General features: G+C 74.4%; 40 protein-coding genes and 1 pseudogene (1 of these 41 running past the window's edge). 23 read left to right on the top strand and 18 right to left on the bottom strand.

Annotated elements, in window-relative coordinates; all coding sequences use genetic code 11:
- Positions 1–1,148, bottom strand: partial view of a hypothetical protein gene (locus tag AB0H53_RS23270; RefSeq protein WP_362116509.1) — the 5' portion only. Its footprint begins 790 nt before the window's first position; the window shows 1,148 of its 1,938 coding nt (coding positions 1–1,148); the start codon lies at positions 1,146–1,148; its stop codon lies off the left edge, out of view.
- 516 nt (positions 1,149–1,664) lie between these two features.
- Between AB0H53_RS23270 and AB0H53_RS23265 the strand changes: the two genes are divergently transcribed.
- From AB0H53_RS23265 to AB0H53_RS23230, 8 genes are all read left to right on the top strand, one after another.
- On the top strand, positions 1,665–3,662 hold the full coding sequence (locus tag AB0H53_RS23265; protein ID WP_362116506.1) for a hypothetical protein: 1,998 nt from the start codon (positions 1,665–1,667) through the stop codon (positions 3,660–3,662).
- Entirely contained in the window at positions 3,659–5,200 is a 1,542-nt protein-coding gene (locus AB0H53_RS23260) for a hypothetical protein (protein WP_362116503.1), read from the top strand. Before AB0H53_RS23265 ends, AB0H53_RS23260 begins: the two co-directional genes overlap by 4 nt.
- A 494-nt stretch (positions 5,201–5,694) precedes the next feature.
- The gene (locus AB0H53_RS23255; RefSeq protein WP_362116500.1) at positions 5,695–6,924 is read left to right on the top strand and encodes a helix-turn-helix transcriptional regulator; all 1,230 of its coding nucleotides are present in this window, start codon (positions 5,695–5,697) and stop codon (positions 6,922–6,924) included.
- Positions 6,925–7,072: 148 nt separating this feature from the next.
- Complete coding sequence (locus AB0H53_RS23250; protein ID WP_362116497.1) at positions 7,073–7,489, top strand: hypothetical protein; 417 nt, start codon at positions 7,073–7,075, stop codon at positions 7,487–7,489.
- Entirely contained in the window at positions 7,489–7,641 is a 153-nt protein-coding gene (locus AB0H53_RS23245) for a hypothetical protein (protein WP_362116494.1), read from the top strand. The genes AB0H53_RS23250 and AB0H53_RS23245 overlap by 1 nt, the downstream gene beginning before the upstream one ends.
- Positions 7,642–7,652: 11 nt before the next feature.
- On the top strand, positions 7,653–8,135 hold the full coding sequence (locus AB0H53_RS23240) for a hypothetical protein (RefSeq protein ID WP_362116491.1): 483 nt from the start codon (positions 7,653–7,655) through the stop codon (positions 8,133–8,135).
- A gap of 506 nt (positions 8,136–8,641) precedes the next feature.
- Positions 8,642–8,770 (top strand): hypothetical protein, encoded by a 129-nt coding sequence (locus tag AB0H53_RS23235; RefSeq protein WP_362116488.1) that lies wholly within the window; start codon positions 8,642–8,644, stop codon positions 8,768–8,770.
- A 3-nt stretch (positions 8,771–8,773) separates the two neighbouring features.
- Complete coding sequence (locus tag AB0H53_RS23230) at positions 8,774–9,949, top strand: methyltransferase domain-containing protein (protein ID WP_362116485.1); 1,176 nt, start codon at positions 8,774–8,776, stop codon at positions 9,947–9,949.
- 109 nt (positions 9,950–10,058) lie between these two features.
- Here AB0H53_RS23230 and AB0H53_RS23225 read toward each other — a convergent pair.
- Positions 10,059–10,210 (bottom strand): annotated as a pseudogene (locus tag AB0H53_RS23225) (DUF2236 domain-containing protein); the annotation flags it as partial.
- A 15-nt stretch (positions 10,211–10,225) separates the two neighbouring features.
- Positions 10,226–11,104, bottom strand: coding sequence for an alpha/beta fold hydrolase (locus AB0H53_RS23220; RefSeq protein ID WP_362116482.1), 879 nt, complete (start codon positions 11,102–11,104; stop codon positions 10,226–10,228).
- A gap of 12 nt (positions 11,105–11,116) precedes the next feature.
- On the opposite strand from AB0H53_RS23220, the gene AB0H53_RS23215 reads away from it, so the two are divergent.
- Entirely contained in the window at positions 11,117–12,337 is a 1,221-nt protein-coding gene (locus tag AB0H53_RS23215; protein WP_362116479.1) for an MFS transporter, read from the top strand.
- Positions 12,338–12,508: 171 nt separating this feature from the next.
- Positions 12,509–12,685 carry a hypothetical protein gene (locus tag AB0H53_RS23210; RefSeq protein ID WP_362116476.1) on the top strand — a complete coding sequence of 59 codons (177 nt, stop codon included), beginning with the start codon at positions 12,509–12,511 and terminating at the stop codon, positions 12,683–12,685.
- Positions 12,686–12,874: 189 nt separating this feature from the next.
- Here AB0H53_RS23210 and AB0H53_RS23205 read toward each other — a convergent pair whose 3' ends face one another.
- Positions 12,875–14,110, bottom strand: a complete 1,236-nt coding sequence (locus tag AB0H53_RS23205; RefSeq protein ID WP_362116473.1) for a cytochrome P450 — start codon at positions 14,108–14,110, stop codon at positions 12,875–12,877.
- A gap of 335 nt (positions 14,111–14,445) precedes the next feature.
- Here AB0H53_RS23205 and AB0H53_RS23200 point away from each other — a divergent pair, with 335 nt between their 5' ends.
- Positions 14,446–14,946: a GNAT family protein gene (locus AB0H53_RS23200; RefSeq protein WP_362116470.1), complete on the top strand. Its 501-nt coding sequence runs from the start codon at positions 14,446–14,448 to the stop codon at positions 14,944–14,946.
- A 110-nt stretch (positions 14,947–15,056) separates the two neighbouring features.
- Here the strand turns inward: AB0H53_RS23200 and AB0H53_RS23195 are convergent, their stop codons facing one another.
- Both AB0H53_RS23195 and AB0H53_RS23190 read right to left on the bottom strand, forming a co-directional pair.
- The gene (locus tag AB0H53_RS23195; RefSeq protein WP_362116467.1) at positions 15,057–16,673 is read right to left on the bottom strand and encodes a peroxidase family protein; all 1,617 of its coding nucleotides are present in this window, start codon (positions 16,671–16,673) and stop codon (positions 15,057–15,059) included.
- Positions 16,670–18,010, bottom strand: coding sequence for a cytochrome P450 (locus AB0H53_RS23190; RefSeq protein ID WP_362116464.1), 1,341 nt, complete (start codon positions 18,008–18,010; stop codon positions 16,670–16,672). Before AB0H53_RS23190 ends, AB0H53_RS23195 begins: the two co-directional genes overlap by 4 nt.
- A 398-nt stretch (positions 18,011–18,408) precedes the next feature.
- Here AB0H53_RS23190 and AB0H53_RS23185 point away from each other — a divergent pair, with 398 nt between their 5' ends.
- Together AB0H53_RS23185 and AB0H53_RS23180 are read left to right on the top strand one after the other, a co-directional pair.
- Entirely contained in the window at positions 18,409–19,422 is a 1,014-nt protein-coding gene (locus tag AB0H53_RS23185) for a fatty acid desaturase (RefSeq protein WP_362116461.1), read from the top strand.
- 195 nt (positions 19,423–19,617) lie between these two features.
- Entirely contained in the window at positions 19,618–20,847 is a 1,230-nt protein-coding gene (locus tag AB0H53_RS23180; RefSeq protein WP_362116458.1) for a beta-ketoacyl-[acyl-carrier-protein] synthase family protein, read from the top strand.
- A 54-nt stretch (positions 20,848–20,901) separates the two neighbouring features.
- Here the strand turns inward: AB0H53_RS23180 and AB0H53_RS23175 are convergent, their stop codons facing one another.
- The 4 genes from AB0H53_RS23175 to AB0H53_RS23160 all read right to left on the bottom strand — a co-directional run bounded on the left by AB0H53_RS23175 (position 20,902) and on the right by AB0H53_RS23160 (position 25,722).
- Positions 20,902–21,210, bottom strand: a complete 309-nt coding sequence (locus tag AB0H53_RS23175; RefSeq protein WP_362116455.1) for a hypothetical protein — start codon at positions 21,208–21,210, stop codon at positions 20,902–20,904.
- A gap of 82 nt (positions 21,211–21,292) precedes the next feature.
- Positions 21,293–23,488: an acetoacetate decarboxylase family protein gene (locus AB0H53_RS23170; RefSeq protein ID WP_362116452.1), complete on the bottom strand. Its 2,196-nt coding sequence runs from the start codon at positions 23,486–23,488 to the stop codon at positions 21,293–21,295.
- Between the two features lie 194 nt (positions 23,489–23,682).
- A complete protein-coding gene (locus AB0H53_RS23165; RefSeq protein ID WP_362116449.1) occupies positions 23,683–24,573 on the bottom strand; it encodes an alpha/beta hydrolase in 891 nt (296 codons plus the stop codon).
- Positions 24,574–24,900: 327 nt separating this feature from the next.
- On the bottom strand, positions 24,901–25,722 hold the full coding sequence (locus AB0H53_RS23160) for an isoaspartyl peptidase/L-asparaginase (RefSeq protein WP_362116446.1): 822 nt from the start codon (positions 25,720–25,722) through the stop codon (positions 24,901–24,903).
- A gap of 47 nt (positions 25,723–25,769) precedes the next feature.
- Between AB0H53_RS23160 and AB0H53_RS23155 the strand changes: the two genes are divergently transcribed.
- The gene (locus tag AB0H53_RS23155) at positions 25,770–26,156 is read left to right on the top strand and encodes a VOC family protein (protein ID WP_362116443.1); all 387 of its coding nucleotides are present in this window, start codon (positions 25,770–25,772) and stop codon (positions 26,154–26,156) included.
- Between the two features lie 140 nt (positions 26,157–26,296).
- Here the strand turns inward: AB0H53_RS23155 and AB0H53_RS23150 are convergent, their stop codons facing one another.
- Entirely contained in the window at positions 26,297–29,404 is a 3,108-nt protein-coding gene (locus tag AB0H53_RS23150) for an FG-GAP-like repeat-containing protein (protein ID WP_362116440.1), read from the bottom strand.
- Between the two features lie 461 nt (positions 29,405–29,865).
- On the opposite strand from AB0H53_RS23150, the gene AB0H53_RS23145 reads away from it, so the two are divergent.
- Positions 29,866–30,657 (top strand): VOC family protein, encoded by a 792-nt coding sequence (locus tag AB0H53_RS23145; protein WP_362116437.1) that lies wholly within the window; start codon positions 29,866–29,868, stop codon positions 30,655–30,657.
- A gap of 42 nt (positions 30,658–30,699) precedes the next feature.
- Here the strand turns inward: AB0H53_RS23145 and AB0H53_RS23140 are convergent, their stop codons facing one another.
- A complete protein-coding gene (locus AB0H53_RS23140; RefSeq protein ID WP_362116434.1) occupies positions 30,700–31,323 on the bottom strand; it encodes a CGNR zinc finger domain-containing protein in 624 nt (207 codons plus the stop codon).
- Between the two features lie 58 nt (positions 31,324–31,381).
- Here AB0H53_RS23140 and AB0H53_RS23135 point away from each other — a divergent pair, with 58 nt between their 5' ends.
- Together AB0H53_RS23135 and AB0H53_RS23130 are read left to right on the top strand one after the other, a co-directional pair.
- Complete coding sequence (locus tag AB0H53_RS23135; protein ID WP_362116431.1) at positions 31,382–32,119, top strand: AzlC family ABC transporter permease; 738 nt, start codon at positions 31,382–31,384, stop codon at positions 32,117–32,119.
- Entirely contained in the window at positions 32,116–32,424 is a 309-nt protein-coding gene (locus AB0H53_RS23130; RefSeq protein WP_362116428.1) for an AzlD domain-containing protein, read from the top strand. Before AB0H53_RS23135 ends, AB0H53_RS23130 begins: the two co-directional genes overlap by 4 nt.
- Before the next feature lie 619 nt (positions 32,425–33,043).
- On the opposite strand, the gene AB0H53_RS23125 is transcribed toward AB0H53_RS23130, so the two are convergent.
- The gene (locus tag AB0H53_RS23125; RefSeq protein WP_362116425.1) at positions 33,044–33,709 is read right to left on the bottom strand and encodes a 1,4-alpha-glucan branching protein; all 666 of its coding nucleotides are present in this window, start codon (positions 33,707–33,709) and stop codon (positions 33,044–33,046) included.
- Between the two features lie 321 nt (positions 33,710–34,030).
- Entirely contained in the window at positions 34,031–34,288 is a 258-nt protein-coding gene (locus AB0H53_RS23120) for a hypothetical protein (protein ID WP_362116422.1), read from the bottom strand.
- 198 nt (positions 34,289–34,486) lie between these two features.
- Here AB0H53_RS23120 and AB0H53_RS23115 point away from each other — a divergent pair, with 198 nt between their 5' ends.
- Positions 34,487–47,221, top strand: a complete 12,735-nt coding sequence (locus AB0H53_RS23115; protein WP_362116419.1) for an amino acid adenylation domain-containing protein — start codon at positions 34,487–34,489, stop codon at positions 47,219–47,221.
- 88 nt (positions 47,222–47,309) lie between these two features.
- Here the strand turns inward: AB0H53_RS23115 and AB0H53_RS23110 are convergent, their stop codons facing one another.
- Entirely contained in the window at positions 47,310–48,152 is an 843-nt protein-coding gene (locus AB0H53_RS23110; RefSeq protein ID WP_362116416.1) for a S1 family peptidase, read from the bottom strand.
- A gap of 665 nt (positions 48,153–48,817) precedes the next feature.
- A complete protein-coding gene (locus tag AB0H53_RS23105) occupies positions 48,818–49,048 on the bottom strand; it encodes a hypothetical protein (RefSeq protein WP_362116413.1) in 231 nt (76 codons plus the stop codon).
- Positions 49,049–49,397: 349 nt separating this feature from the next.
- Here AB0H53_RS23105 and AB0H53_RS23100 point away from each other — a divergent pair, with 349 nt between their 5' ends.
- Positions 49,398–51,608 (top strand): Tn3 family transposase, encoded by a 2,211-nt coding sequence (locus tag AB0H53_RS23100; RefSeq protein ID WP_362116410.1) that lies wholly within the window; start codon positions 49,398–49,400, stop codon positions 51,606–51,608.
- Between the two features lie 264 nt (positions 51,609–51,872).
- Here AB0H53_RS23100 and AB0H53_RS23095 read toward each other — a convergent pair whose 3' ends face one another.
- Both AB0H53_RS23095 and AB0H53_RS23090 read right to left on the bottom strand, forming a co-directional pair.
- On the bottom strand, positions 51,873–52,289 hold the full coding sequence (locus AB0H53_RS23095; protein ID WP_362116407.1) for an ester cyclase: 417 nt from the start codon (positions 52,287–52,289) through the stop codon (positions 51,873–51,875).
- Positions 52,290–52,423: 134 nt separating this feature from the next.
- Positions 52,424–53,212, bottom strand: a complete 789-nt coding sequence (locus AB0H53_RS23090) for an MBL fold metallo-hydrolase (RefSeq protein WP_362116578.1) — start codon at positions 53,210–53,212, stop codon at positions 52,424–52,426.
- Positions 53,213–53,305: 93 nt separating this feature from the next.
- Between AB0H53_RS23090 and AB0H53_RS23085 the strand changes: the two genes are divergently transcribed.
- The 4 genes from AB0H53_RS23085 (at position 53,306) to mscL (ending at position 57,217) form a co-directional block, all read left to right on the top strand.
- Positions 53,306–53,914, top strand: a complete 609-nt coding sequence (locus AB0H53_RS23085; protein ID WP_362116404.1) for an ABATE domain-containing protein — start codon at positions 53,306–53,308, stop codon at positions 53,912–53,914.
- Positions 53,915–54,009: 95 nt separating this feature from the next.
- Positions 54,010–54,996: a prolyl aminopeptidase gene (gene pip, locus AB0H53_RS23080; RefSeq protein WP_362116401.1), complete on the top strand. Its 987-nt coding sequence runs from the start codon at positions 54,010–54,012 to the stop codon at positions 54,994–54,996.
- A gap of 341 nt (positions 54,997–55,337) precedes the next feature.
- The gene (locus tag AB0H53_RS23075; RefSeq protein WP_362116398.1) at positions 55,338–56,090 is read left to right on the top strand and encodes a recombinase family protein; all 753 of its coding nucleotides are present in this window, start codon (positions 55,338–55,340) and stop codon (positions 56,088–56,090) included.
- A gap of 668 nt (positions 56,091–56,758) precedes the next feature.
- Entirely contained in the window at positions 56,759–57,217 is a 459-nt protein-coding gene (gene mscL / locus AB0H53_RS23070; protein ID WP_362116575.1) for a large conductance mechanosensitive channel protein MscL, read from the top strand.
- Positions 57,218–57,671 lie beyond the last annotated feature (454 nt).

Genomic DNA, 57,671 nt, shown 5'->3' with positions numbered 1-57,671 from the left:
ACGAGGAGGTCGACGGCCGCACCACCGGTCACGGGGGCGGCGCCGGCCGCAGCCGCTCCGGCCACCCCCGCAGCTCCGGCCGGCGCTCCGGCCGCCCCCGGGGCCGCCGGGGCGGCGCCGGCCGCGCCGGCCGCGACTCCCGCCGCCCCCGGCGCGAGGGCTGCCGGCGGCACGGCTGCCGGCGGCGGATTCGGGACAGGCGCGGGCACGGCGCCACCCCCGGGTCCGGGCGCGGGCACCGGTACCGCACCAGGTGCCGGTACACCGGCGGCGGGCGGTCCCGGAAGCCGGGGCGGCGGTGCCGGACGTGGCCGGGCGCGCACGGCGAAGGGGGCAGCCGCCCGCGCCACCAGCGGCGGAGGCGGCACCAGCCTGCCGGTCGGGCCCAGCGTGGACAGCCGGTCGCTGCCCCGTACCTCGGGGGAGCTGCGGTGGACGCCGGGCCGGAGTCCGGTCAGCCGCGCGACGCAGACGGCGACGGCGCCGGGCGCCAGGGCCTGGGGCGGCGCCGGGCGCCCGGCGCAGCTCACCGGAGGACGGCCCAGTGCCACATCGACGAGCCGGGCGCCGTGGACCGTCCGGTTGCCCGGGTTGGCGACGGTGTACCGGACCACCGCGCCGGGCGCCACGGCCTGGCTGACGCCGACGGCCAGCGCGAGGGCACCGCCGACGCCCTCGTACCCGGCGGTCGCGGACGCCCGGGGGCGCATGCCGAGCGAGGGGATCTCACCGCGTGCGCGCACCGTGGCCGTGTGGCGCCCGGGCGCGGCGGCGACCCGTGAGGTGCAGGTGACGGTGGTCAGCCCGCGCATCATGAAGCCCTGCCCGGCCCGGGCCCCCGGGCAGCGCACGGCGGTCCGCGGCACGGTCGGGTCGGTGACGGTGACGCGGTGGAGGTCCGCGCCCGAACGGTTGGTCAGCCGGTAGCGCTTGACGACCGGGTGCCCGATCCTGATGCCGACGCGCTCCGCCTCCCGCCCCGGCCGCCCGTTGACGGTCACCGAGAGCGCGAGCGCCCCCGGGCCCACCCCGTCGGCGGCGGCCCGCGGGGCCCGGCCGGGCGGCCAGCCAGCCACCTGGGCCACCAGAAGCAGCGCGCCGGTGATGAACAGGAGCCGTCTCGTACGGGTGGAGGAGCTGACCGCCATCCGGGGTTTCCCTTCCGGTCCCGGGGTTGTCCCCGATGACAGTCAGCGTCCGTCACGGGTCGCGGGCGGGAAAGCCGGGCGCCCGGCGATTGAGCTGTCCGGGCGGTGACTGCACGACCATGGCGGACCCCGCTCCACCAATTGGCCCGACCACCGCGCCGGACGGCGCCCGGCCGGCGAAACGGGGGCTCCCGTACCGCACCGGCCGGACGGCCGACAGCCGGACGGCCCACCGGCCCGACGGCCGGAGGCCCGGCAGTGGCGGGGGGACTCCGCTGAGTCACAGGTGAATAACTGATGCCGGGTCAATGGATTTACCCGGTACGGGCGCTGCCCCGGTCACCTATCCTCCTGTCACCGCGGCTGCGCAGTGTTGCGCCGGGTGACGGGGGGAGCATGCCGAGGCTGTACGGGCGGACAGCTCTGCTTGAGACAGTGGTGCCCGCGCTGGTCGGGCTCAAGCCGAGCGGAAGAGGACGCATCGACCTGCCACGCCGGGGTCATCCACCCCTGGTCGTGTGTACCGGTGGGCGGGGCACCGGCAAGAGCGCCGTCCTGACGGCGCTGGCGGAGCAGTACGCACAACGCCTGCCGCAGGCGCACGCCGATCTCGCCGCGAGCGACTTCGGCCAGCCGGGGCTCGCAGCCCTGGCCGAGGACGAGACGGCGAACGCCTCCCGCACGTCCGACCTGCTCTTCCACCTCCAGTACCGGCTCAGCCGGAAACCCGCTGAATTCGGCAGGAAGCTCTCCTTCCCCCGGCTGACACAGGGACTGCTGGCGGTCAGCGGCTGGCAGGTGGAGGGCGACGACAACCCGGGGCAGGCGGTACGGCCCGAGGAGCTGGCGGCCGCGAAACGCCGGCTCGCCGAACTGCTCAGGGCCAGCCAGCCCGACCAGCAGCAGCGCCGGGACAAGGCCGCCGTCTGGGTCGACCAGGTGGTCCAGTCGGTGGGCCCGCTGACCGGCCTGCCCGCAGCGATGGACGCGATGGTGCAGGCCATGATGCGGATCGTCGCCACCGAGCTGTTCAGCAGCCGCGCGCACCGGGGCGGCCTCGCGTGGTGGACCGGCCGGCGGGTGACCCAGCAGGGTGACGCCTACGACCAGCTCACCGAACTGGCGCTGAAGTTCCGCGGTGACCCGGAGGACCGCCGGCTCGCGGAACGGCACCTGATCGCCGCCCTGCTCGCGGACATCGCGGACCACTACGGCTTCCTGCAGACGGCCAACGGCGTGCCCCGTCCGCTGCTGCTCCTGGACAACGCCCACAGCCCGCTGGGCACGGTGTTCCTGGACGAGCTGACGCGGGTGTGGCACGAGGAGCCGGCCGGACCCCGCCGCACGGTGCGGCCGGTCGTGGTGGCCACGGCCCTGCGGGAGACACCGCCCTTACCGGAGGACGGCCCCGCGCCCTCGACGCGGCGGGCGTCCGGGCCCTTCTGGCTCGGGAGCAGGCCCGCGACGGCGGCCGAGTGGATGCTGGCACTGCCGCTCGCCCCGCTGGACCTCGACGAGGTCAAGGACATGTTCGAAGGCGTCCACCCGCCGCCGGGTGCCGCCCGGCTGATCCTGCGGCTCAGCGGTGGCCGGGCGGGCATCGCCCACGCGCTGGTGGCGGCCGTGGCGCGGCGGGTCCGCCTCAACGAGGCGATCACCCTCGACGGGCTTCTGGACATCCCTGCAACGGCCGACCCGGGGCGCAGCGTGAGCACCGTGCTCCTGGAACGCCTGATCCCCGACGAGGTCGCCCGCGCTCGGCTCACCTACTACGCGCCGGGCCTGGACGACACGGCCGTGCACCGGCTCAGCAGCCACTACCCGCCGCAGGACCCCGGTGGCGTCCCCGTCCAGGAGGCGAGCGCGCACCTGCGCGACAACCGGTGGGGCCGGACGCCCTGGCCCGGTACCGAAGGCCCGTTCGTCGGCGACCCCGCCCTGCGGACCCTGCTCCTGCACGAGCTGCGCGGCGACGCCGGCCGGGCACCCGGCGCGGAGCCGTGGCGGAACATCCATCTGCGGCTGCGGTCCCTGTACGACCCGGACGGCCAGGGCAGTGCCGCCCGCCGCCCCGACACGCGCTACCTGCACCATTCGCTGGCCCTGGGGGAGAGGGACCTGGTGGTGCGCAGCCTGCACCACCGGTTCACCGAACGGGACGCGCCCGGCTGGCTCGCCGCCGTCAACCTGGTGTGCGCGGCACCGCGCCCCCCGGACTCACTGCCCGCCCCGTCCGGCGACGCCGCGGCCTGTCCGGTCTGCACGGCGGGCGGTGACCCGGTCCACCAAGCCGTCGAGCTCCTGGTGAGCCAGGTGTGGGAGCTCTCCCAGCCGCTCGCCACCCCCCGGGCCGCCACGATCAACAGCATCGGGCTGCAACTGCTCACCCTGGCCCAGAACAGCGGCCCCGACGCCCAGAAGATCTTCTTCCGCGCCCATGAGGAGTGGCCGAGGGAACTGCACCGCTGGACCCAGGCGCCGCACCTCCAGACCTACGGAGGGTCCGCCCCATGAGGCTCTTGCCGGACGGAAAGCTCTACCGGGCCCTGGTGCTCGGCGCCGTGGCCATGGCCCTCGCCGTGGGCACGTTCTTCGCCCTCAAGCCGGTGTTCACCGACGACCCCTCGTGCGCGGCCGGTGTCGAGAGGCGCGGGGCACGTGGCGAGTGCACCGGGGTCACCGACGGCGGCTTCCACTTCACCGCCGCACTGGCACGGGTGTCCCGGCAGATCAAGGCCGAGAACGACAGGGTCGCCGGGGACAAGCCCGTCACCGTCGCCCTGATGATCCCGATGATCTCCAACAACCCCGCCGAGCAGCACGAGTTCACCGAGCAGGTCCAGGGCGCCTACCTCGCCCAGTACCGTGCCAACCACGAGAGCAACGGGCAGCGCCCGCCCATCCGGATGCTCCTCGCCAACCCCGGGCGCAACTACGAGTTCTGGCAGCCCGTGGCCGAGCAGCTCGCCGCCGCGGCCACCACCTCCGAGAACCTGCGGGCCGTCGCGGGCATCAACATCAGCCTCAAGGAGACCGAGCGGGCCGTCGCCTTCCTCACCCGCACCAAGGGCATCCCCGTGGTCGCCGGACCCATGACCGCCGACGACATCATGAACAGCGCCACCCGGCCGCGCGCCTATCCGGGCCTGGCCCGGGTCGCCCCCAGCAACTCCGACCAGGCGGCCGCGCTGGGCTCCTTCGGATCGCACATCAAGCCGTCCGAGACGATGGTGGTGGAGGACATCCGGGACGACGACAACTACCTTGCCACGCTGCGCCGGACGTTCGAGAAGCTGGCCGAGGGGGCACCCAACGCCCCGGAGACCTTCCGGTCGCCCGCCGACTTCAACGAAGAGGGCAACCTCGCCAACGACTTCCACCAGATGGTGCCGGACATATGCTCATCCGACGCCAAGACCATCTACTTCGCCGGGCGCCCCGTGCAGCTCCGCCAGTTCCTGACCGAGCTCGGAGAGCGCAACTGCAACAAGCACTACACCGTCATCAGCGGTTCGCACGCCTCCACCCTCACCGTGGACAGCAGGTTCCGCGACCGGTGGCGGGCGCTCACCACCGGCGCCGGCATCACCGTCCGCTACGCCGCCCTCGCCCACCCGGACGCCTGGGCGCGCGGCGGCCCCGAGACACCGGGCGGTTCGAAGGCCGCCTACCGGCAACTGGCCGACCTCGCCCGCCGGTTGGGCAACAACTCGGCCACCGGGATCGGCCCGGTCTCGCTCTCCGACTCGCGCACCATCATCACGTACGACTCCGTCACCACCGCCATCACCGGCATCCGCAACAACACGGTGGGCAAGGTGGAGGTACCCACCCTGTCCGAAGTGACCAACAGCTGGCTCCGGCTGCACGGCGGCAACCGGGTCAACGGCGCCAGCGGCTGGATCTGCCTCGACCAGTACGGCAACCCCCACAACAAGGCCGTGCCCATCGTCCACCTGGACCCGGCCACCAGGACGGCCGTCTTCGACCACCTGGCCTGGCCCGAAGGCCGCGCCCCGGACCCGAACTGCTCAATACGCACCGGCCGGTGAGACGGCGGCCCCGGCCGGCCGGGTGACGCGCGCGGCGGGCAAGCCCGCTGCCCCGGCGCCCGACGCCGGCCCGTCCTCGGCGTGGTTCAGGCGGCGGATCGCCGCGTTCCCCTCGGCCGGGGCAAGGCAGCGCGAACGCCGGCGCCGCCGGGGGGTGGAGGTCATGGCCCCACCGTACGGGCGGGGGGCTGACACCCGCCCGTACGGTGGGGGCCTACTTCACCCGCTGGTCGAGTTCCAGGACCATCGCGTCAAAGAGCGGCGGCGCCGAGCGGCCGTCCGTACCACTGGCCTTGGAACCGTACCGCCGCCAGTAACCACGAATCACGTTCCCTGTCTCGCCTTCGGGCCGGGCAGGGGGCGCCTTGGTCGTGTGTGGGCGTGCGCGGCTCGAACAGAAAGACTCCCGCCGAGTGGCGGGGGCCAACTTCGCTCGCCTGCCGACGGGTTGCAGGCGTACCGTTCCGAGTGTCGAGCTAGGGACGGAGACCAGTATGCCGCAGTGGTCCGACTACAGTAACGGCGAGCGAATCAAGATTCTGCGCGGGGCCGAGATCAGGCAGGACGATCTCGCCGAGATGACCGGCCTTTCCGTCGCCACCATTCAAGCGGCCGAGCAGGACAAACGCCTGTCGCTCCCAACCCTCCTGAAGATCGCCGCAGCGCTCAGCGTGGACACCTCTGTGATTCTCGGTCAGCAGGCACCGCGGAGGGCTCTGCGGCAAGAGGACCGCACGATGATGCGGGAGCTCTCGCACGCCGTGCACGACACGGCCGCCGGGGCCGCAACCACCGTTGAAGCACCGACCCTCAGCGAACTCGCCTCGATCACGCGGCAGGGCTGGAACCTTTACTGGAAAGGGCGCTACGCCGAGGCAGGCTCGCTCGCTGCGCCGCTGCTGCGCTCGGCGGCCGCACGGCTGCGCGAGCAGCCCGTCGGCGAGCAAGCCGAGGCGTGGAGCGTGGTGGCTGACGCTTACCGCATCTGCGCATATGTCGCAAACCTGATGGGTGTTCGTGACCTCGCGTACGCCTCGATCGGGCATGCGCAGCGGGCAGCCGAGCACGCCGGCGACGACCTTCGGCAGGCGCTCGTAACGTCGGGCCGCTCGTGGGTGTATCTCCGCGATGCCAGGCTGCCCGAGGCGCTGGAACTGGCCGAGCGCGCTGCGGTGGAGATCGAGCCCAGGTTCTCGCGCGCAACCCCGGAGCAGCTCACGGTGTACGGCTCACACGTGAACTTCGCGGCCGTCGTGGCCAGCAGGATGGGTGACAAGGAGCGGGCGGCTGACTACCTCTCGCAGTCGCACGCGACGGGTGCGCGCATGGGACAGGAGGTCCGGGCGCACGGCACTCTCTTCGGACCGGTGTCGGCCACCACCCAGGCCGTCGGAATCAACGTGTCGCTCGGGCAGACGGGCAAGGCCCTGACGCTGATCAGCTCGATTCATGACGTCGGCCAGCTCAGTGAAGCCGCACAGCATCGGTACGCGCTCGACAAGGCGATGGCGCAGGCCGACGCGAAGATGTGGGATGCCAGCCTGGACACCCTCGAAGCGGCGCTCAGGTCGGCGCCGTATTGGGCGCGGCACCAGGCGTTGCCGCAGGTGATCGTCTCGAAGGTTGGGCGGGCGTCGACTGCTCGGCTACGCCGTGTGTCCAAACTGATCGGCGCCCCGGGCGTGGCAGGGTTCCCGCCGGCGACGGCCAAGAACGCGCTCTGACGAGAGCTCAACTCGTACGCGGCATAGGATTTCTGATCCTTCGGGCGGAGTTGAGTCGTACGTGACGGGCGACTCCGCCGTGCCCGGGTTCCGGAAGTCGTACGCCACGCTGCTGTACGACGACTTTGCGTAGCGGGACCGTTACCACATGCCCGAGACATCGGTACAGGCTCACAGGACGCCGCAGTCGGTGCGCCGGCGTCGCCTTCAGGACGCCGCAGTCGGCCGCAGTGCGGTGGTCCTCTACGTGTGCACCCAGGACCCCCTGCGGACAGCCACCCAGACATTGACCGACCTGAGCGGATTCGCCGCCGCCCGGGATTGGGACGTGGCAGCCGTGGTGTGCGATCCCTCTGCTCTGCGCACGCCGGCCGACAGCCGCACCCAGTGGACCGCCGTACGGGCGGCGATCACCAGTGGTCGTGCTGAGGGCGTGGTGGCGCTGAGCGAGCACGCGGGCAGCGCCAGCAGCGAGCAGACCCGTCTTCGGCAGTGGCTCGCCGAGCACGCCGCGTTCCTTGTCCTGGTCCCCAGCTCCCACTCCGGTGCGGAGGCCGGCCGGTGATGACCATCAGGGTGTACCGGGTTCGCCCCGACGGCACCCGTGAGGTGACCCACCCGCAGACCACGGTGGACCCGGCCACCACCGGGCCGCCCCCGTTCTTCGGATACCCGAAGTGCCAGTGCCCTCGCTGCCGACTGGTGGTGACCCGGTGACTCGGCTACCGGTGGCACGGCGGAGATTCGCGGTGCGGCCCCGGCCGGGGCCGGCGCACCCGGGCGCGGCGTGGCTGGCGTCGGTCACGGATCTGCCGTCGATCATCCACGCCGAGTGGGCCGACACCGCCGACCGCCTCGCCGAGATCCCCCTCGGCGTCCGGTTCGACGTCCTGCGCGTCGTGGACCGCCTCGGCCTGCCCGTGCTCGACCAACTCGCCAACGCCGCCACGGTGACGCTCGGCCCGGTGCTGCACTGCCAGCCCCGCCAGACCGTGGAGTTCCTTGTCCCGGCCGGGACCGCGGCGGTGTGGCGACCGCTGCCCTACACGGTCTGCGCCGGCCGGGGCGCCACCCTGCGCTGCCCCATCCCCGGCGAGACCAGCCGGGGCCGCACCTGGCTCTACCCACCCGCCGGTGACGGAGCCCTGACCGACCCCGGACTCCTGCGCCAGCGCTTGGAACCGCTCACCCTGCACGGCTACCGCCTCTGATCATCGGATCGCCCATGACCCACACCACCGTGGCGTCCGCGTTCGAGGACGCGCCGCCCCCCGGTGACCTCATCGTCGGCACCTACCTCCGCGCCCTGCGCCGAGCCACCCACGTGCGCTGGCACGACGCCGCCCGATACATCCGGCGCGACGGCTCCACCCTCAGCCGCGTGGAGCGCGCTCAGGTGCCACTGGCCCAGGAAGTCGTCTCGCTCCTGCTGTGGAGGGGTGGCTGTCGCAGATGTCCGGGGTGTGGGGCGTCAAGACCCGCAACGCCGAACAGGCCCGGCGTGCCCGTGCGCTGCGCGCGGCGCGTCAGCAGGGCTCGACCGATCATCGGCTCACGCTTTCCCCCTGGATTCCGCCCCCGCCGGGACGTGGCGAAGCTCCCCCGTGGGGTTCGGTTTCCCCGCCGGGGGCGGGCAAGACCCCTGGTCGCCGGGTGACGGTGGCGGCCGGGTGGACGCAGACACGTCAACGTCAACGTCAACCGATTGGAGAAGCACATGTTCAACCTGACCACTGCCACTGCGGCCGACGGCGGAGACAGGCTGCCCGGTGAGCCCTACCCCGGCCCGCATCCGGCGCCGACCCCCGACGGCGGCCCGGGTGTCCCCAACCTGCCCAAGGGCTGATCAATGGGTACCGACGTACAGGCGACGCGCCCCGGCCGAAAGGAGCTGGGGCGCGCACTCCAGCAGTCCGGCGCGCTCGCCTCGGGCTGGGGCCCGACGTTCGCGGCCGTGGACCGGGCGCTGTTCCTGCCCGACCTCATGTGGCCGTACGACACCGAGCGCCGTACCAGCGTTGCCGTCGACAAGGCGGAGGATCCGGGCACCTGGTACGCGGCGGCCGACAGCAACACCCCGATCGTGACGCAGTGGGACGACGGCAAGCACACCGGCCGGGAGCCGGGCAGGCTGTCGACCAGTTCCTCGTCCATGCCGTCGGTCGTCTACTCCCTGCTCGGTGACCTCGCGGTGGATGAGGGCATGCGGGTGCTGGACGTGGGCACGGGCACCGGTGAAACGGCCGGCGCGCTGGCGCACCGCTGCGGGGCGCACCGGGTGGCCACGATCGAGGTCGACCCGGCGGTGTCGTCCCATGCCCGGGAGCGGCTGTGCCGGGCCGGACTGTATCCGGAGGTGGTCGTCGGGGACGGCTTCGCCGGGCACGGGGCGGGAGGCCCGTACGACCGTGTCCTCGCCACGGTGGGACTGCGGAAGGTTCCGCCCGCCTGGATCGAGCAGACGCGGCCCGGCGGGCTGATCGTCGCCCCGTGGGGAACCGACTTCGACAACGGTGACGCGGTGGCGCGCCTGACGGTCACGGACGGGCGGGCCGAGGGGCGCTTCACCCGGCTTGTGGAGTTCATGAAGCTCCGCGCCCAGCGGCTAACGGCCCCCGTGCACGCGGAGTACGTCGGTGAGGACGCCACGGACCGCGCCGACAAGTCCACCACGGACGTGGGGGAAGCCGCGTTCGTCACCGGGCAGTACACCACCCTGCCGTTCGTGCTGGGCCTGCGCGTCCGGCACTGCGTGCAGATGATCGCGCCGAAGAGAGACGGGGCACGCCCCGTGTGGTTCTACGGGGTGGGCGACCGGTCATGGGCGCGCGCGATGTTCCGGGACGGACGGGCGGAGGCCACGGTCTGGCAGTCCGGCCCGCGCCGACTCTGGGACGAGGTGGAAGCGGCCTACCAGTGGTGGCGAGCTCGGGGCACGCCGGACGTCACGCGGTTCGGGCTCACCGTGGCCCCGGATGGCCACCGGGCCTGGCTGGACGACCCGGAGGACTCTTGGCCGGTCTGACCACGGGGTGCGCGCAGCGCGCCGAGTCGGAACAGCGCGGCCGGGATCCGGCGGAGCGGCGCGGTGGCGGGGTCGGCTGCCCTGTACGCCCTGATCCGCCACCAGCGCTCTTCAGGTGCTCGGGGATCGCGTACTGCATGACACGCCCCGCGTGAGCGAGTCGAGCCCCGGAAGACCGGTGAACCGGCCGAGCCGGTCCAGCGCCCAGGCCCCCATCGGGGAGCTGTCCTCGAGGTGTTCGAGGATCCCGAGCAGGGTGGGAGCCGGCCGGGTTGGTCACGACGCCGGGCGGGACAGGAACCCCGCGACGCGTTCCCCCCACGTCCGGACATCGGCGGCTGTCCTGGACACATGCAGCTCGGCGCGCAGCAGCCCCGCCAGCGCCCGTGCCGTCGACAGGGGGTGGCCCGGGTCGCCGGCCCAGGTCAGCACCAGGCCCGGCCGGCGCAGCCCGGCGATCGCCTCCGGAGCGGGGAGGTCGGACAGTGCCAGGCCGCGCAGGACGGACGGCAGTACCCGCTCGGCCGGCGTCGGCACGACCCGGGGCAGCCCGGCCACGACGGCGGGACGCGGCCCGCTCATCCTGGCGGTGTGCCAGGCACCCGCCCCGTCCCGCTCGATCGTGTCCGCCCACTCCCGGTTGCGGCGCGCGTGAGCCGCCCGGGTGGCCCACGCCGTCGGCGGGATGAGCAGCACCAGGCGGGAGAACCGCTCCGGCGCCCGGACAGCGGCGTGCAGCACCGTCCCGCACCCCATCGACGCGCCCATGGCGTCGACGGGCCGGGCGGCGCCCAGATGGCCGAGCAGGGCCAACAGGTCGTCGGCCATCGAGGCGTAGGTGTAGTCGCCGTCGACCGGCTCGCCCGTGGACCGGCCGTGCCCCCGGGCGTCCCAGCGGACCAGGCGCCGTCCCGCGTCCAGGACCGGCGTCCAGTCGAACAGGCCCGCCCGGTCCTCGGCGGCCCGGCCGGCGAACCCGCCGTGCGCGTACACCGCCAGCGGCCCCCGGCCGGCGTCCTCGTACCGCAGCTCGGCGCCGCGATACCGGAACACCCCCTCCCTGACGGTGTGCCCGCCCAGCGCGCTCACCGCCCCGTGTCCCCGCCCGCGGTACCCGCCGGGCTCGTCGTCCCCGTCCGCCGGCCGGCTGCCCATAGTGTGATCGTCATGACCCGTACCTCCCCCCGGACCCGGCGCGGCCCACACCACGGCAGGCGTCCGGGTCACCCGGCGGCGGCGGTCGTCTTCGCCATCGGCATGGCCGGCACGACCCTCCCCACACCCCTGTACGGGCTGTACCGCGAGGAACTGGGCTTCTCCGAGCTGATGGTGACGCTGGTCTTCGCCACCTACGCCGTGGGCGTCATCGTCACCCTCCTGGTGGCGGGAAACCACTCCGACCAGGCCGGCCGGCGCCCCGTCCTGCTGTGCGCACTCGGCCTGGCCGCGGTGAGCGCGGTGTGCTTCCTGTGCGAGGGCGGGCTCCCGTTCCTCTTCGCCGGCCGGCTGCTGTCGGGCTTCTCGGCCGGGCTGCTGAGCGGAGCCGGCACCGTCACGGTGCTGGAACTGGCCCGTCCTGAGCAGAGGTCCCGGGCGGGTTTCGCCGCGACCGCGGCGAACATGGGCGGCCTCGGCTGCGGACCACTGCTCGCCGGGCTGCTGGCGCAGTACGCGCCGCTGCCGCTCTCCCTGCCGTTCCTGGCCCATCTGGTGCTGCTCGTAGTGGCCTGCGTCATCGTCCTGCTGCTGCCGGAGACGGTCCCCGGCGCCCGGGCCCGGGTCCGGCCCAGGCCACAGGGCCTGTACGTACCGGCGCGGGCGCGGGGTGTCTTCGCTCCCTCGGCGCTCGCCGCCTTCGCCGGGTTCTCGCTCCTCGGCCTGTTCACCGCCGTGGCACCGAGTTTCGTCTCCCAGACCCTCGGCACGGCCAACCTGGCCGTCTCGGGACTGGTGGTCTTCTCGGTGTTCCTCGCCTCCACGGCGGGACAGTCGCTCACGGGCCGTGTGCCGGTCGCCACCGCCCTGCCGCTCGGCTGCCTGGTGCTGGTGGCGGGTCTCCTCCTGGTGGGCTCCTCCCTGTGGTTCAGGGCGCTGCCCCTCCTGGTGCTCGGCGCGGTCTGCGGTGGACTGGGCCAGGGCCTCGCCTTCCGCGCCGCGCTGACGGCGGTCGGTGACGCGGCCCCGCCCGCCCACCGGGCGGCCACCGTCTCCTCGTTCTTCGTCGTCGCCTACACGGGCATCTCCCTGCCGGTCGTCGGCGTGGGCGCGCTGACGATGTGGCTGGGCCTGCGCACCGCCGGGCTGGTCTTCACCGCCTGCGTGACCCTGCTCGCCGCGGCCACCGGGCTGCGCCTGCTGCGGCGGCCCGCCACGGCACCGCCGAACTGACCGGCCGGGCGGTGGAACCCGGGTGCCGGGCCCCTCCCGGGCACCGCCCCCGCACGCTCGGCACCCGGCGCGCCGGCGGCGGACCGGTGACCGCGGCGCACGTTTCGCGCCGCGTGGTCTGAGCGCGTGCAGGGCGGGCACACGGGTGGCACCACTCGAAGGGAGCTCCTCATGCTCGGTATCGCCGCGGCGGTGTTGTTCTTCATCGCGTTCCTGATCAACGCAGCCGACATCACCACGAACGACGTCTCCTCCTCCGGCAACGTCATGCTGCTCGGTCTGACGCTGCTGGCTCTCCACGTCGCCGGGATCGGAGGCGGCTGGGGCGGCCGCGCCCGCAGACGGTGACCGGCGCGGGCACGGCTGCCCGGCGATGAACCAGCGGCGCCGCGCGGGGCACACGAAGCCCCGACGCGGCGCCTGCGTGTGCGTACCGGCGGGCGCGGGTGCGGATGGGTGCGGGCCTGGGTGTGGCGCGGGTGCGGGTGTGGCGCGCGGGCCGGTGAGGGCCGGGGCGGAGCCGCCCTTCCGTGAGCGTCAGGCGGTCGCGGGCCGCAGGCGCACCGGAAGGGTCCGGTGGCCGTTGCTGATCAGCGAGGCGACGGGCCGCAAGTCCTCGGCCGGCACCGCGAGTCGGGCCTCCGGGAAGCGGTCGAAGAACGCCTCCAGGACGGCCGCGACCTCAAGACGGGCGAGAGGCGCGCCCAGGCAGAAATGGACGCCGAACCCGAAGGCGAGGTGCTCCTTGGTGACCCGGGTGACGTCGAAGGTGTCGGCGTCGGGACCGTGCCAGCCGGGGTGGCGGTTGGCCGCGGCGTAGGAGGCGAGGATCGCCTCGCCCCTGGCGATGGTCCGCCCGTCCGGGAGGGGGATGTCGGCCAGTGCGTAACGCAGGGGCAGGTGTTTGACGGCCGGCTCGTGGCGCAGGGTCTCCTCGACGACGGCGTTCCAGTCGGCGCGGCCCGAGCGGACGTGGCCGAGCTGTTCCGGGTGGGTGAGCAGCGCGGTGACGGCCTGGTCGATGACGTTGACGGTGGTCTCGTAGCCGGCACTGATCATCAGCAGGAGCGTGTCGCGCAGCTCGTGCTCTGCCAGTGCCGATCCGTCGCCGTCCTCGTCGCGGGCCGTGATCAGCAGGGAGATCATGTCGTCACCCGGCTGGGCGCGCTTGGCGGCGATCAGGTCGTCCAGGACGCCGTAGAGCCGCTCGGCGTTCGCGGCGGCGAGGTCGGAGGTGAGCGTGGTGTCGAAGACCCCGTCGACGAGCGCGCGGAAGCTCTCGCGCCGTTCCTCGGGCAGTCCCATGAGGTGGCCGATGACGGCGATGGGCAGCGGGTGGGCGAGGCGCTCGCGCAGATCGGCGGTCCCACCGGGCGGGACGGCCTCCAGATCGTCGACGAGGCGGGTGACGATGTTCCCGACGGTCACCTTCAGCGCGGCGATCCGGCGTGCGGCGAACGCGGGGGCGACCAGCCGGCGGAGCCTGCGGTGGTCGCTGCCGTAGGCGGTGAACATGTTGTTCACCGCGATCCACAGGGACAGCGGCCAGTGCGGTACGACGCTGTCGAACGCCGGCCAGTGCCGGCGGGCGTCCTTGGACACGTCCGGGCTGGTGAGCAGGGACTTCAGCAGGGCGGGGTCGGTCACGGACCACGCCGGGACGCCGAGGACGTCGACACGGGCCGCGGCGCCCTGGGCGCGCAGCAGCCGGTGTTCGGCGTGCCGGTCGGCGCCGGCGGGGTCGAGGACGATCGGGGTGGACTGCTGGGCCACGGCGGAGCTCCTTCGGAGGCGGCTGGGCGGAGACGGACGGGCCATCGGGGCACGGTGCGGAGCGCCGGCCACCGGGGCGGGCGGTTGCCGGGGCGCGGGACCGCGGATCGGGGCGTACCAAGCTACCCCAGCGGGCCCGCCAGAAGCTGACGGCCACTCAAAAACCGAGTTCCAACGGGCGTTGGGTGCGCCGCCGCCACCCCTCACGGTGACCTCGCCGCCGGGGGCGCGGCGTGGCCGCCCCCTACCGCCCGGCCCCCGACGGACGGCGGGCTCCGGGCAGCAGGGTGGGGCCAGCCGCCCCACCGGGAGGCAGCCGGTGGCAGGATGCCGCCATGCGCTCCGACGTCACACTCCGGCCCCTCGACCGGGCCCTGCTCATGGCACTGCTCCGGACGGCCGTCGAGGACGCCGATCCCGCCGAGGTGATGCCGCCGGTGCCGGGTCCCGGTGGCTGGACCCCCGGGCGCCGGGCGGCGTTCGTCCGGTTCCACGAGTCGCGATCACTGGCGGCCGAGCCCGTGGAGAGCACCTTCGCCGTCGTCGTGGGGGAGCGGGTCGTCGGAGCCGCCCGGCTGTGCCCGTTGGGGACGGCCGCCGGCGCGGTCGAGGCCGGAGTGTGGATCGGGCGGTCCCACCGGGGTCGCGGAGTGGGCGGGGCGGTGGTGAGGGGCCTGCTGGAACGCGCCCGCGGCAGCGGGTTCGACACCCTGTTCCTGCGCACCACCCCGGACAACACGGCTGTCCGGGCCCTCGCCGCCGGTATCGGTGTGGAACTCGTCCAGGAGGGCGACGCCGCCACGGCGTGGGTGGACCTCACCGCGGAAGCACGGTAGGCGGGGCGGCGCCACCCCGCGGGCCGTGGCCCGCGCACCGGCCGGCCGGTGGCGCTGCCAACGCGCCCGGCCTGCCCGCCGTGCCCCGGCCGGGGGGCCGTCGGGCGCGCTCAGCCCTCCCGGCCGCCCGGCGCGTCCTTGGCGTACTTCACCCCCAGGGAGACCAGGTACCGCCCGTCCCCCTCCGGCACGTTGCGGTGGACGATGTCGGACAGGGAACGGGTCTGCCGCAGGACGGCCAGTCCCTCCGGGGAGAAGGTGGCCGGGGTGAACAGTCTCGGGGACAGCAGCGGGTTGGTGAGGGCCTCCGAGAACGAGTCGATGCCGATGATCCGCCCGAGCAGATTGCCGAACAGGCTGCCGTGCCGGCTGTCCTCGGCGAAGATCCCGACGTACAGATCCAGCTCGTCCACATCGGCGTACATGTCGTGCAGCGCCTCGCGCACCGCCGGGTCGCCGGAGACCTGACGAAGGTCCGTGACGCGGGGGAACCCGAAGTGCTCCCGGTAGTCGTTGTAGGTGGCCACCCGCAGGTCGCGGCCGACCACGACGCTGTGGGCCTCGATGGGCAGCAGGAGCGGGTCGGTGTTGAACAGCCCCATCCGCCCGGCCGGCTGGCGGGAGAGGTCGTCGAAGAGCGGCCCCAGACCGCGCTCCTCCACGATCCGGCCGTTGGCCAGCGTGTGGAGCAGCGGCACGTCCTTGCCACCGATCCGGTAGCTGGACGGGATGAGGCTGTGCCAGCGGTAGACCAGGCTGAACTCGATGGTCGACCAGTTCTCCCGGTGCCAGGCCGCCTTGACCGTGCGCAGCGGATCCATGATGAACCGGAAGTGGTAGGGGGTCAGGTGGTTGATGTACTCCTCCAGCACCAGCCGGATCGTCATCACCACCAGGACGTTGCGGGTCGTCTGGAACACCCGCTCGTCGTCCCACGACGGGTGGGCCCTGCTCAGCAGCCCCGCGATCCGGTTGTGCTCGCGCAGGAACAGCACGTTCACCAGCATCGGTCCGATGTGGGCGTGCGCCCGGTCGCCGCCGGTGGCGAACACGGTGTCGCGCATCGGCTCGGGCACGTCCTCCCACCGGGCCGGCCGCAGCGGGCCGAACTCGTCTTTGATCCGCCCGTTCTCGCAGAGCAGCGGGGGGAACTCACCACCGCCGACGGTGCGGCTCTTCAGCCGCCCACCCTCGAACTCCCGCAGGCAGGAGGTCACTTCCGCGTCCGACCCGTAGAGCTGCACCAGGTCGATGGTGTGCGGTGAGTCGGTGCGCCGGGCGTCGCCGTCGCGGCCGTGACCGCGCAGGAAGCCGTCGGTGAACCACTGGGCGAAGGCGGGCAGCAGCGCGGTCGAACGCGCGCAGCTCCGGCCGGCGCCTTCGCGGCGGAAGAGGTCGGCCGCCTGCTCCGGCGCGGGGCGCCCGGGGTGCGCCGCGGGATCCGGGGGGAGGTGACGGCCCACGTAGGAGCGGTCGGTGAGCGAGGGCCACGAGGTGTACGGCGCCATCGTGCTCAGCGGGTGGGGGCGCGGAGGTGCCTTCAGGATGGCGAGGTCGGTCAGTACGGCGTTCGCCCTGCGGTGCAGCCACCGGTTGTTCTGGACCGTCCGCCACAGCGGTGCGTAGTGCGTCAGGACATGCGACTCGACGCGGTTGCGCAGCCCGTCCCGGGAGGGGTCGCGGCCGTCGCCGGCCGGCCCGTGCGCCGTGCGGGAGGTGGTGGTCATCCGTTGCCTGCTCTCCGGGGGGACGGCGCGCTGCCCGCGGTCACGGTGTAGTGCTGGGGGTAGGGGGTGCCGGCGTAGTCCATCGCTCCCTCCGGCCCCGGCAGGGGCCTGATGCCGGGCCGCAGCAGCACCCGCCGCACCATCTCCGGGAGGATCGCACGGGCCGGGTACTTGCCCACGCAGTCGTGCGCCCCGTGGCCCAGCACCATGTTGTGCACCGGCGTGCGGTCCGGACGGAAGGCGTACGGATCCTCGACCACCGCCTCGTCGAACATCGCCGATGCCATGGCCGCGTGGACCACCGTGCCCGCCGCCAGACGGGTCTCGCGCTCGGTCCCGGCCGCCAGGACGTGGCTCCGTACGCACAGCCTCGGTGTCGACGGCACGAAGGGATGGAAGCGCAGGGCCTCCCAGACGTATCCGTCGAAAGCCGCCGGCTCGGACGCGGACCCGGTGTCGGGCTCGGCCGCCAGCCGCTCCGCCTCGGCCAGCGCCTCGGGCCGCGCGGCCAGTTCCTTCAGCGCCGTCGCCGCGCACTGGGTGGCGTTCTGCTGGTATCCGATGAGGTAACCGGCCAACTGGTGGTTGACGCGCTCGTCGTCCATCTCCCGGCCCGTACCCGGCGGGAGCACGGTCCGCAGCATCCGGCCGAGTACGTCCGCCGGCTCCGGACCGGCGTCCGCCGAGGCGGCGGCCCGCCGCCGGGCGATGACGCCGGCCACCAGGTCGTGGAGTTCCTTGCCGGCCGCCACGCCCGAGGCGTGCACCTCCGGGTCCCGGCCGGGGTTGGCGAAGACCGCCCACTGCACCCTGCGGGACAGATCGTGCAGGGTCCGCTCCGGCACGCCGCTGAAGCCGAGGTACTCCACGGCGATACGGGCGGCGACCGGCGCCGAGTACTCCTGGATGTAGTCGAACGTGGTGCGGCCCTCACCGCGCGCCGTCGTCACCGCCCGGTCGAGCGCGCTGTCGGCGAGCCGGGCCGTGAGCCGGCGGACCGGGTCGAAGTCCTCGGCCGGCAGCATGAGCTGCCCGTGGCCGCGGTCGTGCCAGTGGACGTCGGCACCGTCCCGGGCGAGCATGAACGGCCCGTGCAGCACCTCCTCCAGTACCGGTCCGTACGCGCCCACGGTGAAGACGTCCGGCGTGGACAGCACCTCCACCACGTCCGGCATACGGGTGACGAAGACGCCCGCCGGGGTGGCGAACACGGGACGCCCGGCGCGCAGTTCGGCGAAGAGGGCCGGCCCGTCACCCTTCATGTGCCGGCGCAGCAGCGCGACACGCCGCGCCGGTTCGGACTCGGGGATGGCGTCGTACGCCGCGAGGAAGTCCATGTGCCTACCCAGACGTGGCAGGGCGGCGCGAACGGCCGCCGGCGGGTGTTTCGCCCATTACGGCACGACGGGACCCCCGGCGCACCCCGGTCACGCCGGCGGTGTGAATGATCCGCCCGGTCCACCGGCCCGGCCGCGCGCCGCCGTCCCGCCGCCCGGGCGACCGCCCAGCATGGGGGCCGGGGACCGGCCCCGGCAGAGACAGGAAGGCCAGTCAGCATGCTCCGACGAGGCGAACCATCCATGGCGCCCCCCGTGTGTGTGGCACCCACCCCGGGGCCGGCCCCCGGGGCACGGGCCGGAACGCCGGACCCGGGCCCCTCCAGGGCCCCGGAAGCCCCCGCACGGCACCGCGCGCGCCACCCGCGCCGACCGGACCGGCGCGCCGGAACCGCCCGGTGACCGCCGCGCCCGGAGGCGGAACCGGAACCCCGCCCGCCGGCCGCCCGGCAGCCACCGTCCAGGTCACCGGCGGGGAGTACACCGGCTACCTGGTCGGCATCATCATCCTGCCCTTCGTGTTCCTCGCCGCCGCCCTGCCCGTCGCCTGGGAGTGGGGCGCCCGCCCACTCGACCTGGCCCTGGGCCTCGGCATGTACGTGGTGTCCATCGCGGGCATCTCGACCGGCTACCACCGGCACTTCACCCACCAGTCGTTCAAGGCGGCACGGCCGCTGCGGATCGCCCTCGCGCTGGCCGGTGGCCTGGCCATGGAGGGCCCGGTCTCCCTGTGGGTCGCCGAGCACCGCCGCCACCACCAGTTCTCCGACCGGGAGGGCGACCCGCACTCACCGTGGGCCTTCGGCACCGGACGCCGGGCCCTGGTCAAGGGCCTGTGGCACGCGCAGATCGGCTGGTTCGCGCGACGGCGCCGCGCCGACATCGCCCACTACGCGCCCGACATCCTGCACGACCCCGACATCAGCCGCCTGGACCGCTGGTACTGGCTCACCGTGACCGTGTCCCTGGCGCTGCCACCGCTGGTGGCGGGACTGTGCACCATGTCCTGGTACGGGGCGGCCACCGCGTTCTTCTGGGGGAGTCTCGTCCGCTACGCCCTGGTCCACCACGTCACCTGGTCGGTCAACTCCGTCGCCCACGCGTTCGGCCCGCAGCACTACGCGAGCCGCGACCAGTCCCGTGATGTGCGCTGGGTGGCCGTGCTCACCTTCGGAGAGGGCTGGCACAACCTGCACCACGCGGACCCGACCAGCGCCCGGCACGGCGCGCTGCGCGGCCAGTTCGATGCCACCGCCGCGCTCATCGGGCTCTTCGAACGCCTGGGCTGGGCCCATGACGTGCGCTGGCCGGACCGCACCCGCCTCGCCGCCCGTCGCCTCGCCCCGGCCGGCCCCGCCGGCGGCGCACCCGCCGACGGGTCCCGGACCCGTGGACGTCACACACCGGAGTGAACGGACCGGTCGGCCGGTGTGTCGCGGCGTTCCGGTGGCGCCGCGGCGGGCCGGTGCAGTGATAGGCAAGCACCGTCCCATCACCCCACCCGTCCACACCGGCGCGCCCGCCGCCCGCCCCCCTCGCAGCCCGGCCCGCCCGCGCGGGCCGGCGGCGGTCATCGGGCCCGTCCTCTGTCTGCCGGAGGTGTCCTGTTGGACCCCAGTAACCGCGACGCCGCCGTCACCGGCATCGGACTCCTGTCACCGGCGGGAACCTGCCCGCGGGAGTCATGGGCGACCATGCTCCGCGGCGCGTCGACGGCCCGTCCCGACCCCGTCCTCGCCGGGCTGCGGACCAACTTCTCGTGCGCCGTCCCCGATTACCCGGTCCGCGCGCTCCTCGGCCACGCGGTGACGCGCCGCCTCGACCCGTACGCCCAGATGGCCGTGGTCGCCGCGCGCCAGGCGGTGAACGACGCCGGTCTGGACCCGGGGGAGTGGCGCGCCGAACGCGTCGCGGTCGTCCTGGGAGTGGGCAGCAACAGCCTGCACTCGTACGAGGAGCCCTTCCGGCTCCTGCGCGACGACCGCAGCGACCGTGTCTCGCCCCTCCAGATCACCCGCAGTGTGCCCAGCATGGCGGCCGCCGAGGTGGCGCTCGACCTGGGCGCGCACGGCGTCAACTTCACCACCAGCAGCGCCTGCGCCTCCGGGGCCACCGCCCTGGGGACGGCCCTGGACCTGCTGCGGGCCGGGCGCTGCGACATCGTGCTGGCGGGCGGGAGCGAATCGGCCCGCAGCCGGATGACGGCGGCGTGCTTCGGCCAGATGCGCGCCATGTCCGCCCGCCGCGGCGATCCGGGCGCCGCCTCACGGCCCTTCGACACCGAACGGGACGGCTTCGTCCCCGGCGAGGGCGCGGCCGTCCTGGTGCTGGAACGGGCCGAGGACGCACACCGGCGCGGCGCCGCCGTCCACGGCTACCTGGCCGGCTACGGAGCCAGCGCCGACGCCCACCATCCGGCGGCCCCCCATCCGGAGGGGCGCGGCGCGGGTGCCGCGGTGCTGGCCGCGCTCGACGACGCCGGCTGCGCCGCCGGGGAGATCGACCACGTCAACGCGCACGCCACCTCGACCCCGCTCAACGACGCCACCGAGGCACGGCTGCTGCGGCGCCTCTTCCGGCACGACCCGCCGGTCACCGCCAACAAGAGCGTCATCGGCCACGCGCTGGGTGCCGCGGGTGCCATCGAGGCGGCCCTGACCGTGCTGAGCCTGCGGCACGGCGTGATCCCCCCGACGGCCAATCTGCGGCGCCAGGAAGCGGGTGCGGAGCTGGACGTCGTCACCGGACGGCCCCGGCGGTCCCGGATGCGCACCGCCCTCAGCACGTCGTTCGGGTTCGGCGGCCAGAACACCGCACTGGTGCTCCGGGCGCCCTGACCCGGCCCGGATGGGCGGGCCGGCGCCGGGCACCACCGGGCCCCCGCTGGCGGGTCAGCCCGCGCGGCCCTCGGCCGTCAGCGGGCCGCCGGCCCCGCCCCGTCCCACGGGGCCACCCGTCGCCCGTTCCGCGTGCCTGCGCACCGAGGCCGCGGCCGCGAGCAGATCCTCGGTGGCCGCCCGGCAGGACCGCGCCTGCCGGCGCAGCGTCGGCACGCACCAGTCGGGTACCTGCGGCCGGCCCTCCAGCCGGGCCGCCTGCGCCAGCAGTCGCTCCGCGGCCCCGGCCAGTGCCTCCGCCTCGGCCCGCAGCCGTTCCTCCAGCGCGTCCAGTCGCTGGTCGCGCACGGCGTCGATGGTCATACGGTCTCCTCCCGGCGCTTTCGTGGGTGACGCGGGCCATCACCGGTTCCGCGGTCCTGGTCCCCGGATCCGCGGTGCCGTGTCACCGGGGCAACTGGGCGCCGGCCCCACGGCGGGCCCGGCACCTGGGCGCGCTGAGCACGAACAGCGGCCTCGCGCCGTCCAGGCCGAGCGAGCGCACCTGACGTACGAGGGGCGGCTCGTCGCCGGCCCCCGGCGGGGCGCAGCGCAGGCGAGCCCGGGGCGCCATGTGGAGCCGCTGCCGCCCGGCGCAGTGCACCAGGGTGCGCAGGGTGGCGTCGGCCGGCCGGCCGTAGAGAACCGAGTCGATGTGCGGAGCCGTCACCGGGCGGCCGAGGTCGCCACTGAACCGGAGCAGCGGACGCCCGGCCTCCCCGAGTACGGTGCTGAGCCGGTTCCGCGCCAGCCGCACCTCCACACCGGCCGTCCGGGCCGGCTGGCCCCACAGCTCCCGGCTGACCGCCTCGGCCTCCGGGGTGGTCACGGCCACGGCGGTGACCTGGCGGCCGACGCGGCGGGTGTCCGCGCGGCGCAGCAGGTCGCGCGCCAGATCGTAGCCACGGGGCCGCCACAGGTCGTTCACGAGCACGGCCAGGCTCAACTCGTTGTAGGGGCCCAGGCTGACGCAGCGGTGCTCGTACGCGGAGAGCGCGACCAGCACCCGCCGCCCGAACCGGGTGGGGACCATCCAGGAGGCGTCGGACAGCAGGTCGGCCGCCGCCCCGGGGCTGACGGCGAAGAAGGCGGTCACCGCGGTCGAGTCGTAGTAGCGCACGGGCGCCTCGACCGGTCCGGCCGACGTGGCCACCGGGGTGACCGGCACGGCCATCAGCGGATAGCCCTGCGGCGGGTTGGCACGGTCCTTGAGCTGGAAGGCCCGCGAGCGCGTCACCCGCCCCCGGTAGGGCGACAGGGCCTCGTCGATGTCCCGCCGCGCGTCCGGGAGGTCGGTCTCCAGGTTGTCGATGTACTTCCCGATCGAGTGGCACAGCGGGAACTCGTGGCTGGGGTCGATGTAATTGACCTCGTACCAGTCCGGGTGCGGGGTGAACACCGTGCCGGAGCCGGCTCCTCTGCCGTCCAGCGTGGGTACGAGATCGTGCTGGTTGGTGACGGACGCCACCCAGGTGCGGGGGTCGGCCGGTCTCTTGTTGTCGATGGGGGAGCCCACGGCCACCACGTGCGTCACCCGGAAGCGCCGGCAGAACTCGCTGTTCTGTGCCAGGTTCATCAGGGCGATGCCGCCCTCGCTGTGACCGATCAGGGCCAGCTCGGCCCCGGCGGGCAGCCCGTACTCGTCGATGGCGAGCAGGATGCCGCGCGTGTAGGGCGACTCCGGGTCGAACAGGTTGCTCCACGCGCCGACGAAGTCCTGCGGGGAGTCGTTGCGCGGCTTGCCGGGCGCCATGCCGGGGGCCTGGAGGACATGGCGTACCACACCGTCCGGACCGCGCACGTCCTGGATCAGGACGCGGCCGCTGGTCCCCAGCAGGGCGATGTTGCGGAGGAAGCCCATGAGGGAGCCGTGCGCGGCGAGCGACCGGGCGTCGTCCTCCGCCAGCACGACCGGGGTCGCGGCGCCCTCACCGGAGTCGAAGGCCGAGAGGTGCCTGGAGGAGAGCCCGAGCCACGGATCGGCGTGCAGCGCCTCGCCGGTGGCGATCTGCCATCCGACCTCGTCATTGAGCGGATTCTCGTCCAGCAGCGCCCGGATGGCCGACAGTTCGGCCAGCAGGGGCGCCAGGGTCGACATGGCCCGCTCCGTCCCCTGGTCCCTGAGGAGTGCCCGCAGGGCCCGCAGCGCGTCCACGTCGTGGTCCTCGGTCACGGCGTCCATCAGGCGCCGCATACCCGAGTCCCGTCCCAGCTCGGGGTGTTCCAGCAGCACCGCCGAGGCGCGCAGCCGCAGCGACGTCACGGCGACGCGGTTCGCCAGGCTCTCCCGCCCGCAGACCGCACCGGCCTGGCCCATCCGCTTCAGCGGCCCCTGCGGCGCCCGGAGCGCGAACCCCAGACCGGCGTCGCGGGTCAGGGCGCGCACCAGCGCCCACTGCGCGGCCATCCCGGACCCGGGGTGCCGCACGCTGGACCGCGCCAGCCGGGGCGAGGCGAGCACGGCACTGGCCCGCGTGGCGGCGCCCATGACCGACTGCGCGGCCTGTGCGACCTCCAGCGCCGCTTCGCGCAGCAGGTGCGCGGTCTCGGTCCGGCCGGATCCGTCCGGGTGCGCGGCACCGGTACGGTGCTGGGACGCCATGGCGGCCTCGCAGGAGGGAGACGGGCCGACCGGTTCGGCCCTCCTCGGACGATGGTCCGGTCTCCGGCCCGTCCCCGCATCCGGAAGCCCACCCGCCGGACGCCCGGGGCCCGGGGGCCGGCCCGGCCCGCGCGGGCCCGGGGAGTGGGCCGCCGCCGTGCGCCGGGGCCCGCGGATCGGCACCCGGCGGCCCGTCACCGGTTGGGTCCTTCGGGGGGTGGCCCGGTCCCTGCCGCCCCTCCCTGCCCGGTGGACGTGGTGGTCAGGAACCGGCCGACCTCCCGGGCGACCGTCTCCGGGTCGTCCAGCATCGACAGCACGTACGCGCCGGGCACCTCGGCGTACCGCGCCGCCGGCAGCAGTGCGGCCAGGCGGTGGCCGTGCTCGGGCGGCATCACCCGGTTGTCGGGCGACCACAGCACCAGCGCGTCGCCGGTGAACCCGGACAGCGCCTCGGTGTCCCGGACGAGCCGCTCCTCGTCGAACGGCCCCCGGCAGTAGGCGAGCAGGTCACGGTGGACACCGGGGTCGCGCAGGAGCGGCTCGGTCCAGCGGCGGACCAGGTCGTCGGGGAGCGGCCGCCGTGCCATCCAGCCGAACAGCGGGGGCAGCCGGCGCAGCGGGCCGATGCGCAACTGGCGGGCGGCGAACCGCAGACCACCGGGGAGCCGGACCGCCAGCGCCACCATCCTGCCCGGCAGGCCGGGCGGGAAGTTGCCGAACGCCTCGCACGGCAGGATCACCTGCCGGGCCACGCGCCGGTCCAGGCCGTGGGCGGTGAGGAAGAGCGCCCCGCCCCAGTGGGCGTGCACCAGGGTGACGGCCTCCAGACCGAGGGCGTCGAGGAAGTCGGCGACGAGCCGTACCTGCCCGGGCAGCGTGAGGTCGGCGTCCGGGTTCATCGGCCGGCGGTGGGCTCCCAGCGGCAGCACCGGGCGCAGGTACCTGAATCCCGTCGGCAGCAGTGGCATCACCCGGTCCCACAGGGTGTGGTCCATCAGCAGGCCGTGCAGCAGCACCACCGGTGGCCCTGTGCCGGTGTCGTCGTACTCGACGACACCGGCGGGCAGTACGACGTCCCTCACGACAGCCTCCCGGCCGAACAGGCCCCACGCGGTCGCCGCCGACCCCGGCCGGCCCCGGCGGCGCCATCCGCACGGACGGCACCGCGCTCCCGGCCCAGGGGAGCGGGCGGGCCGGGCCGCGTGCGCGGTTACCCGGCGGGCGGGTTCCCCACCGGCAGCGTACGCGGCGCGGGCCGGATGGGGATTCCCCGGACCGCTGACCGAGGCGTAGCGTCGAAGGTGTCCGGACGGGGTGCGTGACGGTCCCCGCCCGGACACCTGCACATCGCCCGCTTCCGGCGTCCCGCCGTCCCGCCGCTCCTTCGGACGCCGGACCGGCGCGGCCGGTCACACCCGGGGTGGCGACTCGTCCAGGAGGCCGTGCAGCATGATCACCCCGCCGTCACCGCCCAGCGCGGGCAGCCGCCGGACGAGGACCTCGTACGCGGCGGACGCCACGTCCCGGCCGCCGAACTCGATCAGGTTGGAGATCGTCACGGTCGCCGCGCCGCGCAGGAACACCTCACCGTGGCCGGTGGCGCTCGCCGCGACCGTGCCGTTCCGGGCGTACGTACCCGCCCCGACGACGGGAGAGTCGCCCACCCGGCCGGCCGCCTTGCCGGTCGTACCGCCGGTCGAGGTCGCTGCGGCCAGGTCGCCCCGGCGGTCCAGCGCGACGGCCCCCACGGTTCCGTACGCCTGCGCGTCGTCCCCCGCGCCGGCGGGCCGCCGCCCGGGGGAGCCGTCCGCAGTCCGCCCCTTGGCCTTCATCAGGGCGTCCCACCGCTTCTGCGTCCAGCAGTGGTCCTGCGTCACCATGGGCAGGCCGCGCCGTGCGGCGAAGTCGTCGGCGCCCTCCCCGGCCAACAGGACGTGCCGTGACTTCTCCATCACCAGCCGCGCGGCCGACACGGGGTTCCGCACGCCGCGCACCCCGGCGACCGCGCCGGCCGCCAGGTCCGCCCCCTTGCCGGCGTTGAACAGCTCGTCGTCCTCCAGGACCCGCACCGCCGCGGCCACGGCGTCCACACTGGTGCCGCCCCGGCGCAGCTCCCGCTGCCCGGCGCGCAGCGCCGTGGCCAGGCCGTCGCGGTACGCCTTCTCCGTCCGGGCGTCGACCTGGCCCCGCATCAACGCCGTCCCGACCCCGCCGTGCACCGCCAGCACCACGCCCCGCGCGTCGGGGCGGGCCTCGCCGGCCCCGTAGGGTCGCCCCCATGGTGCACGTACTGAGCAGCCGGGTCCTGCTGAGGCCCCGGGATCCAGAGACGTCCAGGACCTTCTACGGGCAGACCCTGGGGCTGTCCGTCTACCGCGAGTTCGGCACCGGGCCGGAGCGGGGGACGGTCTACTTCCTCGGCGGCGGCTTCCTCGAGGTGTCCGGGCGCGCGGACGAACCGCCGACCGCCACCCTGCGGCTCTGGCTGCAGGTCGCCGACTGCGCGGCGGCGTATGAGGAGCTCTCCGGGCGCGGTGTGCGTGTGCTGCGGCCGCCGTTGCGGGAACCGTGGGGCCTGATCGAGATGTGGATCGCCGATCCGGACGGCCACCGCATCGTGCTGACCGAGGTACCCGCCGACCATCCCTTGCGCTACCGCCCCTGAGCGCGGGCGGCAGGAAGGGCCGCGGGTGGCGTCCCGCCGGTCGCCGCCCGCCGGCGAGGGGCGGAGGAGGTCACCCGCGGCCGGCCGGCCGGCCGCGGGCGTTGCCTTCCGACGGCCGTCCGGCCACCCGCGGCGGTGGGTCAGAACAGGCCCTTGTAGTTCTGCCAGCCGCTGCCGATCTTGACGGTGCCGCCGAAGGAACCGGCGCCGTTGCCGTAGTTGCGCAGCAGGTCACCGGCGGTGTTGCGGCTGAGGAGGTCGGCCCTGCCGTCCTTGTTCAGGTCGCCGACGCCGATGAGGGTGTTGCGCCCGGCGGCCCAGTTGCCGCCGAAGACCTGCACGCGGGCCTTGAGCGTGCCGGCGGCCGTGCCGTCGAACCGCCACAACGTGTTGGCGCCGTCGACGGCCAGCAGGTCACCGGCGCCGTCGCCGTTGAGGTCGCCGGCCCCGAGGACCGCCCGGTAGCCCTTCCAGCCGGCCGCGATCCGGCCGCGCGCCTTCAGCCCGCCGGCGCCGTTGTCCGCGTACAGGTGGATGTCACCGGTCGTGGTCTGTCGCGCGATCAGGTCGGGACGGCCGTCGCCGGTCAGATCGCCCGGCGACGTCAGCACGTTGAACTGCGCCCACGCCGTGCCCAGGGAGGTGTACGGGGTGGTGGGCGTCAGCGGCTTGCCGCAGGCGGGCCGGTGGCCGCGCAGTTCCCCGTTGGGGGTCCGCACGAGCACGTCGTTGCAGCGGTCGCCGTTCAGGTCACCGAACGGTACCGCCACCACCGTGGTCGGCCAGCCGCCGCCGGTGGTGGCACCGGCCAGTGCGCCGGTGCCGTTGCCGTGGTGGAGGGCCAGGGCTCCGGAGGAGCTGAGCGAGACCAGGTCGGCGACCGTGTCGGGGAGGCCCGACGGGCCCGCGTGGTCACGGCGGGGCGCCGTGCCGCCGGCCAGCTGCACCGTGCCGCCCAGCGTGAGGCTCGCGCCCTGCCCGTCCGCGGGGACGGCCACGAGGCTCCAGGCGTACGGGCCGTTCTCCAGCAGCCGCCCCTGGCTGTCCTTGCCGTCCCAGACGGCCCTGAGCGGTCCCCGGGTCTCCCCACCGGCGAGGGCGCGGACCACGGCGCCGGTCGCCTTGTGCTTCACGGTGAGCCGCCAGGAGGCCGCGGGCTTGGACAGCCACCACGACGGGCGCCAGGCGTCCTTCGCGGCGAAGGCGGCGGGCGCGGTGGACGTGACGGCGGTCAGCGGGGAGGTCGGCACGCCGCTGGGCACCACGTGGATGAGGTTCGCGGTGTCCTTGTAGGCGATGCCGCCACCGAACCGGTCGACGCTCCACGCCTGGTTCCGGTGGGCGTACGTGGGGTCGACGTCCGCGAGACGGCGGGAGACCGGCGTACCGGTGCGGAAGTCGGTGAGCCACAGCGCCGGTGCCCGCTTGTCCACGAAGAAGCCGTCCCCGAGGAGTCCTCCGGTGTGCGAGCCCGCCGGGAGCGCGATCCTGGTGCCGGAGCGCAGGTCGACGACCCCCTGCTGGTTGTAGTAGGCGCAGGCCCAGTACAGCCAGGGGCCGGTGACCTGGAGCTCGGTGGGCAGGCAGGAGGTCCCGGTGGACACCACGCCGAGGTCCCTGCCGGTGGGCAGGTCGGTGCGGGAGACGCTGCCGGCCGCCGAACCCGTGTACAGGGTGTTGCCCCACAGCGCCGCACCCGTCTGCGGGAGCTGCCGGACGACGGACGCGCCGGCCTTGGCCTCCAGGTCCACGACGAGCGTCCGCTCGCCCGTGTGCACGGTGCCCGGGTGGAGCGGGCCGCCGGTCTGGACAACCGCGTACCGGCCGAAGGAGTCCACGAGCGTGCCCTGGGCGGTGCCGGTGGACGCCCGGTCGGCCTGGTCCGCCGAGCGCCGGCCGACGATCTCCACCTGCGGCGAGGTCTCCAGGGTGCGGACCTCGTGGACGGCGCGGCCGTCACCGCTGCCGAACAGCCTGGCGCAGTCCTGCCGGCCGCAGGGCGTGGTGTCGTACGGGCGGCCCGTCTCGCGGCCGATCCACACCGGGGCGGCCTGCCGGTCGGGGGCCGGGCCGGCGGACAGGGCGCGGGTGTAGAAACCGGCGCCGTGCGGGCCCTCCCGCTCCACGGTCGTCAGGACGCCGGCGCTCAGGGCGAGCGCGTCGACGCCGCCGGCGACCGGAGCCACCCGGCGCAGCTTCTCGGTGCGCGGTACGCCCCCGTCCGCGCCGGCCGTCACCTTCTGCAGGTGCCAGTCGGTCGAGGAGGTACCGCCGACGACGGCGGCCCCGCCCGCGGTGATCTGGACGACCCGGTCCTCGGAGCCGTCCAGCAGGAGGTGCCGCTGCAGACCGTCGGCGGAGAGCGCCACCAGGCCCCGCCCCAGCGGGGTGTTCGCGTCACCGGTGTCCTCGGAGGCGAGGATCCAGCCGCCCACCAGCCCGATACGGGTGGCACTGAGGTCGGCGGGCAGCGGGAAGGTCCGCTCCGGTCCCTCCAGCGCGGCGCGGTCGCGGACGTGCACCTGACGGCTGTCGTCCACCCAGGCCAGGGCGTCCGGGCTCACCGCGACCGCGGCGGCGGTGCCGCCGGCGTCGTACACGGGGGAGTCGATCACCGTCATCCGGCCGGACGCCAGGTCCACGACCCCGAGCGCGGTGGCGTCGTACTGGTGCTCGTCGTGGTCGAAGGCGAGGACCGCCACCCGGTCGTCACCGGCCACCAGCCGGGCCCCTTGCAGGTCGGCACCCTCGGGCCAGCCGGTGATCGCCGGGCGGGCGCCCGCCGGATCGTCGGCCCGCCCCAGCAGCCAGGCCCTGGTGCCGGACCAGTCGCCGGGCGCCTTGGCCTGCTGGAGCAGCATCGTGCCGCCGACCAGCCCCCGGAAGTACAGGTCCTCGGGGAGGTCCAGCCGCCGCTCCGTGCCGCCGACCATGTCACGGATGTAGCGCCCGTCGAAGGAACGCTCCTCGTACACATGGGCCGAGCCGGTGCCATGGGCGCCGAACTCGTACGAGTGCCCGAGCGGGGTGCTCTCGCCGGTGGTGAAGCTCGTCCACCGGAAGGGTTCGACGGCGCTTCCGTCGCTGGGCTCGGACGAGTGCACATAGCCGTGGCTGTCGACGGCCGCGACCCGCTCGCTCCTCGGCTGCGTCCGCCAGTGGGGAGTGATGTCGAGCCGCTGTCCCGGGTCGACGGCCCGCGGAGTGGTGGCGGACGCCGGAAGTGGCGCGAAACCGGCGATGGACATGACGAGCGCCATAGCGCCGAGAAGCCCGCGCACACGGGTGTAGCCAGGCAAGAAGGGTCCCTCCCCGGGAAATCTGAAGAACGGTGGCACGCCCGGTGGGGGTGGACCCCTCTCGCGCATACGGCCACAAGTGGCTGGATCTTATCGTCCGGCGCGGTGGGCCCAGCGCCGCCGCCGCCCGGGCACCGGGGCGCGGTCCCGGACGGCGGCGCCCCGCCGCCCCCCGGCCGCGTCCCTTCACCGCGACGGCGGGGGCGGCCTCGTGGTGACCGGACCGTACGGGCCGTGGCGTCCGCCGCGTCGCGGTCCCGCCCGCCCGGTGCCAGGCTGGTCGCGCGGGACCGCGTGGAACCCGTGGCGGTCCGCGCGGTCGCGGCACCCGAGACCGCAGAGCACCCGGGACCCCCGACGACGCCCGGACCCGGGCGGGAGCCGGCCGAGTCCCGGAGAAAGGGAAACGCGTGATCACCACTGACTTCGTCCCCGGCTCCCCCTGCTGGCTCGACCTCGGCGCACCCGACGTCGACGCGGCGGCCGCCTTCTACGGCGCCGTGTTCGGCTGGCAGGCCCAGGCGTTCGACGAGACGAGCGCGTACAAGTCGTTCCGGCTCGACGGCAAGGTGGTGGGCGCGGTCGGGCCACTCACCGAGGAGGGGGCCCGGTCCGCCTGGATGATCTACTTCCACGTGGCCGACATCGACGCGACCGTCCAGGCCGCCGAACAGGCCGGCGGCTCCGTGCGCACCCCGCCGTCCGAGGCGTCGGAGGAGGGGCGGTTCGCCCAGCTCACCGATCCGCAGGGCGCCCAGTTCGCGCTCTGGCAGCCCGGCTCCTACCCGGGCGTCGAGCTCACCGACGCCCCCGGCAGCCTCGGCTGGATCGAGCTGTACACCTCCGACGCGACCGCGGCGCAGACCTTCTACGGCACCGTCCTCGGCTGGACCGGCCAGGACATGGAGCTCCCGGGCGGCGGCGGCACCTACACGATGCTCACACCCAAGGACTGCCCGCCGGAGCGGATGTTCGGCGGACTGATGGCGGTGCCGGGCATGTTCGAGTCCGGGGAGGTCCGTCCGTACTGGCACCCCGTCTTCGGCTCCGCCGACTGCGATGCCACGGTCGCGCTCGTCAGGGAGAACGGCGGAGCGGTCGCCATGGGACCCGAGGACGCGGAGGGCGTCGGCCGGCTGGCGGTGTGCCACGACCCGGCCGGGGCGGAGTTCGTCGTCCTCACCCCCGCTCCGGCTGGGTGAGCCGCACGGGCCCGGCCGGGGACCGGGCCCGTGCCGTTCGGGTCAGCCCGCCGAGGGGCCGTCGTCCGGGGTCGCCCTGGAGCGCGCGTAATGCCGCCGCACCCGTTCACGATTGCCGCAGTCGTCCGTCCGGCACCACCGCCGGGTGTGGCTCCGGCTTCGGTCCAGGAAGAACCAGCCGCAGCCGGCCCCCTGGCAGCGCCGGAGCCCGGTCAGCGGCGCGGACAGCAGCTCCGCCGTCCCCAGCGCCAGCAGGTGCACGACGTCGCCGGGCGCCGCCGCCACCAGCTCCGGGCGCAGCGGCAGGTCCGGGGCGCAGCCGGCCCGGTGCCAGGCGTCGAGGAAGCCGCGGCGTACCACCGCCAGGTCCTCGGGGCGCGGGGACAGGCCGTCCACGGCGGAGTCGAGCAGACGGTGCAGCGCGGTCCGCAGCCGCCGCGCCGCGTCCAGCGCGTGTGCCGCCGTGGCCGGGTCCTCGTCGGCGGCGCGCAGGAGCACGCCGACCCGGTCCGCTTCCAGGAGGCCGCTCCTGCCCGCCCAGGCGAGCAGCGCACCGGGACCGGTCATGCGGTCGGCCGCGCGCCGCTCGTCGAGCCGCCACGCGACCGTGTTGGCGAAGTCCAGTACCACGTGCCCGCCGATCAGAGCCGGCGCTGTCTCCTCCATGTCTCCTCCGTCCCCCACCTAATGCTCATTACGCCATATGACTGTTAGGGTGCGGCGTATGGAGCGGGAACAACCCCCAGAGCACACCGGCCCGACGGCACCGGAGGCGGTCGGTGGCACCCCTCGGCAGCGCTTCCTCGCGGGCGTCAGAGTGGGCGTGGGACTGGCCGCGGCCGGGTTCGTCCTGGCCGTGACCTTCGGGGCGTTCGCCCGCACGGAGGGCTGGGGGATCCTCGCTCCGGTCGTCTGCTCGCTCATCGTCTTCTCCGGGTCGGCGCAGTTCGCGCTCGCCACCGCGCTGGCGGGCGGCGGAGGCGTCCCGACGGCCATCGCGGCGGCCGCGCTGATCAACGGCCGTTTCATCCCGATGGGTGTCGCCGTGGCCGGTGACCTCCGGGGCGGCCGGATACGCCGGGCGCTGGAGGGTCAGGCCGTGGTGGACGGCTCCTGGGTGGCGGCGCACCTGGGCGGCGGCCGGTTCGACCGCTACAAGCTCTTCGGCGCCACCGTCGTGCAGTGGCCCGCCTGGGTGGCGGGCACCGCACTGGGCGTCGTGGCGGCGCCGCCGGAGGGGCTGATGGAGACGCTCGGCCTCGACGTCGTCTTCCCGGCCTTCTTCCTGCTGCTCCTGCTGGACGAGTTGCGCGGACCGCGAACGGCCCGCGTCGCGGCGGCACTCGGCGCCTCCCTCGCCGCCGGTCTGATCCTCCTGGTACCGGCCGGGATCGCGCTCCTGGGATCGAGCGCGGCCGCCCTGCTCGGGCTGCGCGCCAAGAAGGACGGGAACCGGTCGTGAACCTGTGGTGGGCCATCGTGTGCGTCGCGCTGATCAGCTTCGCCTTCAAGGCGGCCGGTCCCGCGGTGCTGGGGGACCGGGAACTGCCCGCGGCGGCACGCGGCGTCATCGCGCTCCTGGCGCCGGTGCTGCTGGCCGGTCTCGTCGTCATCAATGTGGCGGGCCCGCGGTGGAGCGGGCTGGACTGGCCACTGCTGCTCGGCCTGGCCACGGTCACCGGTGCCCGGCTGCGGCGCGCCCCGATGCTCCTCGCGATCGTCGCCGGAGTGGTCGTCACGGCACTCACCAGGCTGGCGTTCGGCTGACCGCGACCGGTCGCCGGAGCGTCATGGCCGTGGCGGGGCGGCGGCCGGTGCCGGGTCCCGCGTCGTCCCTCGGTGGCCGAAGGGCGGCTGACCGCGACCGGTCACCATGAACGGGCCGTCGGTACGGACCTCGTGGCCGGCCCTCCGCGCGAACGCCGTGACACAGGCGTCGTCCCGGACCCGGAGCCGACGCGGGCACCCTCGGGCGTGACACACCGACCGGCCTGGTGGCGCGCGTCCCTGCCCCGTACGGTGAGCGTCCCGCCCAGCCGCTCGCCCTTCGGCCCGGTCCGCTCCCGCTCGCACCCCGGCGCGAGAAGCTCCGCGCGCACACCTCCGGTCCCACTTCCGCTGCTCCCGGAGCCGCTGGAGCACCGGCTCCACGCGGTCGGCCCGCGTGTCCGGGGGCCCGGACTCGCGGGTGGGCTCGGTTCACCGGCCGCCGCGCCCGGACCGCGCTGGGCACCGCGGCCGGTCAGGACATGGCGGTGCCCGGCCAGAGGGCGACGACGGCGCGGTGTCCGCGCCGCCCGGGCGTCGAGGTGAACATGGGGAGGACTCCGCCAAGGCGGCGACGGCCCCGCCGTCACCGGCCGCCCGGCGGGGCACGGACCCGGGCCTAGACCCGGCGGGCGGCGCGCAGCACGGCGAACAGGCCCCGGGCGCGGCCGCCGCCCGGCTGCTGCCAGGAGCCGGCCACATGGCCGGTCGTTCCGGGCGGCAGGGGCACCGGACCGTCGCCCACCGGCCGCAGGAGCCGGTGCAGGCGGAGGCCCGAACCGTCCGGGCCCGGCAGCTCGGTGCCATCGCGGTCGTCGGTGGCGGGCCCGGTGAAGTCCGCCGGCACCGGGCCGCCACCGGTGTAGGAGCGGGTGACGTCCTGGTCCGGGCTGTCACTGACGTTCTGGTCTTGCGCCTCGGCCCGGCCCTCGATCAGGGCGAGCAACTGGGCGACCATCACCGGGTCCTGGCAGCCGTCGTACACCCAGCGCCGCCCCAGCACCCCGTGCTCCATGGTCCCGACCAGGGCGTGGTCCGCCCCGTCGAGCGGGGCACCGCGGTAGGTGAGCGGTACCAGGTAGGTGTCGGGGAGGGTCCCTGAGGTGTCGGTGGCCACGATGAACTCGATGCCGACCGCGCCCCGCGGATCGTCCAGGCGGAATCCGCCGGCGTTGGCCAGTTCGGGTCCGCCACCGCCACCGCGGTACCACGGCCGGGAGGGCAGCCAGGAGGCGAGCAGTTCGAGCTTGCCCGGTTCGAGGGTCGTGCGATGGATGACGGCCATGTCGTGATTTCCCTTCCGTGCAGCGGACGGTGGTCCCGCCCACTCTCCCACCCGCGCGATCCCCACACCCCCGCGGGGAGGGCCGCGGACCCGCCCGCCGACGGGCCTGCCCCCGCGTGGAGTTCACACCGCCGCGCACGGTCGGCCGCCGGTCGGCCACTCCTGCCCGTCAGGACGATGAGCCGACCCACCAGGACGGTGAGATCGCGTGCCACACCGGGTCTCCGGTCGTGCGGACGAACCGTCCGGGCCGGCGCACCCGTGCGGCGGGCCCGTCCGGGCGCCCGGGGGTGCCGCTCGCGGACGGCGAGGCGGCGGGTCTCAGCGCCGCACGGTCTCCTCGTCACCCGCGGCAGCCGCCTCCAGACGATTCAGAGCCGTCCTGGCGGACTCCCGGCTGCGGGTCAGCTGCCACGTCTGCCTCGCGCAGCCCAGCACCGCCGCGCAACCGGCGAGGAGCAGCAGCACGCGCAAGGGCGGCCACCAGTGCTCACGAGCGACCGCGTGCCCCGCCAGCAGCAAGCCCGTCATCAGCAGCCCACCGGCCTTGCGCGGCCAGAGCTCGATCCCGTCCCACATCGCCCCGCCCCTTCCCGGCCCCGCCCTTTCCCGGCCCCGCCTCGTCACGGGCCCCGCGCGGAGCATACGAGGCGCGCCGGGCACCGGACTCGGGTGCCGCAGCCCGCTCGTCCGGGGGACGGGGTGCGGCGGGTATGTTCATCGTCCCGCACCGCGTGGGCGGCCGGTGGAGCGAGCAGGCAACGGAGTTGGTCGATCATGGGCGGGGCGCATCCGGTGGCGGGGCCGAACGGTGGGACGACCCTGCTGGAGATCCTGACGGACGCGGCCCGGGACGCCCCCGAGCAGGTCGTCGTGCATGTCCGCGGCGACGGCGGTGAACGGGCGGTCACCTTCGCGGAGCTGAGGGACGAGGCCCTGCGGGTCGCCGGCGGCTGCCTCGCCGCCGGTCTGGCGCCGGGTACCTGCGTGCCGTTGCTCGCCGACCGCGGGGACGACTTCCAGGCGATGTTCTGGGGCACGCTCGCGGCGGGCCTGGTGCCGGTCCCGCTCGCTCCCGAGGCCCGCCGGGTCCGGCCGGTGTGGGAGTCCCTGGGCCGTCCGCCCGTGGTGGTCGACGAGGCCACCACTCCGCTGCTGGCCGGCCTCCCCGGCGTACGGCCCCTGCGGCTGGCCGAGTTGCGCGCGGGAACCGCGCCTGCCTGCCTGCCGTCCCCCGCGCCCGGTGACGTGGCGTTCGTCCAGTTCTCCTCGGGCAGTACGGGCGCGCCCAGGGGCGTCGAGCTCACCCACGCGAGTGTGCTGGCCAACCTGCGGCAGATCCGGGCCGCGGCGGCCCTCGTCCCCGAGGACGTGGTCGTGAGCTGGATGCCGTACTTCCACGACATGGGGCTCATCGGCACCCATCTGGCCCCGCTGGCCGCGCGTGTCAAGCAGGTCAGGGTGGAACCGTTGTCGTTCGCCAAGCGGCCCGCCCTGTGGTTCGAGGCCGCGGCCCGGCACCGGGCCACGCTGCTGTCGGCGGCGAACTTCGCCCTGGCGCTGGCCGTGCGGCGGATCCCCGACGAGGTGTTCGCCCGGCTCGACCTCAGCAGTGTGCGGCTGCTCCTGGTGGGCGCCGAGCCGATCTCCCCGGAGGTGTGGCGGCGCTTCGTCCGCGCGACGGGCCCGGCCGGGCTCGACCCCCGGGCACCGCAACCGGTCTACGGCCTCGCCGAGGCCACCTTGGCGGTCACCTTCCCGCCGCCGGGAGAACTCGCCGTACCGCTGTCGCTGGACCGGGCGGCGCTCAGCCGCGGCCGGGCGGTGGACGCCGCGCCGGGCCCGGACGCCGTGGAGCTGATGGACGTCGGGTCCGCGGTGCCCGGCTGCGAGGTGCGCGTGGTGGACGACGCGGGCCGGCCGCTGGACGACCGGCGGGTGGGCCATGTACGGGTGCGCGGGCCGCAGGTCGCCCGCGGTTACCGGGAGGACCCCGAGGCGACCGGCGCGGTGTTCGCGGACGGCTGGCTGCGCACGGGTGATCTGGGCTTCCTGCGCGGCGGCCGGCTGTGCGTGACCGGCCGGCACAAGGACGTGCTCTTCGTCAACGGCCGCACCTTCCACGCCCCCGACCTGGAGGCGGTGGCCGCCGGCACGCCCGGCCTGCCCTCGGCCGTGACCGCGGTGGTCGGCTCCACGGACCCGGCCGACGGCGCCGAGCGCGTCGTGGTCTTCGTCCAGTGGGCCAGGCCGCCGGGCGACGCCGCGGCCGTGCTCGGCCGGGTGGCGGCGCGCGTGCGGCGGGCGCTGGCCCACGACGACGTACGCGTACTGCCGTTGCCCGCCGGGCGCTTCCCCCGGACGACGAGCGGGAAGCTGCGACGGAGCCTGCTGCGCGACCGCTTCGCGGCCGGGGCCTACGCGCGGATCGAGGAGCGCTGGACGCCGCCCCGCGAGGCCCGGCCGCCGTCCCCGGGGCGGCCGGTGCCGCCGCCCGCCCAGGGCACGCCCAGGTCCCGGCGGGAGGCGGAACAGGCCGTCACCCGCGTATGGGCCCGGGTGCTGCAACTGCCCGAGGACGCCATCGGCCCGCACGACCCCTTCCTCGCCCTGGGCGGTTCGTCGCTGAAGGCGATGGAGGTGCTCGCCGCGCTGGAGGACGCCTTCGGGGTGACCGTGCCGCCCGCCGTCCTGCGCGACTGCGACACGGTGGCCGCCCTGGCCGGGTACGTACTCGCCCACGGTGACCGCTCCGGGCCGCCGGGGCCCGGAGCGTCCGCCCCGGGCGCGGCACCCGCCGCCCCTGCCGCCACGGGTGCCCCGAGGCCCGCCCCTGCCGGCGCCGAGGGCCCCGCCGCCCCTGTCACCGCCGGTGCCGACGGCTCTGCCCCTGCCGGTGCCGACGGGTCTGCCGCCCCTGCCGCGACCGGTGCCACAAGCCCTGCCGCCACCCGTGGGAGCCGGCCCGGCGCTCCCGCCGGCGACGCCACCCCGGCCGGCGTCGCGGTCGTCTCCATGGCCTGCCGCTTCCCCGGCGCGGACACCCCGGAGGCCTTCTGGGACCAGCTCGCGGCCGGCCACGACGCCGTGACCGAAACACCCCGGGACCGCTGGACGGCCGCGCCCGGCGGCGCGGCCCGCTGGGGCGCCTTCCTGGCGGACCCGGCCGGTTTCGACGCCGGCTACTTCGGCATCGGCGAGGAGGAGGCCCGGGCCATCGACCCGCAGGCCCGGATCTTCCTGGAACTGGCCCACGAGGCCTTGGAGCGCGCCGGTTACGCGGGCCGGCGGCGGGCCGGCCGCCGCGTCGGCGTGTTCGCCGTGACCGGCGAGAACGGCTACCGCGAACTGCTGGCCCGAGCCGCCCCGGACGGCGGGCTGCCGCCCGCGGCGCTCACCGGCAACCTGCCCAACCTGGTCGCCGCCCGGGTGGCGCAGAGCCTGGACCTGACCGGGCCCGCCCTCGCGGTCGACACGGCCTGCTCCTCCGCGCTGGTCGCCCTGCACCTGGCACGCCGCAGCCTTCAGGCGGGGGAGTGCGACCTCGCCGTCGTCGGCGGCGTCAACCTCACCCTCACTCCCACCGGTCACCAGCTCCTCGAAGGCGTGGGGGCACTCTCACCGACCGGGCGCTGCCGCGCCTTCGGCGCCGAGGCGGACGGACTCGTCACCGGGGAGGGCGGCGCGGCGATCGTCCTGGCCCGCCTGGAGGACGCGCACCGGGCCGGCGACCCCGTCCTGGCCCTGGTACGCGGCACCGCCGTGAACAACGACGGCCGGTCCCTGAGCCTGCTCGCGCCCAACGCGCTCACCCAGCGGGAAGTCGTCGTCCAGGCGTACCGGGACGCGGGCGTCGACCCGGACGACGTCTCCTACATCGAGGCGCACGGCACCGGTACGGCGATCGGCGACCCGGTCGAACTGCGCTCCCTGGCCCGGGCGTTCGGGCCGCGCCGCGACGGTACGCCGCGCTGGATCGGCTCGGTGAAGACCAATGTCGGGCACCTGCTCAACGCCGCCGGCCTGCCCGGCCTGGTCAAGGTGGTGCTGGCGCTCGGGCACCGGCAGTTGCCCGCCTCCCTGCACCACACCCCGCCGGCACCGTTCCCCGAGGGCGCGGAAGGCCACTTCGAGGTGGTCACCGCCCACCGCGCGTGGACCGCTCCGGGACCGCTGCTCGCGGGGGTCAACGCCTTCGGGTTCGGCGGCACCAACGCGCACGCCGTCCTGGAACAGGCCCCCGCGCCGGCCGTCCGCTCCCCGCGCGGGGCGGACGGGCCCCACCTGCTGACGCTGTCCGCGCGCAGTGCCACGGCCCTGCGGGTCGCCGCCCGCGACCTCGCCGTCCATCTGCGCGCCCACCCGGAACTGGACGAGGGCGAGGTGTGCGCGGCCGTCGCCACGGCCCGCGACCACGGCCGGCACCGCCTGGCGCTGGTCGCGCGGGGGGACCTGGCCGAACGGCTGGAGGCCGGGCCGGAGGGCCGGGTCGCCCGGTCCCGGCCCCGGGTGGTGTTCCTGTTCCCGGGTCAGGGCGCCCCGCGGTCGGGACAGGGCCGCTCCCTGTACCGGACGGCCCCGCTCTTCCGCGACGTGCTGGAGGAGGCGTCCGCCCTCGTCGGTCCGGTACGCGGACGCACCCTGGCCCAGTGGTGCCTGGACACCGACGCGCCGCCCGCCGACCTGGCCCGTACCGAGGTCGCCCAGCCGCTCCTGGTGGCGCTCGGCGTGGCACTCGCCCACCAACTGCGGGACTGGGGCGTGGCCCCGGACGCGGTGGCCGGCCACAGCGTGGGGGAGATAGCCGCCGCCTGCGTCGCCGGTTCACTGACCCTCGCCGATGCCGTCCGGTTCGCTGCCGAGCGCGGCAGGCTGATGGGCGGCCTCACCGCGCCGGGCGCGATGGCCGCCGTACGCGGCGGGCCCGACACCGTCGCCGTGCTGCTGGCCGAATCGGCCGGCGCCCTGTGCCTGGCCGCCGACAACGGACCCGGGCAGGTGGTGATCGCCGGTACCCCGGAGGCGGTCGACCGGGCCGTCGCCCGGCTCACCGAGGACGGTGTCCCGGCCCGCCGGCTCGATGTCTCGCGGGCCTTCCACTCGCCGATGATGGAACCGGTGGCGGAGCCGCTCACCGCGGCGGCCACCGGACTGGCGCCCGGCCGGCCTTCGGTGCCGTTGCTGAGCACCGTCACCGCCCGGTGGCAGCCGGATCCGGACCCGGCGCACTGGCGCCGGCACGCCCTGCGGCCGGTGCGGTTCGGGGCCGCCGTCACCCGCCTGCTGGACGACGGGTACGACACCTTCGTGGAACTCGGCCCGGGCTCCACCCTCTGCGGCCCGGTCCGGGCCGTCGCGGCCGGGCGGGCGCCGGCGGGCGAAGTGGCCGCGCTGCCGCTCGTCGCCGGCGGCTCCGGCCCGGCGGACGCCGGCGCCGCCCTGCTGGAGGGCGTGGGCCGGCTGTGGACGCACGGCGTGGACCTGGACCACACGGCACGCCACGGCGGCGGGCGGGCCGCGGTCACCGCGCCCACGTATCCGTTCGAGCGCCGCCGCCACTGGCCCGAACCCACACGGGCCCCGCTCCTGCACCGGCTCGTCTGGCGCGACACGCCCGGACGGCCCGGCGACCAGCCGCGGGCGGTACGGCTGGTGGGCCCCGACTCCGCCCTGGCCCGCGTCCTGGCCGATCGGCTCACCGGCCGCGGTGTGGAGGTCCACCGGGACGGCGGGACCCACCAGGAGGCCGGGACCCACCGGGACGGCGGGGCGCCGCCGGCCGGCCCGGACGCGCACACCACCCTGCTGCTGGCCGGACCCGCCGTCGACTGCGACACCCCCGAGGCGCTCGACGCCGCCCGGGACGCCGCGCTGGCCGCGGTGCGCGACCTGCTGCCGCGCCTGGGTCCGGGCTGCCACCGGCTGCTGGTGGTCACCGAGGACGTACACGTCACCGGCGCCGCCCCCGAACGTCCGCGCCCCGCCCAGGCGCTGCTGGCCGGTCTGGCCCTGGCGCTGTCCGACGAGACACCGGAACTGGAGGTGCGCGGCGCCGATCTGTCGTCGGCCGACCCCCTCGCCGCCCGCGTCGACGCGCTGGACCGGGAACTGTGCCTGCGGGACACCCCGGGGAGCACCGGTGCGGTGGCGTGGCGGGCGGACCGCCGCCTGACCCGCGTCCCGGCCCCGGTGACCGACGGCCCGCCGCGACCGGTCCCGCTGCCGCCGGACGGCGCCTACCTGATCACCGGCGGCGCGGGCGGCGTCGGCGCTGCACTCGCCCGCGACCTGGCAGGCCGCGGCCGTCCCACCCTGGTGCTCACCGGCCGGTCCGCCCGTCCGCCCCGGGGCCTGCTGGACGAGCTGCGGACGCTCGGCGCGGAGGTGGAGTACCGCAGCGCCGACGTGTCGGCCGAGGCCGGCGCCGAGACGCTGATGACGGGCCTGCCGCCGCTTGACGGGGTGTTCCACGCCGCCGGCGTGGTCCGCCCCGGCGCGTTGCGCGCCAAGTCCCCAGAGGAGATGAACCGCGTCCTCGCGGCCAAGGTGCGCGGCAGCCACCTGCTGGCCCGGGCGCTGGAGCGGCACGGGCAGCGCCCGGCCGTCCGGGTTGCCTTCTCCTCGGTCGTCTCGGTGCTGCCGGGACTGGCCGGCGCGCTCGGCGACTACGCGGCCGCCAACGCCTTCCTCGACGCGTTCGCCGCAGCGGAACGGGCGGCCGGGCGGCCGTGGCAGGCGCTGAACTTCGCCGCCTTCGCCCAGACCGGGCTGGCCGCCGAACCGGGTCTGCGCGCGGCCGTCGCGGCCCGCGGGGTCACGCCGCTGCCGACCGCCGACGCCCTGGCGGCCCTGCGCGCGGCGTGCGGCGTGGACGCCGCCCAGCTCCTGGTGGCCGACCTGACCACCGCCACGGCACCAGCCGGCCCGACCGCCCCTCCCGCCCCAGTTGCTCCTGCCCCTGTCGCTCCTCCCTCCGTTGCGCCCGCACCGGTCGCTCCCGTCCCCGCCGGGCCGACCGCCGCCCCCTGCCCCGCCGAGCCCCCGCTCCCGGCCCTCGGCCGGGCGGACGGCGAACCACCCGTTCCCCGGGGCGCGACGGAGACGGGCCCGCGCACTCCCGCCGCGACCGTCCCCACCCGGCCCGGCATCAAGGACCTCCTGCGCCGGCTGCTGGCCGACGCGGTGCACCGCGCTCCCCGCGAGGTGGCCGACGACGAGCCGTTCCTCGGCATGGGGCTGGACTCGCTCGCCGCCGTCGACCTGGTCAGGCGACTGGAGGGAGAACTGGACCGGCCCCTGCCGGTCACGCTCTTCTTCGAGTACCGCACGATCGACGAACTGGCCGCCCACCTCTCGGCAGGTCCGGAAGCGGATCGGCCTTCGCCCCCCGCGCCGCCCGCGCCGCCCGCGCCGGCCGGTGCCCGGGCGGGCGACCGGGACCCCTTCCCGCTGACCCCGGTGCAGCGGGCCTTCCACGCCCAGGGCACGCTCCACCCCGATGTCACGGCGTACGCCTACGTGCGCCAGACCGTCACCGGACCACTCGACCCCGCCCTGCTGGGACGGGCGCTCGCGCTGCTCGCCGAGCGGCACCCGATGCTGCGCGTCAGGATCCGACCGGGCGGCTCCGGCCCGCGGCAGCGGGCGGAACCGCCCGCGCCCATGACCGCCCCGCCCTGGTACGAGGTCCGCGACCTGCGGGGCCCGGTGGAGCCGGCCGAGGACGAGCTGTGCAACCGGCCCTTCGACCTGGCGGCCGAGGCGCCGGTCCGCGCGGTGCTGCTGCGTGACGGGGCCGACCTGGCCCACCTGCTGCTGGTCGTCCACCACGCCGCCGCCGACGGGTTCAGCCTGAACGTCCTCGGCCAGGAACTCTGGTCGGCCTACACCGCGTTCGCGCGGGGCCGCACACCGTGGTTGCCGCCGCTGCGCGCCGGGTTCGCCGACCACGTGGGCGCTGTCGAGGCGGAACGGGCCACGGCCGCGTTCGAGGACGACCGGCGGTACTGGCGCGACGCGCTGGCCGACCGGGGGGAGCCGCTGCGACTGCCCTGGGACGGTGAGCCGCGGGGAGCGCCGGTACCACCCCTGGCCGCGCACCAAGTGGCCCTCCGGCCCGGCCTCACCGCGGCCCTGCGTCGCTGCGCGGCCACCCACGACGTCTCCCTGTTCCACCTCCTGCTGGCCGTGCACGTCCGATGCCTGGCGCGTTGGAGCGGCCGGCGGGACATCGTCGTCAACGTCGCCCGGGCCAGCCGTGAGAACCGGTCGGCGGACGCCGACCGGATCGTCGGACCGTTCGCCGACACCCTGCCGCTCCTGGCCGAAGTCGACCCGCGGGAACCGCTGGCGGTTCTGGCGGAGCGCCTGCGGCGCGGCTGGCTGGACGCCGAGCGGCACGCCCGGCCCAGCAGCGTCGACCTCGCCAAGCTCTCGCCCGCCACGGGGGCCGGGCCGCGCACCGCGTCACCGGCGGGTTTCAGCTTCGCCCGGTTCCCGGTGAGCCTGGATGCCGACTGCCCCGTCGCGGTGAGCCCGGTCGCCGCACGCACCGCCTCGGCGGCCACCCGGCTGAGCCTGCTGTGCTGGGAGAACGGCGAGGACCTGCACTTCTCCTGGAACTACCCGGCCCGGCTGTTCACCCGCGACACCGTGGAGCGCCTGGCGCGGGAACACCTCGCCGCGCTGGCGGAAGCCGCCGAGGTGGCCGGTTCCACGGACTCCGCCGAACCCACTGGGTCCACGGAATCCACTGGGCCCATGGAATGCACTGGGCCCACCGACCCCACTGGGCACAGCGCACCCGCCCAGCCCGTTGGGCCCACCGACCACACTGGGCACAGCGCACCCGCCGAACCCACCCAGCGCACTGGGCACTTCGCGTCCGCACCGGCCGCCAGCGGGGGACCTGCGGGCATGGCGACGGTCCCCCGTGCCGCGGCAACGGCCGCCTCGCCGGGGATCGTCGACCGGTTGTGCGCCCGCTTCCTGACCGACGCCGGCCGCACCGCCGTCGACAGCGGCGCGACCACCATGTCGTACGCGGCACTCGACCGCGCGTCGGCCGCGCTCGCCGCCAGGCTCCGCGCCCGCGGGGTCGGCCCGGGCGACCTGGTGGGGCTGCTCACCGAACCGGGGGCGGACACCGTCGTCGGCGTCGTGGGCATCCTGCGGTCCGGCGCGGGATGGGTCCCGCTGGACGCCGCCCATCCCACCGCGCGGTTGACCGACCAGCTCCGGCGGTCCACGGCCAGGGCCGTGGTCTGCCACGCGGCCACCCGGGCGGTGGCCGAAGCGCTGGACGGGATCGTTCCCGTCGCGGCCGACGACCCGTCACCGGTCCCGCACAACGAGCCGGCGCACACCCCCGCCGACCCCGACGCCATCGCGTACGTCATCTTCACCTCCGGCTCCACCGGCCGGCCGAAGGCGGTGCCGATCACCCACCGGTCGATGGCGAACTACCTGGACTGGGCCCTGGACACCTTCGGTTACCGCGCCGGTGACCGCCTGGCCCAGACCGCTTCCGTCTACTTCGACGCCTCCGTGCGCCAGCTCCTGGCACCCCTGCTCGTCGGCGCCACCGTCCACACCCTGTCCCGGGAGCTGGTCCGCGACCCCGAGACACTGCTGGACCGGGTGGCCCGCGACCGGATCACCGTCTGGAGCTCGGTGCCCACACTGTGGGAGCGGCTGCTGGCGGCGGCCGAGAACCGGGTCCGGCGCGGCGGCCCACGGCCCGACCTGTCGGCTCTGCGCTGGATCCATGTCGGCGGCGAGGCGCTGTCCCCCGCCCACGTCCGGCGGTGGTACGACCTGTTCGGCCCCGGGCACCGCATCACCAACCTCTACGGGCCCACCGAGACGACGATCAACGCCACCTGCCACATCATCGATGCCCGTCCCGACGACGGTGTACGCGGCATCCCGATCGGCCGCCCCGTCACCGGGACCCAGGTCTCGGTGGTCGCTGAGGACGGGCGGTGCTGCGCACCGGGCGAACCGGGCGAGCTCCTCATCGCCGGTACCGGACTCACCCCCGGCTACCTCGGCGAGCCGGGGCTCACCGCCGCCGCGTTCACCCACCGCGACGGCAGGCGCTGGTACCGCAGCGGCGACCGGGTCCGCCTGTCCTCCGAGGGGCTGCTGGAGTACCTGGGCCGCGTCGACGACCAGGTGAAGATCCGTGGTCACCGGGTGGAACCGGGCGAGATCGAGGCCGTGTTGCAGACCCATTCCGAGGTCGCGCGTGCCGCCGTGGTGCTCCTGCGCGGTCGGTTGACCGCCTTCGTCGAGCCACGGGCCTCAGGCCCCCGGCCCGATCCGGCACACCTGCGCACCCATCTCGCGGACGTCCTGCCGGAGTACATGGTCCCCGCCCGGTTCCGGTTCACCGACGCGCTGCCCCTCACCGGTACGGGGAAGGTCGACCGCCGTCGACTCGCCGCCCCGGCCGCCGACCGGAGCCACCGAGCGGCACCGGCTCCGGCACCGGCTCCGTCACCCGCAACGGCGTCGGACGAGGCACCGTCCACCGCCCAGGGCACCGTGAGGACACCACCGTCCACACCGACCGAACGCGGTCTCGCCCGCATCTGGGCGGAACTGCTCGACGTGTCCGCCGTGGGGCGCGAGGACGACTTCTTCGAGCTGGGCGGGGACTCCATCCTCGTCCTGGAGGTGTTCGAGCGGCTGGAGAAGGAGAGGGCCCAGGAGGGGCGGGACTCCGTACTCCCCAGGCCCACGATCGTCTACGCGCACAGCACCCTGGCCGGACTCGCCGCTGCCGTGGACACCGCGACGGCACGGGCCGCCGTCGAGGGGGTCGTCGCGCCGACCGCCGATGGCGGGTCCGCCGTCCCCGCCCCCGTGGACCCGCCAGTGGCACCCGCCGCCGCGCCCGCGGTGAGCGGACCCACCGAGGAAGACACCACCGAGGAAGGCACCACCGAGGAAGGCACCACCGAGGAAGACACCACTGAGGAAAACCCCGGCGCTGAACACCCCACCGAGTCGGTGGCGGCCGGATCCCGCGGGCCGGGACGGGTGGCCGACGGTGTGAGCTGTCCCGGGGCGTTCCCCCTCACCCCGACGCAGCGCGGCTTCCTCCTCGCCGAGGCCGTCGAGCCCGGGTCCGGTTCGGCCTGGCTGGCGCGACTGCGCCTGCGCGGGCCGCTGCGCACCGATCTCCTCCAGCGGGCGGTCGACGTCCTCGTGGCACGCCACGCCATGCTGCGCACGGTGTTCCCCGCCGGTGCCCGTCCGCCGGTGCAGCAGGAGCTGCCGCCCACGCTGCGGCTCCCGGTCGTCTTCGAGACCCTGTCCTCGGCCGCCCTGGCGGAGGAACGGATCGCCGAGGAACGCCGGCGTCCCCTGGAACCCTGGGCCTGGCCCCTGCTGCGCCTACGGGTACTGAGCACCGCTCCCGAGGAGCACATCCTCGTCGTCCACGCCCACCACCTCATCGGTGACGGGTACAGCGCGGCACTGTTCGCCCGGGAACTGCTGACCGTCTACGACCGGTTCGACCGCGGTGAGCCGGCCGGCCTGCCCGCGCCCCGGACCACCTTCCGCGACTACGCCGACCTGCTCCGGCGCCGGCCCACCGACCGGGACGCGAGCCTGCCGGCCGACGCCTGGCACCGCGGGCAGCGAGCCCCCTACCGACGACCGGACCTTCGCCGGGCGGTGTCACGGGAGGCAGCACGGCAGGCGGACGGGCAGCACGGGCGGCGGGCCGCCTTCCGGTCCGCGGGGTTCACCCTGGACGCGGAGCTGACCGACGGGCTGCGCCACCGCGCGGCGGCCGTCCGCGCCACCCTGTACGCCCCGGTCCTGACCGCCTACTACCGGACCCTGGCCGCTCTGACGGGGCAGGACGACCTCGTCGTCGGTCTGGCGGTCACCGGCCGCGACCGGGCGCTGCCCGGCGTCGCCGGCCTGTTCGGTCCGCTCGCCGCCGCGGTCCCCGTGCGCCCCGCCCCACCGGACGCCGCCGGGGCCCGCCCGCCCGGCCGGTCCTTCGACGACGACCTGCGCAGGGTGGCCGCCGAGGCCGTCGCCGCCCGGACGTACGGTCCCGACGGCGAGCTGTCCGGCGGTCTGCCCGCCACGGCCCAGTTCTTCTTCACCTTCCTGGACTTTTCGGCCCTGGGGCCGCTGTCCGGCGAAACCCTGACCCTCGACTGGGAGGACGACGCCGAGCTCGCCCCGCCACCCGTCGGCACCGATGTCCTCGTCACCGTCCGGCCGCTGGAGGACGGGCTGCGGGTCACGCTGCGCGCCGCGTCCGCCGCGTTCACCCCGCGGGCGTTCACGGCGCTCACCGACGCCCTGCGGGAGGAACTCACCCGGGCCGCTGCCCCGCGACCGACCCGTTCCCGACACCCCCGCCGGCCCTCGGCGGACGCGGCGCTGGTCGGCTACCTGCCGTCCCCGCGGCACCTGGCGGAGCTCGCCGGGCTGCCGGCGAACGCCCTGTCGCGCGAGAGTCTGCGCGCGCTGATCTTCCCGGACGGCGCCCCCCGTCTGCTGGAGGAGATCGACACCCCGTTGGGCCGCTCCATGTTCGTGGCACTGCCGCTGTTCGCCGACGAGCTGACCGCCGGAAGGACGCTCACCGGGCACACGGCCCGTGCCGTGGCGCACGCGGCGTCCCTCGGCGCCCGGTGCGTCTCCCTCGCGGGGATGATCCCGGCGCTGACCGGCTACGGCTTCGAGGTGGTGCGTACGGCGGGCGGGACGACGGCCGTCACCACGGGCCACGCCGCCACCGCGGTGTCGGTGGTCACCACCGTCCACGCGGCCCTCGGCGCGCAGGGCCGCGACCTCGCCGACCTGAGCGTCGCGGTGGTGGGGCTCGGGTCCATCGGCACCTCCTCCCTCGAACTGCTGCTCAGCCGCGCCCCGCGCCCGCCCGCCCGGCTGCTGCTGTGCGACCTCGCCGGCAGCGAAGGCCGCCTGGAGGAACTCGCCGCGTCGCTGCGGGACCGGGGACTGGCCGATCAGGTGGCGACGGCCGAGTCCGGTGCGGCCCGCGCGCTGCCCCCGGCGGTGTACGAGGCGGACCTGATCGTCACCGCGGTGAGCGGCACCACAGCCGTACTCGACGTCGACCGGCTGCGCCCGGGCACCGTCGTGGTCGACGACTCCTTCCCGCACTGTTTCGACACCGCCCGCGCGCTGGCCCGGATGCGGCGGCGACGGGATGTGCTGATCGTGGGCGGTGGTCTGCTGTCCGTCGGGGAGACCGAACAGTACGTCGCCGAAGGGCTCCCGCCCGCCGCCGTCGCCGGATACGCGGCGCGTTCGCGGCTGCCCGGCACGATCGCCTCCTGCCGTCTGGAGTCCCTGCTCCACGCCACCGTGCCCGGCCTGCCCCTGGTCCACGGCCTGGTCGACGGCGCCCGTGCTCTCGCCTACTGGGAGGCGGTGCAGACGGCGGGTGTCCGAGCGGCGCCCCTACACCTGCTCGGCCATGCCGTGACCCCCCCGCCGCCCGGCCCACGGTGAACGGCCGCTGTCACCGGCCACGGTGGACGCGGGCACCGGCCCGTCCCATGGGGCTCCGCCGCCGTACCCCCCACGGCGCGTTCCCGGTTCACCCGATGGTCGCCCCGTACACGCCGAGAGGCTCCGTCACCGGCTGGTAGAAGGTGTTCCCGCCCGACTGGCAGTCGCCGTCGCCGCCCGACAGGAGTCCTAGGGCGGTGGAGCTCTCCGGTGGGTTGTCCGGGTCGTACGTGAAGAGGGGACCGCCGCTGTCCCCGGGCTCGGCGCACGCGTCGGTCCGGATCAGACCGGTGACCCTGCCCTCCGGGTAGGTCACCGTCTGGTTGACGGCGGTGACGGTGCCGAAGCGGGCATGGGTGGTGGAACCGCTGCGTCCGATCCGGTCGCCCACCACCGCGTCGCGAGCCCCGGTGATGGGGAGCGAACCGTGTTCGTAGAGGTTCACGGAGCTCGGGTGGGGGACGTCGGCGGTGTACTCGGCCAGCGCGTAGTCGTTGGTGGGGAAGCTGGAGCCGACGGTCCTCGCGATCTCCGGCCCGCCCGCGGTCTCCGCCCAGCTGGTGACGAGGTTCCCGCAGTGCCCGGCGGTGAGGAACCCGTCGGGCGCCCCCTGCCGCCGCACGTTGAAGCCGAGTGAGCAGCGCGCTGAATGGTCCCGCCCGTAGATCGCGTCACCGCCCTGGATGAGCGTCCTGAGCTCGGTGGCGGTCCTCTTCAGCGCCACCGTGTCGCCGAGCGGCTGGAGGATCCTGATGAGCTTGTACAGCTTCGTGCCGGTCACGGTGCGGTCGGCGGTGACGACGACCCGGTCGAGCACGGGGTCCACCCCCCAGGCGGTGCCCGGGATCTCCTCACTGGCGTTCAGTTTCGCCATGGTGGACGTCAGCGGGTCGGAGGGCTGGACGGCTCGGGGCCCGGACGCACTGGGCACGCGCGACACAGTGCCGGCCGATGCGCCGACGGGCGGCGGGGCCAGCGCCGTGGTGGCCAGAACGGCGAGCGCCGTGGCCAACAGGGCGGCGGCCCGCCGGAAGGGGGTGGATGGCTGCAAGGGATCTCCCGTATGCGTGCCGGAACCACGGGTCCGGAGGGTGTCCTCCCACACCGTTCGGTACCGGGAGGGGAACCCCATGCTCACAAGGCGCGAAGACCGGCAGGGCGGATAATCAGCACGGGAGCCGCTAAACCACCCATAAAGCCGACGGAACCACCAACATGCGTTCGTGCCGGCCCCACCCGTCCGGCATCCCGTCGCGCCGTGGGAAGGAGACGCCCGGCTGGGTCGGCCCCGACTTCCCCGTGGACACCCGGGAAAGGGAGAACGACGACGTGCATGACGGTCGGCACACGGCGTCGCGACGCGTGATGGAGAAGGCCGGCCCCGTGCCTCGTCCGGTACTTCACCGGGAACGGGCCGGAGGCCGTCCCGGTGCCCGAGCACGGCGAGGTCGCACAGGCAATCACCCGGACCCAGTGGGAACAACAGGTAGGCATGCCTGAGCCCACACGGCGGCGTGCCGGACATGGCGCGGCCCGCCCGGAATCGGGGCGGGCCGGCGGTCATCAGGGGCTCGGTGCTGCGTGTTCCGGCGCGGGTCAGACGCAGACGCCGGCGGCGCAGATCTTGACGTTGACCGGCAGGACGGTGATGCCGAACTTGCTGAGGTAGGTGTTGACGGTGGCCACCTCCAGGTTCGCCAACTGCACGGTGACGGGGAGGTTGACGTTGTTGTCGGCGACGTTGACCAGGGCCACTTCGAGGTCGTCGAGCTGGTTGCCGGACAGGACGTTGATGTCGCCGACGTTCACGGTGGTGCCGTTGAGCACGTTGTTGACCGTGATCAGACCGGAGCAGTTGACGGTGTGGTCCGGTCCCCCGCCCTGGTTGGAGCAGGTGTAGCTGTGGGGGCTGCTGGAGCCGTGCTGCTGTGCCGCCGCCGGTGCGACGGCCGAGCCGGCCAGAGCGGCGACGAGACCGGTGGTGGCGGCCCTGTTCTCGTATAGCTACGGCGAACGGACATGTAGCGCTGTGTGATTGCCCTGGTGCTCGTTTCTCCTGGCTGGGCGCCTCGTTGAGCTGAACGAGTGATCTCGGTCGGGGCGGAGGGGTACGGGTGCGGCAGGACTGGGAGCCGGAGGACCTGATCGAGGTCTGGACGCTGCGCTGGAAGACGACATGAAGCGGGTGCGGAACAAGTCCGGGGCGACCCGGCTCGGGTTCGCGCTGTTGCTGAAGTTTTTCGAGGTGGAGGCCCGGTTCCCGGAGTCGGCCAAGGAGGTGCCGGCCGCCGCGGTGGAGTACGTGGCCCAGCAGGTGAAGGTCCCGGCCGGGGCGTGGGCGGAGTACGACTGGCAGAGCAAGGCGATCCAGCGGCATCGGGGCGAGATCCGGGCGGCGTACGGGTTCCGGGCGAACACCGAGGAGGACCAGGACCGGCTGGCCGCGTGGCTGGCGACCGAGCTGTGTCCAGTGGAGCTGTCGCGGGACCGGCTGGCGGCCGCGGTGGTGGCCCGGTGCCGCAACGACCACGTCGAGCCCCCGGCGCCCGGGCAGGTGCGGCGGCTGGTTGGCAAGGCGGTCAAGGACTTCGAGAAGCGGTTCTGCCGCAGCACGCTGGACCGGCTCAGCCACGCGACGCGCTCGCGGCTGGAGGACCTGGTCGCGGGCGACGGAAGCGAGCAGGGCGCCGACGGCGACGGCGCGGCGGTCGGGGGCGGGCGGTCGCACTTCACGGAGTTGAAGACCGACCCCGGCGCCCCGGGCCTGGAGAGTCTGCTGGCGGAGGTGAACAAGCTGGAGCGGGTGCGGCGCCTGGAGCTGCCCGCGGACCTGTTCGCGGACGTGTCGGAGAAGCTGGTGGACGCCTGGCGGGCGCGGGCTTCGAAGGAGTACCCGGCGAACTTGGAGCGGATGAAGCCGCCGCGGCGCCTGACACTGCTGGCGACGCTGTGCCACGTGCGGCAGACGGAGATCACCGACTCGCTGGTGGATCTGTTCATCCAGCTCGTGCTGAAGATCAACACGCGGGCGGAGCGGCGGGTCGAGAAGGAGCTGGGGGCGGAGCTGAAGAAGGTCCGCGGCAAGGAGGCGATGCTGCTGCGGGTCGCGGAGGCGGCCTTGTCGGAGCCGTCCGGAACGGTGCGGCGGGTGATCTTCCCGGTGGTCGGCGGGGAGAAGACGCTCAAGGCCCTGGCGGCGGAGGCCGCGGCGAACGAGGCCCGCTACAAGGCCCGGGTCCGCACCGTGTTGCGCTCCTCGTACTCGGCGCACTGGCGGCGGATGCTGTCGCCGCTGCTGCGGGCGCTGGAGTTGAAGTGCAACAACACCGCCTACCGGCCGGTGATGGACGCGATCGACCTGCTCCAGCGGTATCTGGAGCAGCCGTTGAAGGAGGGCGCGTTCTTCGATCCGGCGGAGACGGTGCCGCTGGACGGCGTGGTGCCCGAGCAGTGGCGGGCGGCGGTGGTGGACGACAAGGGCCTGGTGGAGCGCATCCCGTACGAGCTGTGCGTGCTCGTATCGTTGCGGGACGCGCTGCGTCGGCGGGAGATCTGGGTGGTGGGCGCGAACCGGTGGCGCAACCCGGAGGACGACCTGCCCGCCGACTTCGAGGACAACCGGGACGTCCACTACGCGGCCCTGGGCCAGCCGCACCAGCGCTACCGGGGCCCCGGCGTGATGATCTACTGGCACGTCGAGCGGAAGTCGGTGTGCATCTACTCCCAGCTCACGTCCTGCTCTGCCTCCGAGGTCGCCTCGATGATCGAGGGCGTGCTGCGGCACTGCACCGATATGGAGGTCGACCGGCAGTACACCGACACCCACGGCGCGTCCATAGTCGGCTTCGCCTTCGCCCACATGCTCGACTTCAAGCTGATGCCGAGGCTGAAGAACATCGGCTCCGCGAAGCTGTACCGTCCGGCCGCCGGTGAGGACGACACCTGGCCGCACCTCGCGCCGGTGCTGTCGACCAAGACGATCAACTGGGACCTGATCCGCCAGCAGTACGACCAGATCGTGAAGTACACCACCGCCCTGCGCCTGGGCACCGCCGAGCCCGAACAGGTTCTGCGCCGCTTCACCCGTGGCGGGCCCAAGCACCCCACCTACCAGGCGATCGAAGAACTCGGGCGGGCGGTCCGCACGGCATTCGTCTGCGACTACCTCGCAGACATCGAGCTGCGCCAGGAGATCCATGAGGGCTTGCAGGTGGTGGAGAACTGGAACAGCGCGAACAAGGACCTCTTCTACGGCAAGGACGGCGACCTGGCCGGGGCGGACAAGGAATCCCAGGAGGTGTCCATGCTCGCCCTGCACCTGCTCCAGTCCGCCCTCGTGCACGTCAACACGCTGCTGATGCAGCAGGTCCTCGCCGACGAGAAGTAGCCGAGATCCTCACCGACGTCGACCGGCGGGCCCTGTCCCCACTGTTCTGGACGCACGTGAACCCCTACGGCCGTTTCGAGCTGGACATGAACAGCCGCCTGGAGCTGGGCCTGGCCTCCACGGCCAGGGCGGTGCCCGGCCCGCGTAGGCCGCAGGGCGATGCGGCATCGGCCAGAAGGTGACGCCGCGGTTCTAGGTATGGGCAGTCGGAGCGTTTCGCTCCAGGTGGGGGCGCAGGGCGTGGCCCTGTCGAGGCCGGTGTCGTTAGGCGGCGGAGCCGGCCGTGAGCTGGTCCATGATGTCGGCGAGGTTGTAGTGAGCCCGCTTCTCGATGATCTTGCCGTCCTTGAACGTGAACAGGTTGAACATGGAAAAGCGCATGTGCGCTCCGCGTGGGGGGATGCCGTAGTAGTCGCCGCCCTGGTCTCCTTCGACCACGACGTAGGCGCCGACCTTGTCGGCTTCGGCGACGGTGTCGAGGACCGTCAGGCGGATGCCGGGGAAGGCGTCGACGTGCTTCTTCTCCGCGTCGATGAACCCTGCGGCGCCGGGCCGGGGGTTGTCGATCTGGGGGTAGAAGACGAAGCCCGGGTGGAACATGCCGGTGAGCGTGTCGTAGTCGCCCTGCTGAAGGGCCTGGTAGAAGCGGTGTACGAGGTTGGCATTGGTTCCGGTGGACATGTGATCGGGTCCTTCTCTGTCGTTCTGGCAGGGTGCAGGGGACGCCGCGAGGGGTCGCTGCCGGGGGCAGGGCTCGGTGTGCTGCGGGCCCCGACCCTGGCACGAGGTCTCGGTTCCTGGACGGCGTTCCGGGCTCAGGCGCGCTGTGCCCAGTCCTGGTCCAGGCGGTCGGTCAGGCCGGCGGCGGCGAAGGCGGCCTCCAGCTCGTCGCGGCCCTCAGTGAAGTGGGCCCAGCTGTCGTGGTGGACCGGGACGACGCGGCGGGCGTCAAGGATCCGGGTGGCCTCGGCGGCCTGGGCGCTGTTCAGGACGATCAGCCCACCGTCGAAGAGCATGGGGAAGCGGGGTGCGCCGGCGAACAGGAGGGCGGTGTCGATCGGGGCGAAGCGCTCGGCGATCTCCCTGACCGCGTCGAGCGAGGCGTTGTCGCCGCTGACGTAGACCGTCGGCAGTCCCTCGCCCGTCAGGACGAAGCCGACGACCTGGCCGGCGAAGGGCTCGACCTCCTCACGCGCGCCGGGGCCATGGATGGCAGGGACTCCGGTCACCGTGATGGTGCCGCCGCCCGGCCGCTCCAGCTCGACCGTCTCCCAGTCGGCCAGGCCCTTGGCCTTCGCCCCGAGGCGCTTGCCGCCGCCGGGGGTGGTGAGAGTGAGGGGGACGTCGGCGAGCAGGGCGCGGCCGGAGGTGTCAAGGTTGTCGGCGTGCTCGTCGTGGGAGAGCAGGACCACGTCGATGGGGCCGAGGTCGGCGGGAGTGGTGGTGGAGGGGGCGGTCTTGGTCAGGGTCGGGCCGGGCGAGGCGTAGTCGCCGGGGCCGTCGAAGGTCGGGTCGGTCAGGAAGCGCAGGCCGCCGTACTCGAACAGGGCGGTCGGACCGCCGAACGTGCGGACCGGGAACTGGCTGGCGTTGAGCTGGGACATCACATCTCCGTTTCTCACGAAAAAAACCTGCGGTTAACGTGATTCCAGGTTAGGCAAGCATCACGGAAAAACGCAAGCGCTACCATGAGAGGCATGGACGACCCCTTGGCCGCCGACGTGGCGCCGACCGCTCTGCCCCCGGCGCCGGGGGCCGACCGGTACCGCTCCCTGGACTTCGCCGACACCGCCGCCACCCTGCCCGCCAGCCAGAGCTACGACCTGCTCGCCGCCCCGGAATCCGCCATGCGCTGGCTCGCCGCCCACGACCTGACCACCCCGGACGTGCAGCTGTACGAGGTGTGCGCACAGCGGATGCGCACCCTGCGCGCCCACATCCGCGCCCTGTTCGCCTCCCGCGTCGACACCACCACCCCGCCCGAGGAATCCCTGCACGCGGTGAACGAGGCCCTCACGGCCGTACCCACCGCCCCCCTCCTCGCCTGGGACGGCGCCCAGGGGCTGCGCCGCATCCAGGCCCACCCCACCGACCAAGCCGTCAACCACGCACTGGCGACCCTGGCCGCCGACGCCGCCGACCTGCTCACCGGCCCGGACGCCGGCCTCCTCGCGGCCTGCGGCTCCGCCCCCTGCGACCGGTTCCTCCTGCGCACACACGGCCGGCGCCACTGGTGCTCCACACGCTGCGGAGACCGGGCCCGAGCCGCCCGCGCCTACGCCCGACGCAGCGGCGCCACCGGCTGAGCCCAGATCCTCACGGGAAATAATCAGGTTTTCCGTGATGTTTGTCCGGGTGGTTCCGGCATCCCGCCGGACGAGCACGGAGAGGACACCCCGCCATGAGCCTGTTTCCCCCGATCGAGCCGTACGCGAGCGGCCTGCTCGACGTCGGCGACGGCAACCTCGTTCACTGGGAGACCTCCGGCCACCCCGGCGGCAAGCCCGCCCTCGTCGTCCACGACGGCCCCGGAGCCGGCACCCGCCCCGAACAGCGCCGCCTGTTCGACCCTGACCGCTACCGGACCGTCCTGCTCGACCAGCGCGGCAGCGGACGCTCCACCCCCAGCGCCGCCGACCCCGCCACAGCGATGCGGCACAACAAGACCTGGACGCTCGTCGACGACATCGAGCGTCTGCGCGAGCATCTGGGCATCGAGCAGTGGCTGCTGTACGCGGAGGGCTGGGGCTCCACCCTCGCGCTCGCCTACGCCGAGGCACACCCCGAGCGCGTCACCGAGATCGTGCTCTCCCGCGTCACCACGTCCCGGCGCGCCGAGACCGACTGGACCTACCGCGGCCTGAACCGCTTCTTCCCCGGCCAGTGGCAGGAGTTTCTCGCCGCCGCTGACGCCGGACCGTACGACGACGTCGTCCGCGCCTACGAACGCCTCACCCAGGACGAGGACCCCGCCGTCCGGGAACGCGCGGTCCGCGCCTGGAGCCGCTGGCACGACACCGTCCACACCGCAGGCGGCACCCACCAGGGCCTCGCCGAACTCAGCGAGCGTCCCCTCGACGAGCAGACCTCAGTGGCCCGCACCTCCGCCCGCTACCACGCCAACGGCGCCTGGACCGGCGAGGGCGCCCTCATCCGCGACGCCGTCAAGCTCGCCGGAATCCCCGGCGTCCTCATCCACGGTCGGCTCGACCTCGCCCACCCGCCCGTCACAGCCTGGGAACTCGCGCAGGAATGGCCCAGCGCCGAACTCAGGATTGTCGACGGACCCGGCGACCCGGCAAGCGACACATCCCTCGCCCTGGCCGCCGAGTCCATCTCATGCTTCGCCACGGCGAGCGCGACAGACCACGCCACCCCAAGGCCCTGATACGCCGGCCCTCCGGCACGCGTCTGCCGCCGCTGGAGTCCCGAAGCGGCCGTGGTGGAGGGAGGCGAATCCCAGGCGAGGCAGCGATTCGGCGGCCTCCGGCTGGTGAGCTGGAGGCCGCTGTTCAGCATCTGCTGGAGGCGACTGGACTGGACGGCTCCCTGCCTCTCCACGACAGCCTCGCCCACTCCGTCGCCCAGCCTGCACCGACGGTGGCTGTGGGCAGAGACCGATGTCGGCCAGCCACGGCAAGATCACCGAGGTGTGGCTGTTCTCCGCCGCCCGGCCGCCGAGGACGCGTTCTGGGGCAAGTCTCAGAAGGAGGTCTGCCCCGCTCTTGAGTGAGAACGGGTTCTGCGGACATCCGCCTCGGCTACGCGCGGTGCTCGACGCTCGGGCAGGAACTCGACTCCCAGCTCGACGCGCTCGCGGGGCACGGCATCCCCCGCGACAAGATCTTCAGCGAGAAGATCAGCATCCGGGTGCGGGTCCGCCCGAAGTTCGAGGAGGCGCTGCGGACGGCGCGGGAGGTCAAGGCGCACGCCCCGCACTGCCGGGTCATCTTCACCGTGTACGAGATGAAGCGGCTCGGCCGCGACGCGGCCGAACTCACCGCCTTGGCGGACCACCTCACCGCCCACGGCCTGGCCCTGGAGATGCTCGCCGGGCCCCTGCCCGGCATCTATGACCCCACCGGCCCGGGGAAGCTGCTGTTCGCGTTCTTCGCGGCGATGGCGGAGACCGAGCGGGAGAACATCCGCGAGTCGACCCTGGAGGGACTCGACACCGCGGCCCGCAAGGGCAAGCACGGCGGCCGGCCCCCGGTCATCACCGACGACATGCTCCACACCGTGCTGCGGCGCCGTGCGGGCGGCGAGTCGGTCGAGCAGATCCAGCCCGACCTGTTCATCCCCACCGGCAAGCGCAAGGGCCACAACCCCTCCGTCGCCAGCATCTACCGGGCGCTCGCCGAGCACGCCAAGCGCGAGGCGTACCCCGAAGCCATCGAGGCCGCACACGCCGACTTCGCCGCCATGAACAACGGAGCAGTCCCCGAGCCCCACACTCAAACAGAGGCCCTGAAATCACACTGAGTTACTTGTCCCCTCGCCGTAGCTATACGAGAACAGGGCCGTGGCGGCGATACGAGCGAGCTTCACAGTCGTCTCCTCATCGGTTGACCGCCGGCACCCGGGTCCGGCCCCGGGCGGTGCGGTTCCTCCAGTGACAGTTGCAAAGTCTTGGCCCACCGGAGTGCCACACCCAAGGCGGTATCCGGCACTCCGTCCGGCTGCTGTGCCCTGCGGTGTCCGCAACGCGATCCCCAGGTCAGCGCGGGAAACGCCGCGCTGTACTCGTGAGATGGCTGTACGTTACTTTCCGGTCCGGCGCCCCCGCTGCCCGGTGGTACGACGCCTGCTCCGGGCAGGTCGTCCCGGTGGTGTGGAAGCCCGCTCCTCATGGCGGTTCCGAGCCACGCTTCATTCTTCAAGGGTGTCCGAAACCGCAAACACGGGCGGCACTGGCGGTCGGTATGTGCCCCGCCCATGAAGCTCGCCGCCGGCCTCCGCGCCACCGGCCCGCGCGCGGCTCCGCCCCGGCGCGGTGGCTCCGCCAGGTGTGTCGGTGGCCGTCCCACGGCCCGAACCTCGCGGTGTAGCCGTATCCAGGCGGGCAACACGTGACCTGAGCACGCCGAGGGCGACATAGCGCCGACCACACCGTGTGGCGGGACACGAAAGGGAAACAGCCGGTGAAGGGTTTGCTGGAAGGGTTCCGCAGTTTCATCCTGCGTGGGAACGTGGTTGATCTGGCTGTCGGCATTGTCATCGGTGCCGCCTTCACCGCCGTCGTGAACGGGTTCGTCAAGGCGTTCCTGACCCCGTTCGTGGGTCTGGCCGCCGGTGCGACGGGAGACTTCAGCCGCAAGACCTTCACCATAGGCCGGACCATCTTCCCCTACGGCGGTTTCATCAACGCCACGATCAGCTTCCTGCTCATCGCCTCCGCGCTCTACTTCCTCGTCGTCCTGCCGGTCAACAAACTCCATGAGCGTTTCGCCCCGCACCACGATGTGCAGGCGGACAAGCGGGACTGCCCCGCCTGCCTCAACCCCGTCCCCGCCCGGGCCACTCGCTGCGGACACTGCACCGGCGAACTGGTCCCCCTGACCGACCCCGGCCACCCGGGTGGCGTCGGCCGGCCGCAGACGCGCGCCTGACCGGCAGGGGCGCGGCCCCTGGCACAGGGCCACCGCGAAGGTGTCGAGTGGGGCGCCGTGGCCCTCGGCGACCGCCGAAGGGGGAGGAAACCAACGCGGCGGGCTTCTGCCCGCCACAACTCCGCCGGCCCCGGTCAACGGGTCAGCGGGCCCACTGGGTCAGCGGAGTTGTTCCCACTCCTCCACCGGTGCTCCCACGAAGCCGCTCCGATCGATGTGTTCTCCGTCGGCCCGGCTGTCGTAGCGGCGGTTCACAGGCCCGTGTACGTCGACCCTTACAACCAGGGGGCCAGGTACTGCGTACGGCCCGGGTACTCGGTGTCGATGCTGGGGGACGGGCCGCCCGGGCCGCGCCGGCCCGGTGAACACAACGGGCCGGCGCCGGCCCGGGGGGGGGGCGGGCGCCGCGCGGCGCGACATAGTGGCGGCCGGGGAGAGGCCCCCGCCGGCCGCC

This window comes from Streptomyces sp. NPDC050856, assembly GCF_040653855.1.
Lineage (GTDB): Bacteria > Actinomycetota > Actinomycetes > Streptomycetales > Streptomycetaceae > Streptomyces.
This window is presented reverse-complemented; position numbering and strand designations above follow the sequence as displayed.

Bases quoted from the DNA above. Each gene is read 5' to 3' on its own strand.
- AB0H53_RS23260 (WP_362116503.1), top strand. From the start codon at position 3,659: ATGAGGCTCTTGCCGGACGGAAAGCTCTACCGGGCCCTGGTGCTCGGC.
- AB0H53_RS23255 (WP_362116500.1), top strand. From the start codon at position 5,695: ATGCCGCAGTGGTCCGACTACAGTAACGGCGAGCGAATCAAGATTCTG.
- AB0H53_RS23250 (WP_362116497.1), top strand. From the start codon at position 7,073: ATGCCCGAGACATCGGTACAGGCTCACAGGACGCCGCAGTCGGTGCGC.
- AB0H53_RS23245 (WP_362116494.1), top strand. From the start codon at position 7,489: ATGACCATCAGGGTGTACCGGGTTCGCCCCGACGGCACCCGTGAGGTG.
- AB0H53_RS23235 (WP_362116488.1), top strand. From the start codon at position 8,642: ATGTTCAACCTGACCACTGCCACTGCGGCCGACGGCGGAGACAGGCTG.
- AB0H53_RS23230 (WP_362116485.1), top strand. From the start codon at position 8,774: ATGGGTACCGACGTACAGGCGACGCGCCCCGGCCGAAAGGAGCTGGGG.
- AB0H53_RS23220 (WP_362116482.1), bottom strand. From the start codon at position 11,104: ATGGGCAGCCGGCCGGCGGACGGGGACGACGAGCCCGGCGGGTACCGC.
- AB0H53_RS23215 (WP_362116479.1), top strand. From the start codon at position 11,117: ATGACCCGTACCTCCCCCCGGACCCGGCGCGGCCCACACCACGGCAGG.
- AB0H53_RS23210 (WP_362116476.1), top strand. From the start codon at position 12,509: ATGCTCGGTATCGCCGCGGCGGTGTTGTTCTTCATCGCGTTCCTGATC.
- AB0H53_RS23200 (WP_362116470.1), top strand. From the start codon at position 14,446: ATGCGCTCCGACGTCACACTCCGGCCCCTCGACCGGGCCCTGCTCATG.
- AB0H53_RS23195 (WP_362116467.1), bottom strand. From the start codon at position 16,673: ATGACCACCACCTCCCGCACGGCGCACGGGCCGGCCGGCGACGGCCGC.
- AB0H53_RS23190 (WP_362116464.1), bottom strand. From the start codon at position 18,010: ATGGACTTCCTCGCGGCGTACGACGCCATCCCCGAGTCCGAACCGGCG.
- AB0H53_RS23175 (WP_362116455.1), bottom strand. From the start codon at position 21,210: ATGACCATCGACGCCGTGCGCGACCAGCGACTGGACGCGCTGGAGGAA.
- AB0H53_RS23170 (WP_362116452.1), bottom strand. From the start codon at position 23,488: ATGGCGTCCCAGCACCGTACCGGTGCCGCGCACCCGGACGGATCCGGC.
- AB0H53_RS23155 (WP_362116443.1), top strand. From the start codon at position 25,770: ATGGTGCACGTACTGAGCAGCCGGGTCCTGCTGAGGCCCCGGGATCCA.
- AB0H53_RS23150 (WP_362116440.1), bottom strand. From the start codon at position 29,404: ATGTCCATCGCCGGTTTCGCGCCACTTCCGGCGTCCGCCACCACTCCG.
- AB0H53_RS23140 (WP_362116434.1), bottom strand. From the start codon at position 31,323: ATGGAGGAGACAGCGCCGGCTCTGATCGGCGGGCACGTGGTACTGGAC.
- AB0H53_RS23135 (WP_362116431.1), top strand. From the start codon at position 31,382: ATGGAGCGGGAACAACCCCCAGAGCACACCGGCCCGACGGCACCGGAG.
- AB0H53_RS23125 (WP_362116425.1), bottom strand. From the start codon at position 33,709: ATGGCCGTCATCCATCGCACGACCCTCGAACCGGGCAAGCTCGAACTG.
- AB0H53_RS23120 (WP_362116422.1), bottom strand. From the start codon at position 34,288: ATGTGGGACGGGATCGAGCTCTGGCCGCGCAAGGCCGGTGGGCTGCTG.
- AB0H53_RS23115 (WP_362116419.1), top strand. From the start codon at position 34,487: ATGGGCGGGGCGCATCCGGTGGCGGGGCCGAACGGTGGGACGACCCTG.
- AB0H53_RS23100 (WP_362116410.1), top strand. From the start codon at position 49,398: ATGAAGCGGGTGCGGAACAAGTCCGGGGCGACCCGGCTCGGGTTCGCG.
- AB0H53_RS23095 (WP_362116407.1), bottom strand. From the start codon at position 52,289: ATGTCCACCGGAACCAATGCCAACCTCGTACACCGCTTCTACCAGGCC.
- AB0H53_RS23090 (WP_362116578.1), bottom strand. From the start codon at position 53,212: ATGTCCCAGCTCAACGCCAGCCAGTTCCCGGTCCGCACGTTCGGCGGT.
- AB0H53_RS23085 (WP_362116404.1), top strand. From the start codon at position 53,306: ATGGACGACCCCTTGGCCGCCGACGTGGCGCCGACCGCTCTGCCCCCG.
- pip (WP_362116401.1), top strand. From the start codon at position 54,010: ATGAGCCTGTTTCCCCCGATCGAGCCGTACGCGAGCGGCCTGCTCGAC.